Here is a 56,071-nt window from a genome sequence, read left to right as displayed (position 1 = left end):
CGGCACCGATTCCTCGAAGCGTCCCAGGCGCAGCAGTGCCGAACAGCGGTGGTGGTGCGAGGTATGGTCGCTCGGAAAATGGGCGATCATCACCTCCGACAACTTGAGCAGGCCCGGCCAATCGCCGCGCCAGTTGGTCAGCGTGGCGCGGCCGTCGAGCGCGGCAAAGCTGGTCGGGTCGAGGGTCTCCAAGCGCGTCTGAGCTTGCTCGGCGCGCCGCACGGCCGCTTCGGGATCGTCGGTCCAGCGGAAGATCGCCCTCATGGCCTGGACGTTGACCACACCCCCCAGCCCGCGCACCGAATCCGGGTCCTTGGCCAGCGCCTGCTCGAACAGGCGCAGCGCCTCGGTGAAGTTGTCGGGCCCGACGGCGCGAAGCATCACGGACGTGCCCTGCATCGCCAGGTCGTCGGCCTCCACCGCCTCCGGCTTCATGCGGGCAGCACGCTGGCCAACCGACCTGCCGATCTCGACCAGCAGGGTGCGCGAGATGCCGCCGCGGATGTCGTCGACCGACTGCGCCAGCTGGGCGCGCTCGATCTGGTATTGCTCGGCCCATTGCGCAACGCCGGTGTCGCCGTCGATCAGGTTCATCTCGAGCCGGACCTGCTCGCCGTCGCGCCGCACGCGGCCGTGCACCACGTAGCGCACACCCAGTTCGCGCGCCACGGCACGCGGATCGTCAGACCGGCCCTTGTAGCGCGCCGCAGTGCCACGGCCGATCACGCTGACTGTGCGCCACACTGTCAGCGCTCGCGTCAGGTCGCCGGTCAACGCATCGGCGAACCAGGCCTGCTCGGCGGCGTCGGCTTCGCTGTCGAGCGGCAGGACCACCAACGAGCGCAGCGGCACTGCAGGCGGTGCCGTGCCGCGCCATGGGCCCAGCGCAACAAAGCCGGCGATGGCCGCCGCCAGCACCAGCAGGGCGGCCGCGAAGACGATGCGCTGGCGCGCGGGTGGCGAGGCGGAAGCCGAGGCTGAAGCTGGAGATGGCGCTGCGGCGCTGTCCACTGGGTCTGGCGCTGGGTCTGGCGCTGGGCCTGGCGCTGCCTCGTCGGGTATCAACAGGTAGCCACGCCGCGCCACGGTGCGCACGCGCCGGTGTTCGCTGTCCCCCAGCACGCGGCGGATCTCGGCGATGGCCTGCGCCAGCGAATCGTCGCCCACAACCACACCGGGCCAGACGCGGCGCATCAGTTCGTCCTTGCCGACCACGCGGCCGGCCTGCGACCCCAGCACCAGCAGCACCGCCAGCGCCTGGCGACGCAAGCCGGCAAGCTGGCCGTCGGCGCGGCGCAACTCGCCATCGGCCAAGTCCAGCACGAAGCCGCCCAGATGAAGGCGGGTTTGCGCGGTGTCGTCGAGCGTCGCGGCCTGTTCCATTGAGCGGAAGCCCCCGGCATGAAGTTTCATCGTACTTCTTTCGTCCTGATTTCAGGCGTCTTTCAAGACCTGCGGCAAGGCGCCCGGCAGACTGGCCCACCATTTGTCGCTGGAGCAAGGCCATGAACAAGTTCCTGATCACCCTCGCATTGGCGGCCGTCACCTGGAGCGGCCAGACGCCGGCCGCGTCAGCTGGCACTGAGGCCGCCCAGGCGCGCGCCGCGGCCGGCGCCGCGGCGTTTCGCCAAGGCCATCACGAGAGCGCGCTGGCGCACTTTCGGCAGGCGGCAGGAGCCGGGCATGCCGTAGCGCAGTTCAATCTGGCGGTGATGCTGATGGAGGGGCAGGGCACTGCGCCGCGGCCTGCGGAAGCGATCGGCTGGCTGCGCAAGGCGGCCAACAACGGCTTCGTCCAGGCCCAGAATGCGCTGGCCGCCCTGTTGGAGCGCGGCGAGCACGTCCCGCGGTCGCTGCCCGAAGCGACCCACTGGTGGCGCCGCGCGGCCGAGCAGGGCTCGCGCGACGCGCGCGTCAACCTTGCCACCCAGTACTTGCTGGGACGAGGCGTGGCGCAAGACGACGCGCAGGCAGCGCTCTGGTATCAGCGCGCCGCCGGGCAGGGTGACGCAGGCGCCTGCTACATCATCGCCAGCATGTATGACAAGGGCTACGGCGTGCAGCAGGACCCCGAACGCGCCGCCTTCTGGTACGGCCAGGCGGCGCTGCGCGGCGAGCCCGGCGCTGCTGACATGGCACGCGCGGCGCGCCGCAAGGCTGAGAGCCTGTAAAACGGGGACTTTTTGCGCTGCTACCGATTCGATACCCGACGGGCAAGTGGTGTCCAAGCTTCAGCCACGACCCAGTTACGGGGATGTCGGCCAGGCCCGGTGCTCGCACTGCGACACGGTGTTCATGTTTCCAGGCGGATGACTTCACGACGGCATTCCGTTCCAGACGCGACCAACGAGGCTGGCAGCCTTCTTGCCGACGCGTCCATTCGATCTTGCTGGCCGCGCCGGAGCAAATGACTCAATGTGGCAAGACCTTCGCTTGCCCGTCCTGATCGTCCGCGGTTTGCGGCTTTGGACAGTTCGAATCGAGGTCGCCGACTGCGGTGCGGCTTTCGTTTGGGCGTTCCGGCGGCCGAGCTCTGCATCCTGGGGAGCACTGGTTCGGTACTGGCAGCCGTCTGGTGGGCGTCATCGGTCTACTCCAACGCGGCGTTCCGGTACTCAGCCAACGTCGTGCGGCGGAATTCGATCACTGGTACCAGCATGTCACCCGAATCCGGAAAGCGGGCGCGAATGTTGGCTTCTTCGCGGACCCAACATCCGCGGGAAATCGTGCCATCCCACGACGTCAGGTAGCAAAGCCGATCGGGCGTGATGCATTCTTCCTCGGCATCGGTCAACTGCAGCATGTGGAACACGCTTCCGTGCGCCACGAATAAGACGGTGGGCTGCGTGTCGCAGCCGAGAACGAATGTGCAAGTGGCGACACATGCCACGACTGAAGATGCCTTCATATCTGGCTCCAGTCGATGTCGGGGATAGATCGATTGAGCGCTTTGGTATTAGGGTAGTCAACCCTCGATATGAGGAGCCACGCTGCCGTCGATAGTCGGGAGCTTTCGGTAACCTGGCCGCGACACCGAATAAGGCAAGGTTGCCGCATCTCGCAACGGCAACCGATCGATCTGTCACTTGCGTCCGATGCCGAGGTTCAGAGCCGAGTTGGGCGCGGTATCCGACTCCGGCGGTCCGATCGCCGCGGAAAACGCGGATGATTGTTGGATGACCTCGATCGATTCAGCAGCGGCGCTCCTGCACGCCGCCTCGCGCATCTCGGTACTCTCGGGAGCCGGTCTTTCGAAGGCGTCAGGGATCCCGACGTACCGCGATGCCGACGGCCTCTGGAGGGACGAGAACGCGGTCAAGTTTTCCCACGTCGACGATCTGAAACGCGATCCCGAAGGCTTCCACAACTTCTGGGCGGCGCGGATGGCGGTGTTGTCGGAGGCCAGGCCCAATCCGGGCCACCGCGCGCTCGTCGCGCTGCAGATGCGCAGACCGGGCACGGCGCTCATCACGCAGAACGTCGACGGGTTGCTTGCCGAGGCCGGGGCTCAGGAGGTCTTCGAGCTGCACGGCAACCTGCGGCGCTGGCGATGCGACAGCTGCGGAAACCGGGAAGGGCCCTGGTTGTCGCAACTCTGCCCGCGCTGCGGCTCGCAAGCAAGACCCGACGTCGTGGTGTTCGGGGAAATGCTCAACGAGGAACTCCTCACCCGGACGCAAGAGGTCGCGGCGCACAGCGACCTGTTCCTGGTCGTGGGGACCTCTGCAGCGGTTTACCCGGCGGCGGACCTGCCGACGATCGCGGCGACGAACGGTGCCAAGATCATCACGCTCAACATGGAGACGATTGATGTTGATGACGTGGCGGCCGTGGTGCTGCGGGGCCCCGCAGAGGAGCTCCTGCCCGACCTCATTCAGGCCGCCCGGCTCAGGCCGTAGGCAGTCAAACTTCGGCTTCACGACACGAACCCGGCTGCGTTCTCGTCCGCGCCGGCTTCCCTTCGTCCGAGTGAGGGTTGGCGCTGCGAGCCAATGCCGCGATCGGCGGATTTGAGCTGGCGAGAGGACTGAAGGAAGGCCGCAGCGCCGCTAGGGCGTCAGCATCAACACCTTGAATTGGCTGGGCACGATGCGCATGCCCATGGCGTTGCTGCCGTTCTGAACCGAAAGACTGGTCATTCGAGTGGCCGGACTGCCTTTGAGCAGCACGGTGAACGAGCCTGTCAGATGCCGCGACGGCCCCCCAAGGGTGAAGTAGTGTGCATGCGTGATCACCCGGCCCCGCTGGCTGCGATCAGGATGATCGAACACCTGCACCTACTCAACGCAACCTACGGCTTGAGCCACCCGATGGCCCGCTTCGGCTGGAGCCGGTTGATCTGAAGACTTTGGACTTCATGCCGGCATGCAGCGCTCCCAGCATGCGCGCTGACCATGGCCGGCTTCGCCAGAAACGCACGTTTTCGCTGTAGGACCGAACCCCAAAATACAGACGCGCCGCCCATCACAGCCGTACGATAAGACCCAAGTTCGAACGAGAACGCGGAGGGATTGAAGCATGAGCAAACGCAGGGAAGAACTGGAGACGGTGCCCCACGACTTGGATGCCTACTCCTTGGGGCCTAGAGTCCAAACGGACGCGAGGACGTTCGCGAACACCGTGGCCAACTTCTTCCGCAGGAACGGCGGCGCGGACACTCCCGAGTCGATGGGCGCCACGGCCCTGCCTGCACCGGAGGCCATTCCTTGACGGGTAGGAAACTCATGGCCACATCCTCGAGCTCGCTCAATTTGTTGGAAAAGGCGGTAAATGCTATTGAGCAGGCGGCCCGCGAAATGCTGGACAGCGAGCCCGATGTACCGTTCACTGCATCGACCGATCTGCTTTCTCTTAGCCCGAATGAACAAGAGCGCATCCGCAGCAAGGAGGAGGCAAGCTATCGGACACGGCCCACGCTGTCGGCCATCCATTTCTGCCTGACATCATCCATGGCAATGCTTGCCATTTGCCAGTCACTGATTGAGCAACCACCGATCCAGTCGCCGCGCGAACGCGAACGGCGGTGGAAGAAGCTGGCCTCCGATGCCAAGATGGCAGGCCGCACCGCCTACCGCGCGGCGCTCGTTCTTTCAGATCCTAGTGCGAATGAGGGCCCCGGAGGTCAAGGTGCTGCGCCCCCTGGCCGCACATAGTCTATGCCGACCTGAAGACGGGAAAGCCCACCAAAACAAGTGCCCGCGGAAGATCGTTCTGTCGCTGTCGGACGTGGGAAGTCCCTTCGTATTCGCCTGCGCCAGCTACAACTTCTGTACGCGGCCATGAAGGATGGAAGAATCAGCTTTAATGAGGGTTGCCCCGAAATCCGAAGCTCCGCGCCGCTCTTCGTCGCCGCGGCAGGAGTCCGATGCCCGGTGAAGTCCGAAAGCATCAACGACGTTGCCGTTGACGGCGTCGGCCCGGCGTTCACGATCGCATTCCAGCCGATCGTGGACGTTGAGCGGCGGGAAGTATTCGCGCATGAGGCGCTCGTGCGAGGTGTTCACGGCGAAGGAGCGCTCCAGGTGCTCGGCAGAGTAGAAGCGCGTCATCGGTTTGCCTTCCACGAGGCATGTCGCGTGAAATCGATCGAAATGGCGTCGATGCTCGGCATGCAATCCAGGCTGAGCCTCAACGTTTCTCCCAACGACGTTGCGGGGCCCACGGAGTGTTTTCATACCGCCATTCGCACGGCCGAGCGGGTCCGCTTTCCCATCGATCGCCTGATACTCGAACTCACTGAAGGCGAACCCGTTGCCGATCTGCCCGCGCTGGCCGCGACTTTCCGAGCTTTCCAAAGCTTCGGATTCGCCTCAGCCATCGATGACTTCGGTGCTGCTTATGCAAGCTTTGAACTGCTGGCCGCTTTTCAACCGGACATCGTCAAGCTTGATAGGAGCTTCGTTCGAGACATCCATCCCAGCGCCGTGCGGTTCACCCTCGTGAAGGGGCTCGTTGCGATATGCGACGAGCTTCGGATCAAGGTGCTCGCAGAAGGCGTGGAAACTCCGGAGGAGGTCCAGGTGCTTCGTGGGCTCGGCGTGAGGCTGTTTCAAGGCTTCCTATTTGCCCGCCCCGGCATTGGCATGCTGCCGACTGTTGCCTGGAATGCGGCCTGACCCTCGCACGTTGGTGCAGCAACTGCGCATGCGCATCGCCGATGCGCGCCGCGAAAACGATGCGGTGCCGCCCGTAGCCGAAGCCGAGAAGGCGTTTGCATGACCGCCGCCGAAACGTGGCGCACATCATCAAGCCCGTCGTTACGTGATCGGCACACGCGCACGTGCATCCCGATGGCCTGAAGACTGCAACCTGCAGGTCCGCCAAAACGGTATGGCGGCAGGTATGGGCATGTACCTACGACTGCTCCACAGGGCGTCCTACCTTCGCAGGATTCGGCCGATTTCTACATTGACGATGACGCCGAAGTTCAAGCAGGAACACCGGACTCCTTACACCCTGTCGGCGTCGAGGAAACCATCATGAAAAAGCTATTGTTGATGTTCACCATTGCGTCATCGTGCCTGGTTGCCGTCCAGACCAGCGCGCAGGTCAGCGCACCTCCAACTCCGGCAACGCTCGGTCCGGCCGACGCCGAATACAAGGCCGCCCGCGACAGGATCGCGGCCGACTCCAAGGCTGCCAAGGCTCAGTGCGACGCCATGAAAGACAATGCCAAGGACGTCTGCATCGAGGAAGCCAAGGGCAAGGACAAGATGGCCAAGGCCGAGCTCGACCAGCAGCGCAAGCCGAGCGACAGCAATGCGCGCAAGGTCGCCGAGGCCAGGGTGGAGGCTGCCTACAACGTCGCCAAGGAGAAATGCGATGCTCACAAGGGCGATGCCAAGGCCGCTTGTGTGAAGCAGGCCAAGGCCGAAGAGGCGAAGGAAAAGGCCGAGATCAAGGCCGTAAAGAAGTGAGCGGCAGGCCGCTGCGGACCCCTCTCGCGCCACACCACACGTTTGTCACGGTATTGGCGCGTGGCAAGGACAGGCCGAGTTCCTCGGTCGAGACAGCCGCCGGCATCGAGGAACTGACCGGACTGGGCGGTTGCCGAAGCCACCTCTACCAGCGCCGGACGACTGTCTGCCTGAAGTATGGTTCGCCAGTCTCAGAAGTCCACAAGCGCAGGCGCGCGCTCCTCGGTTGTCTTCACTTCCTTCGGGTAGAGGCGCCCGCAAACGATCAGCGTTTGTCCGTCCAGGCGGTGCCGACATGCCGTAGCCGCGGTGGATCCATTTGGCGCTGGAGGGGCCGCGCCCCCCTGTTTGGCGAGCAAGGTGTCGACGAGATGCCTGGCCTTACGCACTGGCCGGCGATGCGACTGCTCGAAGCTCGCACGTAGAGCGTTGATCTCGTCATTGGCGGCCGGCATGACAGAAGTTTGCCGGACTTGCCGGCTGTCCAAAACACAGTCTGCGTAGCGATACAAGTTGAGCGCTCATGGCCATTGCGCTCATGGCGGAATCATGCCGTTCTGTCGGGCGGCGTGGAGGGCTTGAGTGCGGCTCTTGACCCCCAGAAGACGGAACAGACGTGCCAGATGAGTCTTGACCGTGTGCTCGCTGATTCCCAGCTCTTCACCGATTGGTGTTGACTCACGGCATGTACTGGAAGGGACCTGACTGCGCGATGCTGGTCAATCCGGCCGAGGTCAAGCCCCTTCCGGTGGTGGCTGCGCCGCTGCCGGCGCAGAAGGTGATGCTGGGTGCGGATGGGCTGTTCCGTTTCGATGGCGGGTCGCTGGACGACCTGTCGCCCGAGGTCCGTACGAAGATCGAAGCGCTGGCAGCGGACATCAAGCGCAACTTCAAGCAGCTGCGCTACGTCGCGGTGACAGGGCATACCGATCGGCTCGGCTCCGATGCATACAACGCAGCGTTATCACTGACGCGCGCCGACACCGTGCACAAGCTCCTGGCGCAGCAGGGCATCGACAGCAAGGCGATTCGCGCCGCCGGCATGGGCGAGCGCCAACCGGTGGTGCAGTGCCCCGGCACGGTTAAGACTGCAGCGTTGGTGAGCTGCCTGCAACCCAACCGGCGGGTGGAAATCGAAGTGGCGGGGGAGCAGTGAGCATGGCGCCATCACATTGCGTGGAGACGTAGAGCTTGCGTTTCCGAGACAGGCATGGGGCCAACCTCTTCCTCGGCTAAGCCTTGCTTTGCGAGCAGCAGCCATCGCTCGATTTGTTGCCAAGCGGGACGCCAGAAAGCCGCCCTTCGCCAACGACGGAAAGTGGCCGATCTGAGACGTAGGCCGTTTCGGGCGAAGGACCGACCGTGGCGACACGGCGAACGATCCAATCTTTACAGCCCACTAGTTCAACGTGACCACGACGTGGGTTTGCGGTCCGCCGCGCATGACGTAATTGACCGGATGCAGCGCCTCGCCGGGATCGCATGCGACTGCTGAATTCAGCATGGGCGCGAGCACTCCAGGCAGCTTTTTCTTGAACGGCCCGACAGGCATGCACGCGGTGACGTTAACGACTCCGGAGTTCTTCTCGTTTCTGTCCTTGTAGAACCTGTCGTTGACTGGGAAGGTTTCTGGCCTGTACTGGCCGGCCGCCGTATCTTTGACGAAGATCGACAGATAGGATTCCCATTGATTTCCCACGTCGACGTCCATGCAGACTCCCGGCCTCATGGTGTACCAGCCTTGGAGCGTCACGTAGCACCGCGATCCCTGAAGCTCGCATCTCGAACCCGAATCGTCCGAATTCTCATGGATTACAGCAAAGACGATGTCCGTCTGTCGTCCGTTGCATAGCTTGTTCGTCCCCGTTGCGCCGGCGTGGAACGCCACAGCAGAAAGCAGCAGAACGCCGAACGCGAGATGCACGATCGATTTCATCTTTTCCCCCTACAGAATCTGCGCGGATGACCTTCGAGTAGTCGAACTTCGCTAGCCCCCGGCGAGTGTCCCATCTTGACCTTCAACCCTATGAGGCCACCAGCCGACAGGCTATCAAACAAGCCGGGCCTTGAAAATGCGATCCGCGCCACTGGCCGGCTTCGCCTTCGCCCTGTTCTTCGGCGCGATTCTTCGCTTATGCGGGTGGCGCGGTCAAGCCTCGGGCGACGCATGGCGCTCGAATCTTGGCAACCTGGCTTCGGAAATTTTTACGCAAGGTCATTGGCGAAGGTCTGGTGTTGGCCGACACTGTGAGTTCGCATTTGAGCCAGGGAGCTGAGCACGAAGGTGCGACGGTGCGTTTTGTGGCAAGCTCCCGCTCGTGGACAAGTGCCAGTGGACCGGCGTGCGGAGGCTCAACCTTCTATGGTTCCCGAAACCCGATATGCGAGGAGCGGTGGCGTCAACATCGCCTACCAGGCGATCGGCAACGGTCCGCGTGATCTGGTGCTGGTTCCCGGCTGGGTGTCGAATATCGACGTCTTCTGGGAGGAGCCGACGCTGGCGCGGCTGCTGACGCGGCTGGCCTCGTTCTCCCGCCTGATCCTGTTCGACAAGCGGGGCACCGGCCTGTCCGATCGTGTCAACGACATGCCAAGCCTCGAGGTTCGCATGGACGACGTGCGCGCGGTGATGGATGCGGTCGGCTCGCAGCGTGCGGCCTTGTTCGGCTATTCCGAGGGGGGCGCGATGTGCGCTCTGTTCGCCGCCACGTATCCGGAACGGTCTTCGGCGCTCATCATGGGCGGCGCTTTCGCGCGACGCACACGGGCGCCCGACTACCCCTTGGGGCCGACGGTCGAGCAGCACCTGGCATTTGCCGACCAGATCGAACGAGACTGGGGCGGACCGGTAGGCATCGATGCCCGGTGCCCTAGTCTGGCCCAAGACGAGCGCTACCGACGGTGGTGGGCCCGCTGGTTGCGCGCCAGCGCCAGCCCGGCGGCCGCGGCAACGCTGGTGCGCATGAACATGGAGATCGATATCCGGCATGTCCTGCCGGCCGTGCGCGTGCCCACGCTGCTGCTGCACAGCAGCAACGACCGCACGATCGAATTCGGCGCAAGCCGCTACATGGCCGATCACATCCCCGGAGCCAAGCTGGTCGAACTGCACGGCATCGATCACGTTCCCTGGGGCTGCGACTGCGACGCTATCGTCGACGAGATCGAAGAATTCCTCACCGGCGCTCGGCACGACGCGGAACCTGACCGGCTCCTGGCCACCGTCCTATTCACCGACATCGTCGGCGCCACCGAGCGCGCCGCCAGCCTCGGCGACCGCCGCTGGCACGATTTGCTCGACAGCCACCACGCATTGATTCGCCACGAGCTGGAGCACTTTCGCGGCCGCGAGATCGACACCTCCGGCGACGGCTTCCTCGCCGCCTTCGATGGGCCGGCGCGCGCCGTGCGTTGCGCCTGTGCGATCTCCGAGGAGGTGCGTGCGCTCGGGCTCGAGATCCGCGCCGGGCTACACACCGGCGAGTGCGAATGGATGGGAGGCAAGGTCGGCGGCATCGCTGTGCACACCGGCGCACGCGTTGCTGCACAGGCGCGCGCCGGCGAAGTGCTGGTCTCCGGCACGGTCAAGGATCTTGTCGCAGGTTCCGGGCTCGTGTTTCAGGATCGAGGAGTGCAAAGCCTCAAGGGTATCCCTGGCGAGTGGCGGCTGTTCGCGGTAGAGCACTGAGGCGCCTGGCAAAACCAATGAGGCTCCCGGACCGCCACCACTGACCGCGCCTGAGCTCGTTGCTCGATGAGCTGCTCGACCTGGACGCGCGCGGACCGGCACATCGGATGGTGCTGCCGCGTACACCGCTTATGTCATGAGTTAACCACCAACGACATCTTTGGAGCGGCGAATTCGGGTGGTCTGCTGCAGGCGGACACTCCGGATCACCCCAGACAGCGCGGAACGTTCCAGGCTGCGCGTGCGCGAGATCTTCGAGGAAGTCGACGAACGCGAGGGGCGACGGTACTTGGTCGGCGATCGGTTCAGGGCTGCGGATCTCACGTTTGCCGCGCTCGCGTCACCGATGCTGCTTCCTGCAGGACGCGGTGCCGCCTGCCATGCGCGAGGAGGTTCGGGGCCTGCGCGACACCGAAGCAGGGCGATTCGTACTCCGCCTGTACTCGGAAGAGCGCGTCCGCGCTCCGCGCGGTGCCTGAGAGCCTTCTCAGGTCTTCGCCGACTTCTTCGGCGCTCTACTCGCGGCCTGCAGGGCCGCCGCCTGCGCAGCGTGCTTCTCGGCACGCGAGGGCCTGTGGGCCTTGCCAGCCTTGGCCTTCTTGGCCTCCTTGGGCTCCTTTTTTTCCTTGGGCTTCTCCTTGGCCTGCGGGTGGTGCGTCCTCACCAGCTTGTCGACGGCCTTCGCCCTCGGCTGCTGCGCTTGCGCTTGGCGCTTCGCACGCTCCTCCTTGAGCAGGCGGCGCTCCTCGGCCAGCGCCTGTTCGGCTTCGGACGGCTCATGGTCCGCCCCCAGCGAGTGGACGCGGTCCATCGTCGCCTGGTGAAGCATCGCGCCGTTCTTCGCGATGCGGTGGGTCAGCGATGCGATGCGAATGGGCATGTTGCGATCCTCATGGTGGGTAGAAGACCAATGTAGGCCAGCCTGCCGCGTCCTGCCAATCGATTTGTGTGGCTTCGCCCTTGCGGCAGTGAATTTCTGCTGCCGGAGAACGGACTGTTGCCAATACCTGCTTCTGGCCGATCCCTGCCAGAGGGCCATACCTCCGAATCTGAGCCGGAGATCCTACGCAACATCCCAAACGCCACAAGCTGGCGCGTACTTGCCATCGATGACAGCTGGAAGCCAGCCCATGTCGGCATAGAAAAGGCTGAGATCCATGATCTGGAAGACCTCGGTGGCCAGTTCCCGCAACGTGACTTCCGCATTGCGGTAGTGGGTGAACTCGGCGCCCCCGCCGGCCGGTGCGGGGTCCGCCCAAACCGATTCGCACTCGTCGCACATGAGTACAAGGGTTGAGCCGTCAGAGCATCTACGAATGCCGATGAGGCCGTTGCGGCAGATGGGGCATTCCGCCTGAACGATAAGCATGGAATCTTTCGTGTTTCAACTGACTGGCACAGACGAACTTCCGGTATTGGCCCGCATTCTGCCCTTGGTCCTCATAGCTTCTTCATCATGAACGCTAGGTAGAGCCCATTGGTGCGGTTGTCGATGCGGCCGAACTCCTGGTAGCCGCGCTTCGCATAGAAATCGGGGGCCTGCCACTCGAAGGTATCGAGCTTCGCGCTATGCGCGCCCAGGCTCTTCGCCTTCGTCTCGGCCTGCTCGAGTAGTTCGCTGCCAAGCCCCGCAGTCCTAGCCGCCTCGTCGACCCAAAGCACGTCGATGTGGAGCCAGTACAGGAAGACGTATCCACGAAGCCCTCGATGGTTCAGGCGTCCAGCGCCTCGAGCACTTGTCGACCACCATCGTTCGCGGCCGGCCGGCCATCGCTGTTTTCGTCGGCTATCGTCGAGGGCATGGCTTGCCTGCTGTTCATCGTTGCTGGTGCAGGAATGATCGGCTCGACCGCCTTGGCAATCATGTGACGGCGCGACTGCGCCGCGGTCCGCGCGACGTCGTGCACGCTCTCCAGCGTGGCGGGTTTTTCTTTGCCGATTGCCTTGCCGTCATTGCTCCCGTAGAGAACCGCCAGGCGCTCGATCGCCGCTATCAGCCGCCGCTGGATGTCGAAGGAATTTGTGATGCTTGGCGGTGCTCGAACGCGCCCGCATGTGCGCCCCGCCATCGAAAGCAGGCCTCCCGAACTTCGTTGACCAGCTCCGACAAGGGCTCCGGCGCCGTGCTCCGTTCGGCGCGCTGGATCACGAAGCGGGCGGGCGGCAGATGCGGCAGAAAGCTTCCTGGCGGAATGGAGCGCAGGCTGGGCGGCATGCCGGAAGGCGTCAGCACGGTGATGGCCAATCCGGTGGAGGCCGCCGCCACCAGTGCGCCGGCGCTCTGCGCGGTCAGCACGATCTGCCAGTTCGTCGATCCGTGGCCGGCCAGTGAAGCGAGCGCGGCTTCGCGAAACGGGCAGGGCTCCGAGAGAAAGGCGAGCGGGGCGGGCGAGTCCGGGTTCAGCAGCGCTCTTGCGGAAAACGCCCAGACGAGGGGCTCCATCCAGAGCGTCTCGCTGCCTTCGCCGGCATCGCAGACAGTGCCCACCATGAGGTCCAGCGATCGATGGCGGACCTGCTTCGCCAGAAGGGTGCTGATGCCGCAGGTGACCTCGACATGCACGTCCGGCCTGCGCTGGCGGAAGTTCGCCAGCGCAGCGAACAGCCATTCGCTGGCAAACCCCTCCGAGCACCCCAGGCGCAGCGTCGTCGCCGCATGCCGGGGCGCCGCGAGCCTGGAAACCACCTGCTGCTGGAGGCTCAGGATGCTCCTGGCATAGCTCAGGAGAACGCTGCCCTGGTGCGTAAGCTGCAGCGAACGTGTCGTGCGGTCGAAGACGCGGCAGCCCAGCTGCTCTTCCAGCCTCCGGATCTGCGCGCTGACGGCCGACTGCGTCAGGTGAAGGATGTCGGCCGCGCGAGTCACGCTGCCCTGGTCGGCGACAGCCACGAAGGCGCGCAGCAGTTGGGAGTCGAACATCCGGCTGTTTCAGTGAGAATTCTTCTGAATGACTGCAGATTATGTTGCTTGTGTGCACGATTCGCCGGGCCTAGCCTTCAAGTCCGAACCAACCATTTGCTGCTGCTGCGCACGATCATGAAAGAACTTCTCTACATCGAGACCTCGCCCAGGAAGACGCGTTCCGCCAGCACGGAGGTCGCCCAGGCGTTCATCGGCGAGGTGCTGCGCAACCACCCCGGTTGCCGCGTGACGACGCTGAACCCGTGGACCATGGATCTTCCGGAGCTGTCGCAGGACATGCTCGACGCGAAATACGCCGGCATCAACGGCGTGCCCTTGACCGCGCCGCAGCAATTCGCCTGGGATCAGGTCAAGCAGACCGCCGCACCTTTCCACGTCGCGGACCACATCGTGCTGGCCGCGCCCTTGTGGAACTTCGGCGTGCCCTACAAGCTGAAGCACCTGATCGACGTGGTGTCGCACAAGGACGTGCTGTTCCGGTTCGATGCCGCGGGCCTGATCGGCATGCTCCAGACGCAGGCGGCAACGGTGATCTGCGCAAGAGGGCTGGACTATCCGCTGGGAGAAGACGGCTCCGCGCACGATCTCGATTTCCAGCGCCCCTACATCGAGACATGGCTGCGGTTCATCGGCGTGCGCGACGTGCGCTCGATCGTCGTGGAAAAGACGCTGCTGGGCCCGGAGATCGACGCCGGCGCAAGGGACGAAGCCAGGCGCAGCGCCGTCGAGCACGCCAGGAGCCTCTGAACACACGAGTGTCACTGATGGCCAGCACGAGGGGCCATGCCAGGGGCCTAGCGTCTTCGTCGTCGTTCCGCCACTTGTCTAGCTCTAGACTGGACGATCCGGGGCGAAGCCCCTTGCGCAAGGGCTCGGTTTGCTGACAGTTGGGGTCACCGGCGGAGCAGCGCCGCCGGCCAGCCGTTGCCCCAGCGACGCAAACCAGGCACCCACAGGCCCTGTGCACCGAGCGCCGCCGGCAAGGCCAGCGCCGCCGCATTGCCGCCGCCGATTGCTGGCTGGATCGCGGTGGCGGAATCGGCCAGGCGCCAGCCAAGTTGAGAGTTCTGCTGCATCGGCGCACCCAGCCACGTGGTCACGATCCGGGGCAACAGCTGCCGGCTCGAATCGAAGGTCGCGCTGGCCTGATCAGCCCGACCAGTCCGAGTCGGTAAAGACAGATTGATCGACAACCCGGAGGTCAGTTTCCTGATGCCGCCATGGGGGGTCAACTCCAGATGTCGTGACAAAGAGCGAAGCCGCTGGGCTGGATGCTCACCGGTTCCTGACCCAGATGACCTGTTTCTAGGTCGATGGCTCAACCACGCGGCTTTCAAGACGAAATCGCCCGTTCACTGCACTGTTATCCAAGGGCCTATCCACAGCCTTATCCAATGACGTCAGGGCTGAGGCCACGTGCATACAAATGGTTTCTGGCAACGTTGAGGGAGGCAACCGGGTGTGCTGCTCCACCAAATGGCGGAAGCGAAGACGCATGATCCTCGGCATGAATGGCCGATGGAAACGGAAGACTTAACCGACGAACAACTGGCGGCCTCTGCGCACGTCTGGCGCCGAAAAGCATTTCACGGTGAGAAGCACGCGAGTTCCGTGGCACTGCATTTGCGCCGCGGTGGGCGATATACCTGCGACGGTCAGGTGGTGTATGGCTTCGTCGAAGCCAAGCTTCCGACGATTGTCGTTAGCGCCGTAGCAGCCTTGACTTAAAGGCCGTGACAGCATGCGAAGGAATGGCTCGCCGCAGTTTGCGATTGGGCCTCGCTGTGCGTGCCTTGTCTCGATATCTTCTTGCTCCGCCTCAACTAAAGACGGCCGCCGGAGGCTCGAAGGCGCGGATCGGCGCCAGCGCGCCGTCGTAGCGTTCGATTTGCACTGTGCTGAGCTGTCCCGCGCAGCCTTGTGCCAGCGACGAGGTGCCGATGTCGCGCGTCAGCACGTTGGGGTTGCCATGCACGCACATCGGGCGGCCCTGGTCGTCCATCGCAGGGTCGTACCAGGCGCCGGTGGGCAGTTGCACGACGTCTTCGCGCATGTCGGCACACAGGTGGGCGCTGGCCAGGCAGGCGCCGATCTCGTTGAAGAGCCGCACGATGTCGCCCTCCCTGACGCCGCGCGCCGCAGCGGCCGTCGGGTGCAGCGTGCAGACCTCGCGTCCGCGGCGCTTGCTGGCCTGGCTGTGCGCACCGAAGTCGAGCTGGCTGTGCAGCCTGGTGTGCGGTTGGTTGGCGACCAGCCACAGCGGATACTCGGCGGTCGGCGCGAACTTCGGCGCAAGCCACGCCGGATGGCCCGGACAGTCGGCGTAGCCGAAGGCGGCAACGGCCGGCGAGCTGACCTGCACCTTGCCGCTCGGTGTGGGCAGCGGCGCGCTGACGGGGTCGTTCCGGAAGGCGCGCAGCATGCCGCCATCGTCGTCCCGCTGCGGCAGCATGAGTTCGCCGCGCTGCCAGAAGGTCTCGAAATCCGGCGCTTCCAGGCCCAGATCCTCGAGCCCGGCGCGGGTGCGTTCGTACAGGTGGGCCAGCCATTCGCGCGTCGTGCGGCCCTCGCTGAAGGCCTCGAGCGCGCCGAGGCGCCCGGCCAGCTCACAGAAGATGTCGTAGTCGTCGCGCGCCAGGCCGCATGGCTCGGCGATGCGGTGCATCGCCACCACCATCGGATCGGTGGGCGTAGCGCCGATGTCCTCGCGCTCCAGCGTCATGGTGCTGGGCAGCACGATGTCGGCATGGCGCGCGGTCGCGGTCCAGGCGATCTCGTGCACGACGAAGGTGTCGAGGGTGCGGAAAGCCTCGGCCAGGCGCGCTAGGTTCTGGTGGTGGTGAAACGGGTTGCCGCCCGCCCAATAGGCGAGGCGGATATACGGGTAGGTTCGGCGCTGGCCGTTGTAGTCGAAAGGCTGGCCGGGATTGAGCAGCATGTCGCTGATGCGCGCGACCGGAATGAACGCTTTCACGCCGTTGGTGCCCTGGGGCAGCGCGGCCGCCGGCACGGCGTTGTTGCGCTTGCCGTAGTGCGCCAGCGTGCCCAGCGCGTAGTTGTAGCCGCCACCGGGCAGGCCCAGCTGGCCCAGCGCCGCGGCCAGCACCGCGCCCATCCAGACCGGCTGCTCGCCGTGCTCGGCGCGCTGCAGGGAGTGCGACACGACCACCAGCGTGCGCTTGCCGACGAGCGAGCGGGCCAGCTCGACGAGCTGCTGCGCTGGCAGGTCGCAGATCGGTGCGGCCCAGGCGCAGCTCTTGGCCACACCGTCGCTGCGGCCCATCAGGTAGTCCTCGAACGTGGCCCAGCCGGCGCAGCAGCGGGCAATAAAGTCGCGATCATGCGCGCCGTCGCTGACGATCTGGTGCACCAGGGCCAGCATCAGCGCCGTATCGGTGTTGGGCCTCGCGGGCAGCCATTCGAACTGCGCCTCCTCGGGCAGGTCGCTCCTGAGCGGGCTGATGGAGACGAGGCGGCAGACACGCGCCGCCGCTTCGCGCATGGAACCGCGCTCGATGTGGCGGCTGATGCCGCCCGAGGCCACGCGCGAATTCTTCAGCGCCATGCCGCCGAAGGCCAGTACCACCTCGGTGTGCTCGACGATCTGCTCCCACGTCACGTTGCGGCGCGCCACCTCTTCCATCGAGCCGAGGATGTGCGGCAGCATCGGGCCCGAGGCGCCGGCACTGTAGCTGTTGACCGAGCGCACGTAGCCGCCGAGCGTCGTGTTGAGGAAGCGGTGGACCTGGCTCTGCGCATGATGGAAGCGCCCCGCGCTCGACCAGCCGTAGGAGCCGCCGAAGACCGCGCCGGCGCCATGCTGTTCCTTCACGCGCCGCAGTTCCCCGGCCAGCAGGTCCAGCACCTCGCTCCATGGCATGGCCACATACGCGTCCTGGCCGCGCATCGGATCGGGTCCCGGGCCGCGCTCCAGCCAGCCCTTGCGCACCATCGGGGTGGTTACGCGCGCCCTGTGGCGCAGCGCATCGGGAAAATTGTCGATCAACGGGTTCGGGTCCGGATCGTCCGGATGCGGCTTCACCGCGAGCGTACGGCCGTCCCAGGCGGCGGAAAAAACGCCCCAGTGGGCGCTGTGCGGATGGAAAACGGGCGTGTCGGTCGGCATGGTGCGGATGCTTGCTACTCGGCCTTCAATCCACCGCGCTCGACGGCGCGCTTGTAGTTCGCAACGTCCTTGACGATGAAATCGCGGAACGGGTCGCCGGTCAGCGTGGCTTCCCGCGCACCATCGGCGCGGTAGACCTTGAGCACTTCGGGATCCTTCATGGCTTCCTTGACGGCGCGGCCGATGGTGTCGACTACCTCCCTGGGCGTGCCGGCCGGAGCGGCCAGGCCATACCACTGCGTCATCACGACGTCGATGCCCGACTCCTTGAGCGTGGGCACGTCCGGCAGCGAGGGCACGCGGCGCGGGCTGCTCACGGCCAGCAGCCTGAGCTTGCCGCCGGTGATCTGCCCCATCAGCGGCGTGTAGGGCGCGAAGAAGCTTGCCACCTGGCCGCCGAACAGGTCGTTGAGCGCGGGACCCGAGCCCTTGTAGGGGATGTGCAGGATGTCCAGGCTGGCCTGCTGCTTGACCATCTCCATCACGATCTGCGCCGCGCCGCCGGTGCCGGTCGAAGCGTAGGTGAGCTTGCCCGCCTTGGCCTCGGCCACGTAGTCCTTCATGGTCTCGATCTTCGAGTTGCCGCTCACCATCAGGCCGAAGGGCGTCTCGACCAGCTGGGCAATGGGCACGAAGTCTTGAGGCACCTTGTAGGGCAGGTTGCCGCGAATCGCGGGCGCGCTGCCCAGATTGCCGCTCATGGCGAGGATCAGCGTATAGCCGTCGGGCCGGGCGCGCGCCACGGTCTCGGCCGCGATGTTCCCGCCGGCGCCCGCCCTGTTGTCCACGATCACCGCCTGGCCGATGTGTTTGCCGAGCGCATTGGCGATGACGCGGCCGTAGAGGTCGCCGCCGCCGCCGGGCGGAAACCCCACGACCAGCTTGATCGGCTGCTCGGGGTAGCCAGCGTGGGCGATGCCCGTCAGGGCCGTGAAGCCCGCCACGGCGAGCAGGGCCGCCGAGCGGCGCAGGAAATGGCGTCTTGGCGTTGGCACGAGGGTGTCTCCGAATGGGCGATCAGGGGATGCAGCCGGCCTCGTCAGGCTGCCGGTCCTGTTGCGATCGGCGCGCCGGGCTGTGCGCTCCATTCGCTCCACGATCCGGGGTACAGCGCCGCGCCCTTCAGGCCCGCCACTTCCATGGCCAGCAGGTTGTGGCAGGCGGTGACACCCGAGCCGCACTGGTTTACCAGGTCCGTGGCGGGCCTGCCGCCGGTGATGGCGTCGAACTCGGCGCGCAGCTGGTGGGCGGGCTTGAAGCGGCCGTCGGCGTCCAGGTTGTCCTTGAACAGGCGGTTCTTCGCGCCGGGAATGTGGCCGCCGACCGGATCGATCGTTTCGTTCTCGCCTCGGAAGCGGTCGGGTGCGCGGGCGTCGAGCACAAGCTTGCGCCGACTGTCGATGTTGGCTTTCACCTGGTCGTAGGAAAGGGTCGTGACCAGCGGTTCGCGCAACGCGAAGTTGCCGGGCGCCCGCGCGGATGTCGCCTCGGTTGACACCGCATGGCCCGCGGCCTTCCAGGCCGCGATGCCTCCGTCGAGCACGACCACGGCGCGGTGCCCGGCCCAGCGCAGCATCCACCAGAGGCGCGCTGCATACATGCCGCCCGCGTTGTCGTACGCCACGACCTGGGTGTCGCCGGCCACGCCGATCGCGGCCATGGTGCGGGCGAAGGCTTCGCGGGTGGGCAGCGGATGGCGGCCGTTGCGGCCGGTCTTCTCGGCCGAGAGGGCATGTTCCAGATGGAGGTAGACCGCTCCGGGGATGTGCCCCGCGTCGTAGGCCTGCTGGCCGGCGTCGAGCTTGGTCAGTTCGAAGCTGCAGTCCAGCACCAGCGGGGGATGCGCACTGCGTTGCGCGTCGGCCAGTTGCTCGGCGGAGATGAGGGTGTCGTAGGTCATGTGGTTCATTTCCTGGAATCGGCGAGGGCGTCCATGGCGCGCAGCGAACAGGGGTGCGGCTGGCGATGGTTCATTGGGAGACTTCCTTCATCAGCGCAGGCGTGATCGCCGCCTTGTAGCGCGCGATGTCCTCCACGATGAAGTTTCGAAAGCCATCCATCGGCAGGTCGCGCTCGATGGCAGCGTCCTTGCGAATGGCATCGCGTACCTCCGGCGTCGCCAGTGCGCGGCCGAGGTGATCGGACAGCAGCTTCACCACCGCCTGCGGCGTGCCGGCGGGCGCCACCAGGCCGTACCACTGCGTCACCGCCACGTTCACCCCAAGCTCCCTGAAGGTCGGCACCTCGGGGATCGCCGGGTTGCGCTTTTCTCCGGTGATCGCCAGCAGCCGCAGCTGGCCCTGGCGCACCTGGCCGACCAGCGGGGATGCGGTGGCGAAGAAGCTGTCGACCTGGCCGCCCATCATGTCGGTGATGGCCGGGCCCGACCCCTTGTAGGGCACGTGCAGCATCTCCACGCCGGCCTTCTGCTTGACCATTTCCATGCCGATGTGTGCGGCGCCGCCAGTGCCGGTGGAGGCGAAGCTCAGCTTCTGCGTCTTCGCGGCATCGAGCAGGTCGCGCGCCGTCTTGAAGCGCGAACCTTGGCTGACGAACAGGCCGTGCGGCGCCTCCAGGATCAGCCCGATCGCCGTGAAGTCGTCGGGCACCTTGTAGGGAAGGCTCTGCGCCTTCATGGCGGGCGAGACCGCCAGGTTGCCGCTCATGGCCAGCAGGATGGTGTAGCCATCGGGCCTGGCCTTGGCAACGATGTCGGCGGCGATGTTGCCGCCGGCGCCGGCGCGGTTGTCGACGACCACGGCCTGCCCGAGCGTCTTGCCCATGGCGTTGGCGATCAACCGACCGTACAGGTCGCCGCCGCCGCCGGGCGGAAAACCCACCACGAGCTTGAGGGGCTGTTCGGGGTAGGCCGCCTGGGCGGCGGGCGCGGCCAGGGCCAGCATGCCGGCGCCGGCCAACGCGAGGACGCACAGACGGCGGCGACTCGGGACGAGGGTGTGCATGTCATGTCTCCTTTATTGGTTCGTGAGCGAGGGAGGCGCCGTGCGCACTTCCCGGGGTTCAATTCACCGGAGCCAGGCCGCCTGCGCGGCCACGACACGGTCCACCGAGGCGCCGCACTGGCCCAGATAGGCCGCGGGATCCGTCATGTCGCGGATCTCGTCGTCGGTCAGCAGCTTGCCGAGGCCCACGTGCTCGCGCATCGCGTCGGCGAACGTCAGCTTCTGCGTGATGCCGTGCATCGAGGCCTCGTAGATCCATTCGTGCGCGGTCTGCTTGCCGACGCGCTCCGACAGTTCCAGCATCACGCGTTCCGACAGCAGGTAGCCGCGCATCCTGTCGAGGTTGATGGCCATCACGTCGGCATTCACCTTCAGGCCCGCCAGCAGGTTCCTGGCCTGGAACAGCATGGCGCCGGCGATCATGCAGCACTCGGGCAAGGCCTTCCATTCCATCTTCCAGGCGATGCCGTCGCGCTCGCCCTCCTGCACCATGCCCTCGACCATCATTGCGGCGTTGTAGCGCAGCGGCCTGGACAGGCCCGCCAGGTTCTCGGCGGAGGTCGGGTTGCGCTTGTGCGGCATGGTGGACGAGCCGAGCTTCCCTTCAGAGAAACCTTCCTCGACTTCGCCGAACTCGTTGCGCTGCATGTTGAAGAGCTCGTTGCCGATCTTCGACAGCGTGCTGCCCACCATGGCGAGCAGGCTCGTGTATTCGGTGAAGCGGTCGCGCGCCGGTGCCCAGCTGATCGTGGGCACGCCCAGGCCGAGCTTCTGCAGCATCAGGGCCTCGAGCTCGATCGCCTTCGGGCCCAGCGAAGCCTGGCTGCCCACCGCACCGGCGAGCATGCCGACCAGGACGCGCGGTGCGGCCTGCACCAGGCGCTCGTGGTGGCGGCCGAGCTCGTCGAGCCACAGCGCACATTTGTGGCCAAAGGTGATCGGCAGCGCCTGCACGCCGTGCGTGCGGCCCGCCATGGGCGTGTCGCGGTGGGCCACGGCCAGGCGGCTGAGTTCCTTGCCCACGGCCTGCAGGTCGCGCATCGCCACGGCGTGGAATTCCTTGAGCTGCAGTGCCACGCCGGTATCGACCACGTCCTGTGTGGTGGCGCCGTAGTGCACCCATTCGCCGTTCTCCCTGGAGCAGGCGGCCTGCAATTGCTTGAGTGCTGGTACCAGTGAATGCTTGATGCGGCGGATCTCGGCCGACATCGCGGCGATGTCGACGTTCTCGACCTTGGCCTTGCTCGCGATCTCCCTCGCGGCGGCTGCCGGGATGATGCCCAGCTCGGCCTGTGCGGACGCCAGCGCGGCTTCGAAGTCGAGCCACTTCTGGATGCGGTTCTCCTCGCCGAAGATGGTGCGCAGTTCATCGGTGCCCCAAAGGTGCTGAAGCGATTGCATGTCGAAGACGGAAACGGGCATGGAGGTCCTGTGGGTATTAGCGAGAGGTGAGGGAGTCCAGCAACGCGCGCGGCAGCATACGGCCTGGGTTGAAGGTGTTGGCCGGGTCCAGCGCACGTTTGATTTGCGCCATCGCGGCCAGCGCGACCGGGCTCTTGTAGTGCATGAAGGCCGCTTGCTTTTGCCGCCCGATGCCGTGCTCCGCGGAGATGGAGCCGCCCAGCCGCGCAGCGGTGGCATGCACGACACCGTGCACCGCCTCCTCGTGCGAACGGAAATCGGCATCGGCCATGCCGGCAGGCTTGCTCTGGTTGTAGTGCAGGTTGCCGTCGCCCACGTGGCCGAAGCAGACGATGCGAATGCCGGGCATCAGCTGCTGCAGCGCCGCGCCGGCCTCGGCGATGAAATCGGGAATGCGCGAGATGGCCACCGAGATGTCGTGCTTGATCGACGGGCCTTCCAGCCGCTGGGCCTCGGGGACGTGCTCGCGCAGCGCCCAGAAGGCATGGGCCTGGCTGTCGGAGGCGGCGAGCGCGGCATCCAGCACCAGCCCATCATGCATTGCGGCACCCAGCACGTCCTCCACCGCTGGCTGCAGGTCCAGGCTCGCGGAGACTTCGGACACGTCGAGCAGGACCGACCACGGCGTCACGCCGCCAAGCGGTGCGCGCATGCCTGCCGTGGCGTGCCGGAGCACCAGGCCCAGCGGGCCTTCGCCGATCAGCTCGAACGCGGTCACGCGCTCGCCCACCGCATCGGTCAGTCGCGACAGCAGCACCACCGCGGCCTGCGGGTCGCGCACCGCGACCCAGGCCGTGACCACCTGGCGCGGCCGCGAAAAGAGCTTGAAGGTGACGGCGGTCACGATGCCCAGCGTGCCTTCGCCGCCGATGAAGAGCTGCTTCAGGTCGTAGCCCGTGTTGTCCTTGCGCAGCGCACCCAGCAGATCGAGCATGCGGCCATCGGCCAGCACCACTTCCAGGCCCAGCACCAACTCGCGCGTGTTGCCGTAGCGCAGGACCTGCTCGCCGCCCGCGTTGGTGGAGACCACGCCGCCCACCGTGGCACTGCCTTCGGATGCCAGAGAGAGCGGGAACAGGCGGCCCGCCGCCTCGGCCGCCGCCTGCGCCTCGAGCACGGTGCAGCCGGCCTCGACCGTGAGCGTGTTGTCCAGCGGATCCGCGCGACGAACGGCGCGCATGCGCTCGAGGCTCAGCACCACCTCGGTCCTCGAATCGTCGGGCGTAGAGCCACCGACGAGGCCGGTGTTGCCGCCCTGCGGCACGATGGACACGCCCGCGGCCGCGCAGGCCGCGACCACGCGCGACACCTCGTCGGTGCTGGCCGGCCGCACCACGGCGCGCGCGGCGCCGGGGTAGGTGCGGCGCCACTCGGCCTCGTAGCGGGCCATGTCGGTGGCGGCCGTCAACACGTGGGCGGCGCCCACGATGCCGGACAGCGTCTCGGCCAGCGTGTCGGTGACAGGGGCGGCGGGAATGGCGATGGTCGCGGTCATGCAGAAGGCGGGTGCCTCTACGCGCCGATCGTCCCAGCGCGAGAAAAACACCCGATGTCTCCGTCTCTAAAAACGCTTCTCGGCAACCCTGCACGATGGAGCAGGGCGGCCCTGCTCCATCGTGCAGGGATGGCTCATCTATGATTTGAAGTATTTCATTGATTGAAATACAGTTCAATAAACAAAATTCTAATGAGCGTGCCAGGCACTGTCAACCGTGCCCGCACCGATGCGACGATCGAACACAATCTGCACCCATGAGATCCACCCCACCTTCGAAAAGGACATCGGACCTGGGCCCGGCTCGCAAGACGGCACGGCGCGCATCGAGCGTTGCCTCGCTCGCGAAAGCGCCGGCATCCGAAGTGGAGGCCAGTGCGCCGCAGCCGCCCTCCGGCGTGCTCGAGCGCGGCCTGTCGATCCTCGAATGCTTCACCGAGGACCGGTTGCGCCTGAAACTGCGCGAGCTGGCCGAATGCACGGGCCTGGACAAGGCCACGCTGCTGCGGCTGCTCGGTGTGCTGGTGCGAGCCCGCATGGTCCACCGCTTCGACGACGGCGCCTACGCGCCCGGCCCGGCGCTGCTGCACATGGGCATGCTTTACCGGCGCACCTTCGATATCGGGACACGGCTGCAGCCGGTCCTGCAGGAGGTGATGCGGCAGACAGGCGAGACGGTGGCCTTCTACGTGCGCGATGGCGATGAACGCGTCTGCCTCTACCGCGAGAACAGCAGCAACGAGGTGCGCCACCATGTGGAAGTGGGCGCGCGGCTCAAGCTTTCGGCTGGCGGCTCGTCGTCGCATGTGCTGCGCTATTTCACGGGTGGCAGCACGCCCCAGGCGGCGGCCATAGCGCGCGATGGCTTTGCCATCACTCGCGAGGAACGCGTGCCGCAGATCGCGTCGGTGGCCGTGCCGGTGTTCGACAGCGATGGAGTCTTCCAGGGCGCGCTGGTCGTGATCGGTATCGCGCAACGGCAGAGCGCGGCGGCCCAGCGCAAGGCCGTGCAGGTCGCGCAACAAGCCTTGGTGCAGCAGGGCTTCAGCAGCCGTCCGCCCCGGGACTGGCACCGGTAGCCGCAGCGGGCGCGGCGCGCACGCCCCGACGGGTCAGCCGTTGTGCCGGTTTCGCCTTCCAGGCATGAAGCGGCAGACGCTAGGTTGCACCGAACAGCGCGCTGGCCGGCGCGAAGGGCGCTGCGTCCTGCGCTGCATCCGTGAACCTCTCGCACCAAGCCCCCAGCGCGGCGGCCTGCGCATCGTTCATCGCGGGCACGAAGGTGCGCATGCGTTGCTGCAGGCCGGCCCACGTGTAGGGGTCTTCGGGATCGCCGCGGCGCAGTTCACGGTAGGCCGCGAGCTGCCTTCCATCGTGCAGCGTGATGGTCACCCGGCTTGGGCGGCGCTGTGGGAAGGCCTCTTGGAACTCGTTCTTCGGCAGCACCCACATGCGCGCGGCTAGCGCACGCAGCGTCGGGTTGTCGATGTCGGGCGCCTCGGTGTCGGCGATGCCGAGCGCGCCTTTTTGCAGCAGCACCGCCAGCACGTAGCGCAGGCAGAAGCTAGCCTCGGCCGGCTTGACGGGCCACTGCACACCAGCGATCTTGAGCGCGTGCGGGAAGATCTCGATCTTCATCGACTGCACGTCGGCGGCGCTGATGGCGTGCTCCTCGATGAGCGCGCGCGTGGCGTCGAGCGGCGTGAAAAGCATCGCGCATGCCGGCCAGGCCTTGATGCTGGCTGTATGCAGCCGCTCGGGCGCGTCCAGCCCCCCATCCACTGAGGTCAATGGACCTTCGCCCGCGAGCGCGGCGTACATGCCGCGCCGCCCGGTAAAGAAGGCTCGCGCGCCCGGCAGGCCGACCTGAGCGGCGTATGCTGCCGTCATGCCGTTACGCACGGCGAACGCGGGGTGCAGCGACTTGGATTCGTGCGCATCGTCGTCCACCAGTTGCCAGAGGCCGGCCGCCTGCGTGGCGGCGATGCCCAGCGCATGGTGCAGCCGTGGTGCATCCAGTCCCATCGCCATGCCGGCCGCAGCGGCTGCGCCGACGGTGCCGGCCGTGGCGGTCGCGTGAAACTGGCCTGCGTGGCGCGCGCCCAAGGCCTCGCCCAAACGCAGTGCGACTTCGTAACCGGCCACGATGGCCCGTGCGGCGCGTTCGCGCGTCAGCCTGAGGGAAGACGCCAGCGCCAGCACAGGCGTGATGGCGACCACGCCCGGATGCAGCATCGCCGCACGGTGGGCGTCGTCGATTTCGCGAAGGTGCGTGATGCCGGCGTTGACGAAGCCAGCAGCCAGCGGTGTCGCGCACGCGGCGTTGGTTCCGAACAGCGCCGCCTGGCCCGCGCCGGGCATCAGCGTCTGTCCCAGGCCGCGCAGGGTCGCGGCGGCCGGCAAGTCCCGAGCCGACCAGCCGGCGGTGAACCAGTCCAGCAGTGCCTGCGCCAGTCGCGCGCGCGTAACTGCCCGCAACGGCTGCGCCGCCTGATCGAACAGGTGCGCCACCAGAGTGGATTCGGGCAAGGCCGCGTTGGCGGAAGCTGTGGTCACGGCGATCACCATGTTTTATTGAATGAAATATATATCATTATATAAAATACTGCTTCTTGCTGAGACTTCCATGAGCCTCTCCATTCAATCCTTCTTCGATACGTCCACCGCCACGTTTTCCCATGTGGTCGACGACGGCGCTGGCGTCTGTGCCGTCGTCGACCCGGTGCTGGGCTTCGACCAGAATTCCGGCCGCACCCATTCGCGTCCGGTCGAGACCGTTGCCGCGCACATCGATGCGCACGGCCTGCGGGTGCAGTGGCTCCTTGAGACACATGCCCATGCGGATCACCTGTCCGGCGCGCCCTGGCTGCAGCGGCGCTTCGGCGGCGCGCTGGCGATCGGCGCTGGCATCACCGAGGTGCAGCGTGAATTCCGTGGTGTCTTCAACGCCGACGACATGGCTGTGGACGGCTCGCAGTTCAACCGGCTGTTCGCCGATGGCGAGGTCTTCTCCATCGGCCGACTGCAGGCTCAGGCGATGCATGTGCCTGGTCATACGCCAGCTGACGTGGCGTATCGCATCGCGGATCCGGGGGGCGGCCCGGATGCCGTCTTTGTGGGCGACACCTTGTTCATGCCCGACGTGGGCACGGCCCGCTGCGATTTCCCAGGCGGCGACGCGCCCACCTTGTTCCGTTCGATCCGCCGCCTATTGACGCTGCCGCTGAAAACAGTGCTCTACCTTTGCCACGACTACCCGCCCGCGCACCGCGAGGCAACCTGCATCACCTCTGTCGCACAACAGCGCGCTGACAACATCCATGTGCGCGACGGCGTACTCGAGGCGGTATTCGTTGCGCGCCGCCAGGCTCGCGACGCCACGCTGGCTTTGCCGACGCTGATGCTGCCGTCGGTGCAGGTCAACATGCGCGGCGGCCGCATGCCGCCTTCGGATGCCAACGGCACCGCCTATCTGAAGATTCCCGTGGACCGGTTGTGAACACGCGTTGGCGGCAGAAGGACTTGGGGGGCGGTATTCGATTGCGTCTTCGCCCCGATCTCGCATACGCCCTTGGCCGAAACGAATGCTATTGACGTAGCTATGCTGCAACGGCTCGGCCCCCCGCATTGAGTCTGAAAACGCGCACTGCGCGCACCAGGCTGACGACACGCAGCGACTGCGCCGCGGCCGAGTGGGCTTCACGCTGCCAGATATACCCGTGGTGGCGTCGCTGCGGCCCAATTGCCGCGGCTCCGCGGCTCCTGTCTAAGGCAACGCTGAAAAAGCCGCCGATTTGATTGGTTCATCGACGAGGGGTTTGCGCATTGCGGGATTGAGGGCCGGAGAGGAGCGATTTCGAGGCGATTGGGCGCCATGGGTGCCCGCGCAGGGGCGCTGGGCGCCCATTGTGGACGCACTCATATTCCAACCACTTGGGACATTGATAGCTGTCATGCACCAGCTTGCGATGGCTGAACCCGCCGCCCGGCACTTCGCGCGGACCGTCAAACACCGTCCCACCGCCGGCGGTGAGCCAGGCGGCCCACCGCGACATCGACGACTTCATGACCGTCCCGCGCTCGCGCTCAGGGTGACGAGAAGCTCGTCCAATTGCTCGAACTGCTCGGGCATCCCGCCTTCCATCCCGACGATGGCACCGTCGAGAGCTTCCTTCGAGGGATAGAGTTCGTGCAAGACCAGCAGCGTCTTGCCACCTTTTTCCTCGAAGGTCACCGTGGTGACGGCACCGTCGTCAGTTTCGTCATTGGTCCAGACGAGGCGCGAGTGCGGTGCCACTTCGATATACCTACCGAAGAACGCCATAGGCTTTGAGGCTTCGTGGCCGAACTCGAAACGGTACCTGCCCCCGACACGAACATCCGCCTCGCAGGAAAGCAGGGACACGCCTGTCGACTTCGGTGCCCACCACCGCTTGAGCAGCTCGGGCTTGGTCCACGCCTCGAACACGATGCGCGCCGAGCCGTTGAAGGTTCGCGTAACGACTAGCTCACGCTCGGATTTCCGTTCCACTGTCGTGCGGTTCTTCATGAGGGTAGGCTCACTCTCTCTTCTTGCGTCCATCGACCTTCTCCTTCCGTTTCAGTTCCTCGACAACCTTGTCCAGCTCGTCGAAGCGGGCGTCCCAGAGCTGGTGGTACCTCTCGATCCATGCCGCCTCTTCCTCAAGTCGGCGCAGGCCGAGCTTGCAGGTCCGCACGCGCCCGACCTTCTCCGTGGTGACGAGCCCCGCCTGCTCCAAGACGCCGACATGCTTCTTCATGCCCGTGAGGGTCATGTGGAACTTCTCGGCAAGGTCCGTGATTGAAGCGTCTGCACCTCCGAGCTGCTCCAGAACGCCGCGTCGGGTGGCGTCCGAGAACGCGGCGAACGAGGCATCGAAGCGGGCCCGGCTATACTGAACCATGCAGTTCAGTATACACACGGATTGGCGGCATGCAAGGGGAGGCCGAGCGCGCGCTGCGCTGCCGGCCGCCTTCCCCCAAATCGACCCCATCTTGATGCAGATTCAATCGACTCGGCAATCCCCAGGCCCGTAGCTTCGGAATTAAAAAAAGTCCACCACCCTTGCGTCGTTGCGTTGTAGCTGGATGAAGCAACAAACCCTTGCCGCAGCAGCCGATCAAGGCGCCGGATTCGAACAGTACCTCCGAGCAACCAAGCGCGATGTGTTCCTTGCGACGATGAACGAGATCGTTCCCTGGCACGCACTGTGCGAGGTGATCGAACCGCACTACCCGAAGTCCGGCAACGGCCGCCCGCCAGTGGGCCTGGAGCGCATGCTGCGGATGTACTTCGTGCAGCACTGGTTCAACCTGGCCGATGAGGCTTGTGAAGAGGCGCTGCTGGACAGCACGGCACTGCGCGGCTTCGTGGGCATTGATCTGGGCCGAGAGCGCGTGCCCGACGGCACGACGTTGCTGAACTTCGTCGTCTGCTGGAGAAGCATCAACTGGGCGAGCGGCTGTTTGCCACGGTCGGCCAGGTGCCAAGAACGCCACGCGCTCGTTCGTGGCCCTGAGCTTGGCCAACATCTACTTGGCGCGTCAGCGCCTCATGGCATGAGTGCGTCCACAATGGGCGCCCAGCGCCCCTGCGCGAGCACCCATGGCGCCCAATCGCCTCGAAATCGCTCCTCTCCGGCCCTCAATCCCGCAATGCGCAAACCCCTCGCCAATGAACCAATCAAATCGGCGGCTTTTTCAGCGTTGCCCTAAGCCGTCCGCTGCAGCGGCACAACGTTGTTGGCCGTCAAGATGGCGTCAATGCGCTGACCGAGTCGCTGCCATGCCTCACGCTTTTCTTCGACGTAGTCATGATGCAGATAGTGCCTGCGCACTTTGCTGCCTGGCAACACGTGGTTCTGGCAGCGATCAATCACGTCCGGGCTGACGCGCAGCGCCTGCTTCATCGTGGAGGCGGTTCGAAGCAGGTCATGCGGCGTCCATTCGCCGTTCTTGCCATCGGCTAGCACCAGCGAGTCATTGTTCCTGCGGTGTCGGAGAAAAATTCGCAACCTTCTCAAAGTGCCGCACTGCCGATCAACCCCAAGTTCGCCTTGAGCATGTCAAACACCTTGCGGGTACGCGGACTGATGACGTTCCTGCGGATGAACAAGTGGTAGGCCAAGTCGGGAAGGCGGGGTAGACCGTCATTTTCGCCCAGCACGCGTAGGTCCGCACCCACCAGCTCGACACCGCGCGCAGTCACGCCTAAGCCGGCACGCAGAGCAGCCTTGATACCTATCAAGCTCGAGGCGGTGTAGCTGGCCGTCCAGCGGATCCCGGCGGCGTCCAGCGCCTCACGTGCCATCTTGTGGAACACGCTGGGTCCTTCCACCAGGATCAGCGGCAGCGGCTTGACGCGGTCATGCATATAGTTGGCCGAACACAGCCACACGGTTGGCGATGTGCGCAACACCACGCCCTCCAGCGTGGCGTCGTGGCGGTTGGAGATCGTCATGTCGATCTCTCCGCGCTTGAGCGACTCCATGAGGAAGGGGCTTCGGCCCACTTGGATGTCCAACTGCAGCAGCGGTGAAGCGCGCGCCACCTGTGCCAGCAGCGGTGGCAGCATGGTGTCGGCCACGTCGTGCGGTGCACCTATGCGCAGCACGCCTTCGAGGTGGCCCTGCTGCAAGCTGCGCAGAGCCTCGTCATTGATGGTCAATAGGTGCCGCGCATATTCCAGCAGCTTTTGTCCATGTGGCGTCAGGCGTTTGTGGCGTCCGTGCTTTTCAAACAGGGGGCGGCCGATCTGGTCCTCCAGCCGCTGCATTTGCTGCGTCACCGCGGATTGCGTTTTGGACAGGCGCACAGCGGCGGCGGCGAAGCTGTCTTGCTCGTCAATGGCCACCAAGGCCCTGAGCAATTCCAGATCCAGGGTGTCCATATATTAATAAGTCTAATGTATTTGCTTTGGCTTCTCGCTTGTTGGGCGTAACTGGTTTGCCTAAAGTAAGTCCAGTCAGGCCTTATTTCACTTAGGAAACCTTCATGAGCGTAGCAGAGCAGCGCAAACAAGCGGTTGCGGACAGCATTCGAAACATTAAAGATTCTGTTGGTAATGGCGAACCCACGCGCGAGTCTCTGGCCGCGGTGCTGGTTGCCCTCAACCAGCTCGCGGCGCGCAAAGAGTTGTGGAGCGCCAGTGAGTTCGCCGCGCCCCAAGGCGACGAACTGCAGGCTCGCTACCTGATTGCCGAAGACGCTGATCAGAGCTTCGCGCTCTACCTGAATGTCATGCGCCCAGGCAAGCGGATCGTGCCCCACAACCACACCACCTGGGCCTGTATCAGCGCGGTGGAAGGGATCGAGGTCAACCGCCTCTATGAGCGCCAAGACGATGGCTCGGCGCCGGGCAGGGCTCAACTCAAGCAGGCCGGCTCCATGACGGTAGAACCCGGCACCGGCATCGCGTTGATGCCCGATGACATCCACTCCGTGGAGATCCCGGTCGGCCAGGTCATCCGCCACCTGCACATGTATGGCCGCGCGCTGGAGACGCTGAACGCGCGGACCGCCTACGACATGGAAAAAGGCACCTGCGAGACCATGTCCCTCGGCGTGCCGACCCGACGCGCATGAACGCGCCCGACCACGCGCCAACCCTCGCAGTTGCAATGACATCCTGGGTAGAAGCGGCCACGCTCAAGGCCTGGCTGCACGACGGGCGCGAGATAGCGCTGTTCGATGTGCGCGAGCACGGCCAGTATGGCCAAGCTCACCTGTTCTACGGCATCTCCCTGCCTTATAGCCGGCTGGAGATCGAGGCTCCTCGCCTGGCGCCGCGCAAAAGTGTGCGCCTTGTCGTTCACGATGGCGGAGATGGCGTTGCGTTGACAGCTGCGCAGCGCCTGGTAGCGCTGGGTTACACCGATGTCCATGTGCTCCGTGGCGGCACGGCGGGCTGGCAGGCTGCGGGATTTCCGCTGTTTGCCGGCGTCAATGTTCCATCCAAGACCTTTGGTGAATTGGCCGAGCAGGTCTATCGCACGCCACATGTCGGCGCGAATGATCTGGCGGCGATGCTGGAGCGCAAGGAAGACGTCGTGGTGCTCGACGGACGGCCGTTCACCGAGTTCCAGAAGATGAACATCCCGACGGCCATCAATTGCCCCAACGGCGAGCTGGCCCTGCGCATCCGCAGCCTCGTTCCGAGCGAGAAGACCCGCATCGTGGTCAACTGCGCAGGGCGCACGCGCAGCATCATCGGCGCGCAGACGCTGATCAATCTGGGTTTGCCCAACCCGGTGTTCGCGCTGGAGAACGGCACGCAAGGTTGGCACTTGGCCGACCTGGCGTTGGAGCATGGGGGAAGCCGCCGCTACGGCAATGCGGACGAACCCGCCGCAAAAAGCGCCATGCAGGCAGCGGCCAGTGCATTGGCCCGGCGCTTCGAAGTGCCTACAGTCACCGCGGACACCGTGCGCACGTGGGCGGTCGATCCGCAGCGCACCTTGTTTTTGTGCGACGTGCGCACTCCCGAAGAATTCGCCAAGGGCAGCCTGCCCGGCGCCCAGCACACGCCGGGCGGCCAACTGATGCAGGCCAACGACCAGTACCTGGGTGTGCGCCATGCCCGGCTGGTGGTGTTCGATTCGGACGGTATTCGTGCCCGTACGGTGGCGAGCTGGTTGCGCCAGATGGGCCATGACGCCAGCGTGCTGGACCAGGGCCTGGACAGCGGACTCGCGCTCCCTCCGGCCGAGATTGCGCCGTTGCCGCCGCTGCCGTCCATCAGCCCGAAGGCATTGGCTGCGGGTCTGGCCGGGCGCGGCGTGGCCGCCATCGACTTGCGGCCCAGCATGCAGTTTCGCAAGGGGCACATTGCAGGCACGCGTTGGTCAATCCGTCCGCGCCTGACCGCCGCCTTGGCTGGCGAGCAGCGGCCGGTGGTGCTGATTGCGGACGATCCCGCGGTAGCGGGCTGCGCGGCCATTGACCTTGCGGAGCTCGGCCTGCACGCCAGCCTGCTCGAAGGCGGCACGGCGAATTGGCAAGCTGCGGGGCTGCCACTGCGCGCCGGTGACGGCGCGCTTCCCGACAGCGATTGCATCGATTTCTTGTTCTTCGTCCACGACCGGCACGACGGCAACAAGGAGGCGGCGCGCCAGTACCTCGCCTGGGAGGTCAACCTGGTTGGCCAACTGGACGCGCTGGAACTGGGCGCGTTCCGTTTGCCGCCCGCTCTGCGGCCGCACCCGTCCTCACCTTCCGCTTGATCGCCTGAGTCAACTGCCCTTCACTTCACGGGAGACCGCCATGCTTGCCAAGATCAAACTCACCGCCGCCTCGCTCTGCTGGAGCCTGTGTGTCCTGCAGGGTGCATCAGCCCAGCCCATGCCGCAGGTGGGCGAGTTTCCGAACCAGCCGATCAAGTTCGTCTCCCCGTTTCCGCCTGGCGGCGGCAATGACGCCAGCACGCGTTTCGTGACCAGTCGCCTCCCGGAGATCATTGGCCAGTCCGCTGTGGTGGACAACCGCGCGGGCGCCGGCGGCAACATCGGCGCGAAGGCGGTAGCCGAGGCCAAACCCGACGGCTACACGGTTCTTACGGGACAGGTGTCGCTGATGGCCGTGAATCCCTCGCTCTATGCCGCGCCGGGCTTCGATCCGTTGAAGAACTTTGTGCCCATCACCCAGATCAATGCCGCGCCGTTGGTGCTGGTCGTGGCCAGCAACTCACCGCTCAAAACCATTGCCGATCTGGTCGAAAAAATAAAGGCGCAACCTGGTCGCGTCACCTATGCCACGCCTGGCAATGGCACGCTCTCGCACCTGGTGGGCGTGGTGCTGGAAAAGGACAGCGGGATGACCATGACCCATGTTCCGTACAAGGGCGCGGCCCCGGCGATGACCGACCTGTTGGGTGGCCAGGTGGACCTGCTCATTACCTCCACCGCATCGGTGGCCGGCTCCATCCAAAGCGGCAAGATGCGCGCCTTGGCGGTGACCAGTCCGCGCCGCATCGGTGTGTTCGAGAAGGTGCCCACGCTGGAAGAGCTGGGCTACCGCAACACGACCTTTGAAGACTGGTACGGCTTCTTTGCTCCGGCCGGCACGCCGCCCGATCGCGTTGCCTATCTGAACCGGAGCATCGTTCGCGCACTCAACACGCCCGAAGTCACCAAGCTGATCACCGACGGCGGCAGCGCCGTGGTTGCCAACGGTTCCGCCGCCTTTGCTGCACAGCTGAAGGATGACATTGCCCGCTGGTCGCGCGTCGTGAAGCTCTCGGGCGCCCGTCTGGACTAGCACCTGCATGAGCAAGCCCTTTCTCTCAAACCCAGGGAGCGCAAGCTCTACGTTGACCCGTCTGGTCCACGCCGGCAAGCAACCGCAGTACGACGGTGGGCGTCCTGTGAACCCGCCGCTGGTGCGGGCCAGCACCGTGCTGTTTGAAAGCGTGGCGCAGCAACAGGAGTTGCGCATCAGGCGCGACGGCGAGCGCTTGTTCACCTATGGGGCCCGCGGCACGCCTACGGTGTTCGCGCTCGAAGACCTGGTCTGCGAGTTGGAAGGCGGCTGGCGCGCGCGCCTGTTGCCTACCGGTCTGGCGGCCATCGCCATGACGCTGCTGTCCTACCTCAAGCCCGGTGATCATGTTCTCATGTCGGACAGCGTCTACGAGCCGGCTCGCAATCTGGCCGACTCCTTTCTCGCGCGGTACAACATCCGCTGCACTTTTTTCGCGGCCGACGGCAGCGACGTCGAAGAGAAGTTCGAGGCTGGTACGCGAATGATCTACGTCGAATGCCCGGGATCGCTGGTCTACGAAATGTGTGACCTGCCTCGCCTGGCCGCGCTGGCGAAGGCACGCGGCGCGTTGCTGGTGGCAGACAACACCTGGGGCTCGGGCTGCCAATACCGGCCGCTGGCCTTGGGCGCGGACGTGTCCATCATGGCTGCCACAAAATACCTGTCGGGCCACTCTGACGTGATGATGGGCACGGTGGCTACCACGCGCCAGGCCTGGCAGCCAGTGGCGGAACGCTGTGATGCGTTTGGAATGACCGTGAGTCCTGACGATGCCTGGCTGGTGCTGCGAGGCGCGCGTAGTCTGGCCGCCCGCCTGGCCATGCATGAGAGCCACGGTCTTCAGGTGGCGCACTGGCTGCGATCGCGTAGCGAAGTGGGCAGGGTGTTCTGCCCGGCCCTTGCCGGCGATCCGGGCCACGCTCTGTGGCAGCGGGATTGCAAGGGAAGCAACGGCCTGGTTTCTTTCGAACTTCAGCCGGACTACCGTCGTGATGCGGCCGAACGACTTATCGACAGTCTCGTGTTGTTCGGCATTGGCGCGTCCTGGGGCGGCTATGAAAGCCTGGTCGCGCTCGCAGACATGAATCGCGCCCGCAGTGTGGCTGACTGGTCTGGCTGCGGACAGGTGATCCGGCTCCATGTCGGGCTGGAAGATCCGGCTGACCTGATTGCCGACCTGGCGCAGGGATTTGCCGCACTGGCCTCCTGAAGCTTCGACAGCAGTGATGCGCATGTCTGGCGTCCGCGCCCTCACGCACCCCTGGATTGCCGGGACCCGAAGCCTGTGGCCCGGCCTAGCCGCGCCGCTGCTGATCATGCTGGGCGCGACGTTCCTCTCCGAGCATTACGGTGGGCCGCAACTGCTCTACGCGTTGCTGCTCGGACTGGCCTTCCACTTCCTGCATGAGGACGAACGCTGCCGCCCCGGCATCGAGTTCTGCGCCAAATCACTGTTGCGCATCGGCGTGGCCCTGCTGGGCGCGCGCATCACGCTGTCGCAGATCGGACAGCTGGGCGCCGGACCGCTGGCACTGGCCGTTTTAAGCATTGCCAGCACGATCGTGCTGGGCGCCTGGCTGGCGAGACGGCTGGGCTTGCGGACAGACTTCGGCCTGCTGTGTGGCGCGGCCGTGTCCATCTGCGGCGCGTCGGCCGCGCTTGCCGTGTCGGCGGTGATGCCAAAGTCGCAAGATGGCGAGCGCCACACCTTGGTGGCCGTGGTGGGCGTCACAGGGCTGTCCACCCTCGCCATGGTTGTTTATCCGCTGCTGGCCCAGCAGCTCGGGTTCAGCGACACCAGCGCTGGCATTTTTCTGGGCGGCACCATCCATGACGTTGCCCAAGTGGTGGGCGCGGGGCTGATGCTGTCGCATCCCACCGGAGACGTCGCATTGATCGTCAAGCTGGTCCGCGTCACGCTGCTGGTGCCAGTCGTGGCCGCACTGGCCTTCTACTGGCGGCGCAGCAGTGGGTACACAGCAGCAGGCGCGGGCCGGCGGGCGCCGCTACTGCCATTGTTTTTAGTGGGCTTCGTCGCCCTGGTGCTGGTCAACAGTACAGGCTTCGTTACGCCAGAGGTCACTGACGTGTTAGGTCAGGTCTCGCGCACCTGTCTGGTGGTCGCCATTTCGGCACTTGGCATCAAAACCTCATTGGGGGAACTGGTGAAGCTGGGCTGGCGTCCCATGGCGCTGATGATCGTCGCCACTTTGTGGCTTGCTGCCGTCGTGTTGGCCTATCTGTGGGCATTTAGGCCATGAGTGCCGAACGCAACCACGGCTCTCCGAATCGGATGAGTGCGCCCCTCCGGCCACCACCATCGGACCCACGGGATCAATCTCGAAACCGTCCAAGTTTCGATTGCGAGCCTCTATCGCATCTCGAATATGACTCGGGCGCAGGAGCCTTCGTAGTGCAGTTCGCTCGGTGACAGTGACGCGGTGCATCTTGGACTTGAACAGGGTGCGAAACATCGGAATAAGACGAGTCAGGTGGGGAAGAGGGCAGCAGGCCCCGCTGGCAACATCAGTTCCGGCCCAATGCGCAACAGCGCCGAATGCTGGTGGCGAACCATCAGGAGAAAAAATCCCGGGCCAGGTACATTGCGCTGCCGGTCTGACTAGGCAGAGCGAGATCGACTTGCAAGCGGGCGAGGCACTGACCTTGCGCGACGGGATACCCGAACCAGGGCCGCAGGTCAACGCCGCCTCCCTGTCCGCAGGGCGCGAGGGTTGGATCGTCTTCGACGCCACGCCGCTCGGCGTGGCTGCCCCCGCGTTGTTCGTGCAGGCCTGCGAACTGATGACGCAACCCGACTCGTGCGCCTGCTGAAGGCAGGCGCGAAGAAAAGCTGGGGCACTTCACCAAGCCCAGGTTGCTGCTCCACAACGAACCGGACGCAGGCGCGAATCACTCGCTTCTCGCCATCCCTTGCAGCAACCGACTCAGATCCCTCTTCCCTCTGGCATTGGCGCCGCGCCACGCCTGCCTCGCCGCAGCAATGAATCGCTCTTCCGCGGGGTCGGGTATGTCGGCGGCCAGATCCTCCCTGTCAAGCCATCCGATCTCGACCTCGCAGTGCCGCTCGATCTGCCTGGCGAGCGTGTCGCCGATGGGGCGTGAACTCTTGATCTGGCTCCACATGCTGGGCGACACCTCGATCTTCTGTGCGAAGGCTTGATCAAGTCCCTTGGCCGGAAGGCCGGCAGCGATGGCCCCTTCAAGAAAGCGCCGATGAAGCATGAGCGCATTGCGGCGACGTGTGACTGTGATATTGGGCACTGTTCAAAAACAACGACAGAAAAAAAGATTGTCCGAGGTGTTGACGCAGCAGTAAAGACTATTTACAGTTCACTTCATTCGCGGTCTTGGCCGCATGAATCTACTTACTACTTCTTCGATCACACCACGCAAGCAGGAACCATCGTGAAAGCCAGACTGAACCTCACCAACATTCGACCCGCATCGGGCCGGGCGTTCGTGCGCGTCTCGTTTTGCGACTCCCTCGGCATGCTGCCGTCGAAGCTCCATCAGCGCCCGAACCCCATGCACGCCACGCAAGCGAACTTGTGGGCTGGAGCATATGAGGATCAGGTGCCACCGGGCGGAGGTAGCGCATAAGCGCGCATCTCCCAAGCGCTCTCAAGCAGAGGCCCGGACACCGAAAGGTTCTGGGCCTTTTTGTTTTTGCAACTTGAGCGGCATGCCGCTCGCAACCTCGCAGCGCCGTGCATCGTCATGGACTGCCCTTGCAGTGATCGCGCTGCATGGCACCGCGGCTCGACCCGGTGGGTGCTCCTTAACAACTTGCTGCGAGGCACGGTCGACCACTGGAACGGACCGAAGCCTCGCATCGTGCGGACATGGCTCAGTCGGTAGAGCGCGACCTCCCCAAGGTCGAAGTCCCGGGTTCGAACCCCGGTGTCCGCTCCATTTCGGGTGTGTCTTCACCACACCACCAGGGATCAGCCGCGTGGACGGTCTGGTGGGATGTGCAGGGACGTGGACCACCCCTGTGCAGCGATGTCGACGGGGCAGCGCGCTCGAAGCGCGGCCCATCGCGTGAGGTCACAACCGAAATGGAAGATTCAAGCCCCGGTGACGGAACTGGCATACGTGTCCGCCTTAGAAGCGGAATTCTGGGAGTTCAAATCTCCCCTGGGGCACCACTTTTCACTTTTCTCTGGGTGTAGTGTCAATCCGGTAGACGGCCTGCCTTGGAAGCAGGAGGCTGCAGGTTCAAATCCTGCCACTCAGACCACTCATTTCTGTTCGTGCGTGTGTAGCTCAACTGGCAGAGCACTGGTCTCCAAAACCAGCGGTTGAGGGTTCGACTCCTTCCGCGCGCGCCAACCTTTCGTCTCGTTCGTCTAGTGGCCAAGGACATCGGGCTTTCATCCCGAAGATCGCGGGTTCGACCCCCGCACGAGACGCCATCTTCAGGCCCTTCAAATCCTTGAGGGTCGGCCAGTCAGCTTTTTTCCGTGTGTGGCGCAGTTGGTAGCGCGCGTGCTTTGGGAGCATGAGGTCGCAGGTTCGAGACCTGCTACACGGACCGTGCCCGAGCGGGACCGGGCCATGCAGATGGCCCTCCCGCGGAAACCGGCCGCAACGATTGGGCGGCGCCGGAACCCGTTACCGGACGCTATTTGTTGGGGAGTGGTGCGAGCGGTCCAAGCCGCCTCGTTCTGAGCCAGGATTTCGCCGGTTCGAATCCGGCCTCCCTTGCCAGTTTGTTCCGCTAACTCAGTGGCCAGAGTGCCTCCCTGTCCAGGAGGAAGCCAGGGGTTCGACTCCCCTGCGGAACGCCATCTCATGCGGCCGCGATAGCTCAGTCGGTAGAGCGCCGGATTGAAGATCCGGGCGTCGAAGGTTCGATCCCTTCTTGCGGCACCACCCTTTTCCTTCCTTTCCCCGCGTTAGCTCAATGGACCAGAGCACCTGCCTACGAAGCAGGGGGTTGCACGTTCGAGTCGTGCACGTGGGACCACCTTTCACGGATCGTGAGCAGCACTGGCGACTGCAGCGGACTGTAAATCCCGCCTCCTCCGGAATACTTCGTTCGACTCGAAGACGATCCACCAGTCGTCCCATGCGGTCCTGGCCGGAACACTTTCTTTGGGCGCGGTAGCAAAGCGGCCGTGCAGCGGATTGCAAATCCGTCCAGCCCGGTTCGACTCCGGGCCGCGCCTCCACCATCGACGCCCCGTTAGCTCAGCGAACAGAGCAGCGAGCTTCTACCTCGTGGGTCGGGAGTTTGAATCTCTCACGGGGCACCAGCACCACGTATCACCATCAACCACAGGAGCCACCATGCGCAGACGTACCACCCCGATCCGCACGATCGTCGTGCGGCCAGCCAAGCCGCGCAACCCGGTGATGCTCGCCGTGGTGCAGCGGCTCGCCACCTTCGCCGGCCGCCGGCACGCGGCGGATCTGCACGCGCGCGAGCGCCTCCAACGCATGGACCTCGATCAACGCGTTCGAGAACTCGGCGAGTGGTAACGGCGATCGACCACGCAACTTCAGTTCGTCCCGGTAGCGCAGTGGGCAGAGCGGCGCTCTGTTCATCGCCTGCCACACGTTCGACCCGTGTGCGGGAGCCAATCCAGCCCTTTAGCTCAGAGGCAGAGCAGTCGGTCGATAACCGACAGGTCGACGTTTCGAAATCGTCAGGGGCTACCAGTCTCGCGGTGCGCGTAGCTCAATGGCAGAGCTGCGGGTTGTGGTCCCGCTGACGACGGTTCGATTCCGTTCGTGCACCCCATATCCGACCCTCTCCATGGCGGAATCGGCAGACGCGCCAGCCTCAAACCCTGGAGCCTTCGGGCACTGTCCGTTCGAATCGGACTGGAGAGACCAACACCGTCGCGTAGCTCAGTCGGCCCGAGCGCTCGCCTCATAAGCGAGAGGACGGCGGTTCGAGTCCGCCCATGACAACCATTTCATGCGGGCATAGCTCAGCGACAGAGCAGCCGGCTTTTAACCGGCAGGTCGAGATTTCGAAACTCTCTGCCCGCACCACTCACCTCAGCGTGCCCGTAGCTCAGCGGACAGAGCGCTGCCCTCCGAAGGCAGAGGTCGGAGATTCGACTTCTCCCGGGCGCACCACCGAAGACTTCCTCGACCTCGAGGCGCTGGCCGCCCAAAGGGGGGCGAATGTCGGAAGGACGAAGGGGTGATCGACGAGATCCCCGGGCATCGAGCACACCCTGAAGCAGGTGCTCTGCGTCAAGGGCTGACCGCCGCACTCCGCGGCGGTCTCGACTCAACGGAACCATCGCCGCGAAAGGAGGCGACATGAATGCACACGTTCTGCAACTCGACATCCAGGGAACACCGCAGGCTTGGATCTCGCTGGAGCAGGCCGCGCTGCACTACGCCAGTGCGTCTGTGGCATGGGAGGACGGCGGGCTGCCGCTGGCAACGCTGCGCGGCGGCTTCAACGTTGCGCGCGGCGTTCAGTCGCGGATCGAGGTGGCGCCGATCATCGCACTGCGCGGCGCGTCGAAGATCAACCTGTTCGACATCGTACCGGGCCTGAGCAAGAGCAAGCTGCTGCGCCGCGACCGGCACACCTGCGCCTATTGCGCCGGTGTCTTCCGGGAGCGGGATCTGCAGTGCGAGCATGTCATGCCGCAATCGCGCGGCGGGCTCTGGTCATGGACCAACCTGGTGGCCGCCTGCGGAGTGTGCAACAACCGCAAGGCTGCGCGCACGCCGGAGGAGGCGGATATGCCGCTGGTCTATCTGCCCTACGTGCCGAGCCGCTTCGAAGACTTTCTGCTCGAGGGCAGGAACATCCGGGCGGATGTGCACGAGTGGCTGGCGAGGCGGCTGCCGAAGGGGTCGCGGCTCCATTGAGTTCGGGCCTTCTTCTCGTCAGGGACGGCCAGATCAGAAGAGCTCCCCGAGGGGCGTTCCACAGCGACAAGGCCAGCATCTTCCGTTCGACGCAAGTCTCTACCGACTTCGGCCGCGGCACCACGCAATACGGCCGCGCGCTGTTCGAGCTGAACATCGACATCTGGTGCGCCAACTCGAGCCAGGCCAAGGGCCGTGCGGAGCGCACCAACCTGACCTTGCAGGATCGCCTGGTGAAGGAGCTGCGCCTGCGCGAGTTCAACACGCGCGAGGCGGCCAACGCCTTTGCGCCGCATTTCATCGCCGACTTCAACACCTTTGCGAAGCCACTCAAGCGGGACTTTGATGCCCATCGAGCGGTGCGCGCTGATGAAAATCTGGATCTGATCTTCACCTGGCGGCTGCAGCGCAAGGTGTCACTGTCGCTCACGCTGCAGCACGAGCGGGCAATCCGAAGTCGCATCCCTCTCGTCCCTTCTCGCCTCGAATTTGCTTCGAGATCGCCCCTCGATTTGGGTAGATCGTTCGTGCTAGACCGTCTTGAGAATGGTCGGCGGATAGTGCCCTTCCTAGACTGCGTCGACTGGGGATGAGGCACGTCCCCAGGTTAGGCCATTTCGCTGTGGCCGGCCACCTCCTTATGCAGAGGGCTCGACGCGGTGCAGAACTAACATGAAAGTTCGCAACTCTTCCGATGGTGTGAACGGTGCGCCGCACAGCCTGTCGCTGCGGCCGCTGGCCGTGGCACTGCTGTACCTGGGTCTCACGCCGACCGTGGCGCAGACGCTGCCAACCGGCTTCAGCGCCATCGCGGGCGGCTTGAGCGTCGCCCAGCCGAACGCTGCCACGATGAACATTCACCAAAGCACTGCCCGAGGCATCGCGCAATGGAGCACCTTTTCCATCGGCGCCGGCGCGACGGTCAACGTCGTGCAGCCGGGGGTGAGCAGCGTCCTGCTCAATCGCGTGGTGGGCAACGAGCTGTCGACCATCGCGGGCAGCCTGCGGGCCAATGGGCAGGTGTTCCTCGTCAATCCGAACGGCGTGCTTTTCAGCAAGGGATCGTCGGTCACCGTCGGCGGCTTGGTGGCGTCGACGCTGGACATCTCGAACGCCAACTTCATGGCGGGCAAACAGCTCGTGTTCGAGCGCATGGACGCCAACCAGGCCACGGTCGTGAATGCGGGCAGCATCACCGCGAGCGAGGGGGGCACCGTGGCGCTGGTCGGCGCGCAGGTTCGCAACGAGGGCTCGATCGATGTCGCGCGCGGCTCGATCGGCCTGCTGTCGGGCCGCAAGGTCACGATGGATTTCGATGGCGACGGGCTGACCACCTTCCGCGTCGCGGCCGATGCGCTCGGCAGCGCGGCCTCGGTCGAGAACGCGGCGACGGGCCAACTCACCGCCGACGGCGGGCGCGTGGTGATGGTGGCCGATGCGGCGTCGATCGGCGCGCGCGTGGTCAATCAGCAGGGCACGGTGCGCGCGCGTTCGCTGTCGCAGCGCAACGGCGAGATCGTGCTGGGGGGCGGATCGGCCAACGACGTGCATGTCACGGGTGTGCTCGACGCCACCGGCCCGTCGGCCGGGCAGCGTGGTGGCGGCATCGACATTGCCGCGCAGCGCGTGCTGCTTGATGGCGCCACGCTCGACGCCAGCGGCGCCGCGGGCGGCGGCGACATCAAGATCCACGCGACCGACATGGGCGCCGTCGTCGGCGCTTCGGTGCTGCGCAGCGATGCGACGCAGGAAGGCGATGGAGGACGCATCGTCGCGTTCGGCGACGTCGGCCTGCGAGCATGGGGCCAGTTCTCGGCGCGCGGCGCGGGCGCTTCGGGCGCGGGTGGATTCATCGAAACCTCGGGTGGAGCGTTGGACCTGGCCAACGTGAGCATCGACGCCGGCGCAGCCTCGGGAATCGCGGGCCGGTGGCTGATCGACCCGTTCGACATCGTGGTCCTCCACACGCCCGATGGCGGGCCGCCGGCATCGGAGCTGGGGTTTCCCTTCTCGGCCCCCGGGCCCCTGCAATCGGCCGTCTACGACTCGACCATCAACACCGCCCTCCAGGGCGCCAGCGTGACCATCGACACCGGCAAGCAGGCCGCCGGCACGGCCACGGACGGCCAGATCAGCTTCTTTGACAACGTCGCCATCAACTACACGGGCACCGAAGCGCGCACGCTCACCTTCAACGCAGCACGCGACATCACCTCATCGCCCGCGGCCCCGCCGCAGATCCAGGCGCTCAACGGGCCGCTCAGCGTCAACCTGAACGCCGGCGTGGGCTCGGGCCTGGGCGGCTCGATCCTGTTCTACGGCAGCATCGACACCAAGGGCGGCAATGTTTCCATCAACGCGCCGGCTGCCACCGCTGCCTTCAACAGCAAGGTGGCCACCACGACCACCGGTGCCAACCTGACGGGCGGAAACATCGCGACCCATGGCGGCAACGTCAGCATCGTCGGCCGGGCCCGGGCGCGGGAGTTTGACCCGGGCGTGGTGGTCGGGGTCGCTGCATTCGTCGTCGACCCCAATCCCCCCGCCGGCACGCGTTTCGGCGTCGAGCTCAATAACTACAGCATCGATGCCGGCAGCGGGAACATCTCGGTGCGCGGACAGGGCTTGGCGGCCGAGGGTGCCTTTCCCACCGGCGAACCGACAACCGGCGGCGTGATCCTGCGCAATGGCGCGCAGCTCGTCACCGCCAGCGGCAACATCGAGGTGTCGGGCTCGACCAATGCCGTCAACGCGCAGAGCGGCCTGATCATCACGGTCGCCGCCGTGGAGGGGCCCGAGTCCGGCATCAGCACCGGGTCCGGCAACGTGACGCTGCGCGCGCTTGCGCCGGCAACGGTCGATGCCATCGACATCGGCGGGTCCGTCAGCAGCAAGAGCGGAATGATCAATTTGCGTGCGGGTTCGGTCACCACGGGCGGCGGCACCTCGGACGCCAACGCGCAAGCGATCACGCTGGGCGGCGCGGGCAACGGCTTCGTCGTCGATGCAATCGAGTTCGATCTTCTGTCTGCTCCGGTGGTGAGTGTCGGCGCTGGCGCCTTCAGCGGCTTCACCGGCAACATCGCTCTGGCCGGGCAGGTCAATTTGCCGGATCGCGTCACGCTCGAGACCCAAGGTGGGTCGATCTTCCTCGGCGCACCTGTCGTAGCGGGCTCGCTCGCGCTGCTCGCGGGCGGCAGCATCACGCAGACGGCGGCCATCACCGCCGACAGCGTCATGGCCAGCAGCGCCAACGGCAGCGTGCGGCTACTGAATGCGAACAACCAGGTCGGCACGCTGGCCGGTTTCGCGAGTAAGGGTGCCTTTGAATTCCTCAACACCGGCGCGCTGACCGTCGGAACGGTCCCGTTCCAGTCTGCCGCGGGGACGCCGGCCTTCGGCATCGGGGTCCAGGCCGTCGACGTCGGCCTGGCGTCCTCGGGCAATCTCACGATTGCGAACAACGTGTTCGCGGCCGAAAGCCTCGGCCTGCTGAGCGCCGGCAGCATTGCGATCGGTGCGGACATCGGCGGCGCCGACGTGCGGCTGGCCGGCGCCAACGGAATCGCGCAGAGTTCCGGCGGCATCGGCGCGACGAGTCTGGTCGCGATCGCACCGGGAGGCGATGTGAGCCTCACTTCGGCCGAGAACAAGGTCGGCACGCTCGCAGGGCGAGCCGCGGGGCGTTTCGACTTCCTCGACGCCGACGGCCTGATCGTCGGCAACATTCCTGTCGTTCCGCCGCCGCCGCAGGACGAACTTCCCGTCTTCGGCACCTTCCCACCTGCTCCCACGCTCGCTTCTGCCCTGCAACAGGTGATCGGCGCGAACGGCGTCACGGCCAACTCAGCGCGCGTGCGGAGCGTGAACGGCGACCTGACCATCGCGTCCGGCATCGCCGCCGGCCAGGGCGCCCTGCTGCAAGCCGGCGGGGCCGGCAGCCTGGTCCTGCACGCCGGCGTGCAGGCCAAGGACATGGCACTGCTGGCCGGGGGCAGCGTGCTGCAGTCGGGGCCGGGCGCGGTCGCGGCGACCCAGCTGTTCGCGAGCGGACAAGGTGGCAACGTGACGCTGCTCAACGCGGGCAACCTCGTGGACACCATCGCGGGAAGCGCCGGCAATGGCTTCGACTACGCGCAGGCCGGCGCGCTGAAGATCGGCAACTTCGCCGGCACCGATGCCTTGCAGCCGGTGACCGGCAGCGGCATCAGCGGCCCAAACGTGCGCGTCGAGACGCAGGGCGCCGACCTCACGGTCGAGGCGCCCGTCATCGCAACCGGCAACGCGATCCTGCAAACGCTGGGCGCCGGCAATCTACAGCTTGCGGGCGCGCTGAGCGCGAACAACCTCGTGCTCGGCGCCGCCGGCAGCATCACGCAGATCGTCGGGGTCAGCGGCGCGCCCAAGCCCGGCACTGCCCAGCTCCAGGCGCCGGGCGACACGTCGCCGCTGACCGCCTCCAGTCTGCTGGCGGTCTCGAGCACGGGCGACGTGTCGCTGGTCAATCCGAACAACCGCGTCGGCACCATCGCGGGCAGCGCACCCGGCCACTTCGACTATGCCGACGCCGATGCGCTGACCGTGGGCACCGTGACGGTCTCCGACCGGCAGCAGACGCTGTCCGCCACCGGCATCACGGCGAACACAGTGCGCGTGCGCACCTTCACCGAGGACCTCACGCTGGCGGCCGGAGTGACGTCCACCGAGGCCGACCTGATCGCCGGCGCGCGGTTCCAGAATCCAGCGGGTGCGGGTGCTCCGGGCAGCGGCACCTGGCGCATCTGGGCCGACACCTGGGTGGGCGAGAACCGTGGCGGGCTGGTCGGCTCAGGTCCCTTTCCCAACTACTACAACTGCAGCTATGGCGGTCCGTGCGGCGTCACCGTCCTGCCCGGCAATCACTTCATCTACGTGCGGCAACCCACGCTCACAGTGGCGATCGGCAGCGCGACTCGTCGCGCGGCCTTCCCCAATCCGACGGTCGGCTTCAGGATCGTCGACGGACTGATCCTCGGCGATACGGGCATCGGCATCACCGGCGCGGTCGACCCGCTCCCGAACACCTCGAGTCTGTCCGGCACGTACAACGTCGGCGGCCGCTTCGCCTCTGTCGAGGGCTACGCCATTGACGTGGTGCCGGGCCGCTTCGTCGTGGAAGACTTCCCGCTGTTCAAGCTGCCTGACGTGGTGCGCGACACGCCCACCACCTGGCTCTATGACCGGAATATCGGCCGGGCGCCGATCTGCCTGGCGACCGGCCCGCTGGAAGGCGACCGCGCACAGCAGGGCGCCGACGTGCTCGCGCGCGAGTGGTCACGCGTGCGCTCGCGGCCGAATTTGACGAGCTGCGTCGATATGGAGAAGCGCAACGGCTGCGCGGATTTCTGACGCCACAGCCATGGCTGACCTCCAGTTCCTCATCAAGAGCGATTCGCCGGCCAGCGCCGATTTGATGTTCTGGCGCGTCATCGGGCATGAGGCGCTGGCCCGGCCTTCGATGTACGAACTCACGGTTCTCTCCAAGAACAGGGCGATCGCCGCGGGGGACATCCTAGGCCGGGCGTTCGACGTCACCATGGAGTTCGAGGATGCGGACGGCGGCAAGCACGAACGGCATTGCCACGGGCATGCGGTGCGCTTCACGCGCGCGACGCAGGTCGGTCGCTTCTTCGAGTACCGCATCGTTCTGCGGTCGTGGTTCTGGCTGCTGACCAAGCGCAGCAACTCCCGCATCCTGCAGGAAATGCCTGTGCTCGAGGTCCTTGATGCGGTGTTCGAGGACAGTCCGATCAAGCGCTTCAAGAAGACCAAATCGGACAACGTGATCGGGACGCATGCGCCACACCGCTACTGCGTGCAGTACCAGGAGAGCGACTACTGCTTCCTCTCGCGCCTGATGGAGGAGGAGGGCATCTACTACTGGTTCGACGCCCACGAGAGCCCCGGCACCATGCACCTGTCGGACACGAGCGACATGGCACATGAGAAGCTGCCGGTGACCGACACTTTGACCTTCGCTGCCGAGTCCGGGGGCGAGGCGCGCTTCAACGAGATCGCGCGCTGGGTCAGCATGCATCAGTTCGATACCGGCAAGTTCGCCTCGCGCGACAGCGATTTCAAGGCCATCACCAAGCAACTCAGCGCCGACAAGGGCGATCCCGACACGCATGAGCTCGCAGACCTCGAGACCTTCGAATTTCCGGGCGGCTACTACGACGGCGACGACACCGACAACATCGCGCAGGTGCGGCTGGACGAACTGGTCGGCCGTCGCCATCGTCACTGGGCCCTGACCGGCTGGCCTGACGTCGCGGCCGGACGAAGCTTCAAATTCGAAGGCGACCCCGACGGAACGCGCGACGGCGACTACATCATCGCGGCTTGCACATTCGTGGTCAGCCACCCCGGCTATGAGAGCCTGGACATGGTCGAGCCCGAGCGCTCGGTGGGCAGCGTGCTGCAGGAAGCATTGAATGATGATCCCGTCAATGCCGATTCGCGCACGGTGCTGGAGGATCTGATCGCCGGCACCCCGACGCTGCGCCTTGGACCGCGTGGGACAAGCGCGTTTCTGCTGACCGTCATGCCGTCGGACATGCCGTGGCGACCGCCACGGTTGACGGCGCGCAGGACCATGCCCGGTCCCCAGACGGCGATCGTGGTCGGAAAGCAGGGCGAGGAAATCTGGACTGAGAAGCACGGCCGCGTGAAGGTCCAGTTTCACTGGGACCGGTATGGCAAGCACGACGAGAACAGCTCCTGCTGGATCCGGGTGTCCCAGCCGTGGGCAGGTAAAGGCTGGGGCTCGGTCAGCATCCCGCGCATCGGGCAAGAGGTCATTGTCGATTTTCTGGAAGGCGATCCGGACCGGCCGATCATTGTCGGAAAGGTCTACAACGGCGACAACATGCCGCCCTATTCATTGCCGGGCGACTGTGTCGTGAGTGGGTTGAAGACCAACACGCACAAGGGCAAGGGTTACAACGAGATGTCGATGAACGACACGGCAGGCAAGGAGAAGATCACCATTCATGGTCAGTACGACATGAATACGACGGTTCAGCATGACCAGACGACCACGGTCAAGAACAATCGCACGGACCATGTAATTGTCGACGATGCCTTGAACGTCGATGCGAACCGCACCATGCACGTCAAGGGCAAGCTGTCCGAGACGATCGACACCGGGCAAGAGATCACGGTCAGCGCAGGCTACAAGGAAACGATCACGGGCGGCGCCACAAGCACGATCAGCGGCGGCCTGACCAGCACGGTGAACGGCAAGTCGGACACCACGATCACGGCCGGCAAGAAGCTGACCGTGACGGCTGGCTTCGACGAAACAGTAACTGGCGAACGCAAGATGACCGTTACCGGGCCCATCAAGCAAAGCGCCAGCGCCACGCTCGACATTCACGCGAGCGCGGCAGGTACCTACACCTCCGAAGCATCGCTCAAGTTCGCGGTGGCGGGATCCGTCATCGAAATCACGCCAAGCGCCATCACCATCAGCTCGGCCGGCTCGACCATCAAGGTAGATGCCGCAGGAGTCGCGATCAGCGGGCCGAAGATCTCGCTCAACGGCTAGTGCAGTCATGGCACTCAATCCCGTTGAGCGTCGTCTTGTCGACCTTCGCCAGCACTGGGAGGCGTTCCGCGCCGACCAGTCGAAGCGCCTCCTGGTCTGGGAGGTGCCAGACAGCGCCACGCGCATGCTCCAGTGCTTCTTCGAGGCGCAGAAGCACGAATCGGAATATGCAACGGGGGATCTCTTCGTTGTGTTCGATGCACCTTTCGCCAATTCGATCCAGTATGCCCGGGCGTTGAAGCAAGCGCTCGCGGGCCAGTACGAGGCCAGCCGCGAAGCGCTCGACGCGCAGGGCATCACCGCCGACTGGCAGTTCGATCCGCAGGACTACCCCGATTCCGCGAGCGGTTTCCTGGGTGGCCTCCGTTCATTCGGCTCGGGACACCATGCGCACATCGGCCATCTAGTCGCCGTGTTGATGCCCGAGAGCGTTGCCGACGATCGTGCCTGGGCATCGTGGCTGTCGCGCGCGCTCGATGCCGGTCCACCGGAACGCTTGAGGCTGGCCGTGATCGATTCCATTGAGGCGCCGCGTCTCGCAGGATTGAGCGCCAAGGCGCGCGAACTCACGTATGTCGATGCGCCGAAGATCGACGCATTGGCCACGGCACAGGAAACCTTTGCGCAAGAAGCGGTGCCAGGCCCGGTTGGCGTATTTCGCAACTACCTGATCGGCCTGGTCACGCTGGTCGAAAAAGGATCGGCCGACCAGGTCAAGGCGAAGGCAGCGGATGCCGTCGTGTTCGCCCGCAAGCAGAAGTGGGCCGACCAGGAGGTGGCGGTCTCGATGCTGTTCGCGGGCGCGCTGCTCAAGGAAAAACGATTCGATGAATCAGCCGAGGTGTATCGGCATGCCCGCCAACTAGCGCTGCAAGCGGCGGCTGTCGGCCACCCGGTCGGCCGGCAACTTGTGCTGCAGACCTGGTTCGGCGAGGCCGGCGTCCACTTGGCCGCGGGCGCCGTGCCCGAGGCCGCGAAATGCTATGACCAGGCGGCCGCCATCGCCCAGCAGATCCCCAACCTCGTTCTCGCGATCGAAGCGCTTCGCATGGGTGCATTTTGTCACGCGCGCGTGCGCGAAAGCGAGCTTGCGACGGAGCGTGGATTCCAGGCGCTGAGCGTCGGCGAGCGACTCAAGCCGGATGCGCGCGCGATCACCACGTTGCCGCTTGCCGCGATGGATTTGCTTCGTGTCATCGACCCCGAGCGCGTCGGCCTGATGGAAGGCATCAAGCAGCGGCTCGATGCGCGTGTCGAGGCGTCGGGCGCAGCCGCCGAAGCCCGGGCGGCGGACCTCGAGAACAGCGGCGACGCCGAACAGTTTCGTGCGGTGGAGAAGGACCTGGCACGCGAAATTGAGCATGGCGCGCGAGAGGCCGCGCAAGAACTCGACGCGGTGGCGGCAGGTGGCAATGAGCAGTTCGTCGACATCTTTTCTTACGCGCGCGAGCTGATTGGACCTCAGTGGCCGCTGGGGACCGCCTTGGCCTTGCCGGCCGCTCCGCGGGCAGGCGCGTCGGCGTGCATCGACGGAGTCGCTGCATCATGATGCCCGCAGCCAAACACGGCGATCCGCAGCTTGGCGTGGACATCCATCTGTGCGTCGTGCCGCCCTCGCCGTCACCCGTGCCGTTGCCGACGCCGCACATGTCGATCGTGTTCGACCCGTTCGACTACGTGCCGTATCTTGGCGCTACGGTCACCGTCTGCGGGATGAAGCGGGCGACCGCAGGCACCAATGCGATGGTGGTGCATATCCCGCCCGGCTTCCCATTCGCGCCCAAGCTGCCCGACAAGGATGACGAACTTTTTATGGGCAGCGCGACCGTGGTCGCGGATGGCGATCCGTTCTCGTTCATCGGGGTGCCGGTGCTGGGCTGCCAGGTGGCAGGCATGATCAGCCCGCCGCGGCTCAAGAAGAAGGGGAAGAAGCTGATGCTTCTTCCGACGACCTTCAATCTCGCGATCCCGACCACCGTTTTCGTCGGTGGTCCGCCGACGATCTCGCTGATGGGCATGGCGTCAAAGCTCGGCTTTGCGGCCTTCGGCAAGTTCCTGAAGTCCAAGTTCTTCAAGCGCATCCGGCAGAAGCTTTTCGGGCACATGAAGCCCGGCTTCCTCAAGTGCCTGATCTTGCGCGCCGAGCCCGTGAACCTCCTGACGGGAGAGGTCTCGATTGAGCAAGAGGACTTCACCCTTCCCGGGCGTATTCCGATCCAGTGGACGCGCAGCTACGCATCGGGCAATCGCCGCAGGGGCCTTTGCGGGCACGGCTGGGAGAGCCCCGCCGACGGCCGCATCGAGATCGATGCAGACGGCGTGTCGATGCACTATCCGGGCGTGGGCCCGCTCCACTTTGCGCAATTGCCCATCGCGCAAGGCGAGGCTGGGGCCGAGCTCGAGCTAATGGACGGCGCACTGCTGACCGACCACGGCACCGAATTCCGGGTGCGGACCAAGGAAGACCGCATCTACCATTTTCCCAAGGAGCTGGTCTCTGCCAACGCCGAGGGGAGGCCGGAGCTCGCGCTCGGGCGCATCTCCGATCTCTGCGGCAACTGGCTCGAGTTCGAGCGTCGACAGGGCTGCCTCATTGGCATCAATGAATCGGCGGGCCGGCGCATCGACATCGTCCTGGAAAACAACCTCATCCGTGAGGTTGCGCTGTACCTGCCAGAGACAGAAAGGCGTCACACATTCATCCGCTTGGAGCATGACGTCGAAGGTGATCTGGTGGTGGTCCGCGATGCGCTGGACAGCGCATACACCTTCGCTTACGACGCGCATCACATGGTGCGCCATACGGATCGCAACGGCCTGTCGTTCTACTACGATTTCGACCGGCCTGTCGAAGTCGACTGGCGCGTGGCGCACGCGTGGGGTGACGGCGGCTTGTACGACTACCGATTCGAATACCTGGATGCGCTGAACGAGCGCCGCATCACCGATTCGCTGGGCCATGTTTCTATCGTCAAGCTGGACGAGAGTGGATTGCCGATCTCCGAGATCGATCCGCTCGGCGGCATGACGGTCTATGAATACGACGACGTCGGACGCACCACCGCGGTGGTGGACCCGGCCGGACGCCGCACCGAGTATGCCTACGACGAACGCGGCAACTTGCTGAAGCTGGTGCGCCCCGATGGCGCGGTCATCGCTACCGTGTTCGACGAGGCCGACAAGCCCGTGACGGTGACCGACCCCAACGGCGCCGCGTGGCAGCAGCGCTTCGACGCCCGAGGTCTGCTGCTGCAACAGGTATCGCCACTCGGATATGTCAGCCGTTATGAATACGGCCACCACGGCCAGTTGCTGGCCTTCGTCAATCCGCGCGGCGCACGCACCGAACTGCGCTACGACGCGGAGGGGCAACTGGCGCAGATCAACGATGCCCTGGGCCATGCCACGCTGTTCGCTCACGACGTGCTGGGCAACCTCGTGGCCAAGGGCGACGCGCTCGACCGTCGCACCCAGTTTCGCTACGACGCCAAAGGCCGGCTGATCGCGGTGAAGCTGCCATCGGGATCGGTGGTGCAGTGCGGCTACGACGCAGAAGACAACCTCACCGAATACATCGACGAGAACCGCGCCATCACGCGGCTGGAGTACTTCGGCCAAGGCGAGATCGCCCGCCGTATCCAGCCCGACGGCCATCAGGTGGAGTACCTTTACGACACCGAAGAGCGGCTGATCGGCGTGCGCAACCAGCGTGGTGACGTCTACCAACTCAAGCGCGACGAACTCGGACGCATCGTCGAAGAGATCGACTACTGGGGCCAAGCGCGGGGCTACAGCTACGACGGCAGCGGCTATCTGGTGGCTAGCCAGGATCCCCTGCGCCGGCGCATCGCCTATGACTGCGACCCGCTCGGGCGCGTCGTGAAGAAAACGTTTGCCCACTCCTTTGGTGGCGAGAAGCCGTGGGAGGAAAGCTTCGCCTACGACGCCAACGACAACCTGGTGGCAACAGCCAATGCGCATGTGGCGGTGACGCGAGAGTTCGACGCCGAAGGCCGGCTGCTGAAGGAGGTGCAGGCGCACACGGAGGGACAGTGCTTCACGATCGAAAACGCGTACGACGAAACCGGCAACCGCACTCGGCGCAGGACCGACCGCAGCACAGGGCCCGGCCATGTGACCGAATACGACTACGACCTGCTCGACCAGGCGATCGGTGTGCGCATCGACGGCGGCCCGCCGATGCGCATGCAGCGCGACGCGGTGGGGCAGATCCTCACCGAGGAACTGGCGCCAGGGTTGACGCGTCGCTACGGGTACAACGCCAACGGCCTGGTGACCGAGCACGCAGTAGCGAAGGACGGCAAGGCGCTGTTCAACACCCGCTACGAGTACGACGCCGCCGGTAACCTCATACGGCGCGACGATAGCCAGTTCGGCGTGGACCGATATGTGTACGACCCGATGGGCCGGATCCTGGAACATACCGACCCGCACCAGCAGCTGAATCGCTTCTTCAACGACCCGGTGGGTGACCGGTTGGTGACTCAGGTCATTGGATCGGCGGAGCAGCCGACGCAGGCCTCTGGGGTGGGCGATACCTGGCGGCGCGAGGGGGAATACCTGGGAGTGCGATATCGGTTCGACCGAGCGGGAAACCTGACGCGGAAGGCCGACGCGGACAGTCGCCTGGACCTGGCCTGGGATACAAACCAGCGGCTGATTGCGAGCCGCCGCACGACCCGGGAGGGGGCGAAGGTCACGACGTATGGGTACGACCCGCTGGGCCGAAGGTTGTTCAAGGAGACCGAAGGCGACAGGACGTGGTTTGGGTGGGATGGGGCAGCCATGGTCTGCGACGTCATTGGTGATCGGGGTCGGGAATGGGTCTACAGGGCGGGTACCTTCGAGCCGATGGCCTTGATCTCCCATGGCCTGTCGGTGACCTGGTTGGCATGCGAGCCGAATGGGCGACCGAGCCGAGGCATGGATGCCGGCGGCCGGCTGGTGTGGCGTGGCAACGGGGCAAGCAGCGAATCGCCGGTGACCGAACCAGTTAGGTCGGTCGATGTGCCGCTAAGGTACCAGGGGCAGTACGCCGACCGCGAAACTGGGCTTTATTACAACCTCTATCGCTATTTCGACCCCGGGATCAACCAGTTTTTGTCTGTCGACCCCTTGGGGCAGTCCGCCGGCCCCAACGTCTATGGTTATGCACCGAATCCCTTCGGCTGGATTGACCCGTGGGGGCTGAAGAAATGCAACATAAATCCCGCGACCAAGAAGGCGTTGCAAGCGGCAAAGCCGTCGTCGATGGTCAACCCTCACATGCATCACATCGTGATGGAGGGCGCGTTCTCGCATTGGAAGAAGGAGAACCGGGAGCTTGTAGAAAAGGCCCGCGACATCCTTAGCCATCATGGCATCGATCTGCAGGGCGGCGCGAATGTCAAATGGGCCCAGAATTCAGGTCATTCGATCGATTATGCGAAGAAGGTATTGAAGGAACTAGAAAGCGCCAGTCCTCTTGGAAAGCAAGCGGTCGTCGACAAATTGGACGAAATCGGTACCCTGCTCGGCAAGGGACTTTTCTAGGTACAGAGATGAATGCAACAGAAGTATCGAACGAGGTGCGCAAGGCGCTCTATGAGGCAGTGTCCGCTGGTGACTTAAGGACCATCCACGAGATGCATCGCAGTTGTCCAAGGGCGCTTGAGCAAGGGTGGACAGGCGGCGACTCGCCGGGATACCTGCACCTTGCGGCCAGAAAAGGGCAACTGGCCGTTTGCGAGCTGTTGATTGAGTTGGGGCTCGACGTCAATCGGCCAGCCGCAAGCAGTGGTGGCTCGACGCCTTTGGAGGAGGCTGCGACGGCCGGGCACTTGTCTACGGTGAGGTTCTTGATCGAAGCCGGTGCGTGGGTCGACGGACCGGCGGAATCGGCGTCAACGCCGCTGATGGGTGCTGCAATGGAGGGATACGTCGAGATCGCGCAGCTCCTGGTCGATGCCGGTGCGGACATCCACCGCGAACACCTTCGGCTCCCCCAGACCGCGCTCGACTTCGCGAGCCTCTATGCAATGAAGGGCGGCGGGCAGGCCGCAGTCGCCGAGTATCTTCGGGGAATGGGCGCCCAGCGCCCATATCTCGAAAGGCATGACTGGTCCGATGTTCCGCAGCAACCCTACATCGAACACATCGAACGCAGCATGCAGGGATTTGCGAATCCTCGTGCGCTTGCGCTGATTGACAAACCGGACGGAACATCGGTGATTTTGCGGGCCATCCGAATACCCGCAAAGTACGAATTCCAACTGATCTTCTCTGCTGGCTTGCAGCCGGGAAAGACGGAGGTAGGCTTGATATTGCCCTCCTCGTGGCCTCTCAATCGGGCGAGCTTGCAGCTGCCTCTAGTTGCCGATCCGATTGCACGCCTGAGCGCGGTGGTGCGAGCAGGCCTCGACGGGCAACCGCTGCACCATGGCGCATTGTTGACAGGCGAGCAACTTCCACTCCACGACACCGGCTCACGTCTCGGGCCATGGGTGTTAAGCCTTCACTCGGCATTGGAAGCCGAGCGTGAAGGCGACACTGCCATCGCCCAGACCCTTCTTCTGGTGCCATGTCCCGCAAAGAAGCCACCGAGGACCTCTGCGGAAGCAATGGCGTTGACGGATCGGCTCATGCGCAAACCATGGAAGAGTTTGTTGTTCGCTGACGCACCAAGTTGAAGCCGGCGGCAGTGCCAAGGTCTTCACCGGCGGCCTATGGCGAAGCCCTGATCGAACGCCTGTCTGCGGGCCTCTCGGCCCGGTTTTGGCCGAGGATTCAGTCGACAGAACCTGTGGCAGATGCGGCTCTTTTATACGGCCTGGCCTACAGCCCGCATTCACCAACCGCTGTCTGGTCAATCGCGCGCACGCCGAATTCCCCAGAGTCTGGAGAATCAGCCCTGCCCGAGAAACTCCAGACGGTGTCTGGAGCATTTCCCGATCCACCGCCTCCGGGTCGAGCGGCGGCCAACGCTCCACCAGCCCAAGCACCCCTTCTCCGAGGCACACGGCCATCACCGCTACCAGCGCCACCAACCAGATGGCGCATTCGAGGAAAGGCGCGGGGTCGCAAGCTCGCGCGCCCAGCAGCACCGCGCAGAGCAGGGTGCTTGCGATGCCCCAGGCGGGCAGCGAGGCGGTGCCGTCCTCCGGGCGAACGATGACGAGCACGCCGGGCGGGACCGCGAGGGCGGCGGCCAGCCCGAGGGCGCAGCGCAGCGCCACGAGAGGCCGCAGCAGCGCGCGCCAGTCACCTTGCAGGCGATGCAACGCGGCCGAGACGGCGAAAAGGGCCGCGACGGCGAAGATGCGCGCAAGGCGGCGAGCACCTGGCCAGGCGGCAGCCGGTCGGTCGTGAGCTTCACGCAGCCGTCGTTGAGCACACAGCAGGCCATGGCGAGGGTCATGAGCGCCGCCCCGCGCCGGCTGTTGGCCTCGATGGACATCTCAGGACGCACCGTCCAGGCCGACCGCCGCTTTGGCGAACGTCGGCCTAACCGTCTCTGATGCAATCCGGATCCTCCTGACGCGCGTCACAAAGGAGGATGGACTGCCGGCTGGACTGGCGGTGGATGACTCTGCCTATGACGCGTGGTTTCGCGCGAAGGTCCGGGAGGCGTTGGAAGACTCCCGTCCAACGGTCCCTCACAACCAAATCATGGCTGAAGCACGGGACCTGATTGCCAAGAATCGACGTGCTAGGGAGATGCTGATTAATGAACGACGCCGTCGCATCTGAGGACATCACGACGCGATGCGGTCGCAATTCCGATCGACTTCGCGCCGTGAGGTCTGCC

48 protein-coding genes, 17 tRNA genes and 5 pseudogenes (1 of these 70 cut by a window edge) are annotated in these 56,071 nt (G+C 65.1%); 46 read left to right on the top strand and 24 right to left on the bottom strand.

What is annotated here, in order from left to right:
- A protein-coding gene (locus BLS74_RS27575) for a winged helix-turn-helix domain-containing tetratricopeptide repeat protein (protein ID WP_093110326.1) crosses the window boundary here: on the bottom strand, positions 1-1,413 show its 5' portion. Its footprint begins 351 nt before the window's first position; the window shows 1,413 of its 1,764 coding nt (coding positions 1-1,413); it begins with the start codon at positions 1,411-1,413; the stop codon falls past the left edge of the window.
- A 92-nt stretch (positions 1,414-1,505) separates the two neighbouring features.
- On the opposite strand from BLS74_RS27575, the gene BLS74_RS27570 reads away from it, so the two are divergent.
- Positions 1,506-2,171 (top strand): tetratricopeptide repeat protein, encoded by a 666-nt coding sequence (locus BLS74_RS27570; protein ID WP_093110325.1) that lies wholly within the window; start codon positions 1,506-1,508, stop codon positions 2,169-2,171.
- Positions 2,172-2,590: 419 nt separating this feature from the next.
- Here BLS74_RS27570 and BLS74_RS27565 read toward each other — a convergent pair whose 3' ends face one another.
- A complete protein-coding gene (locus tag BLS74_RS27565; protein ID WP_139191753.1) occupies positions 2,591-2,803 on the bottom strand; it encodes a hypothetical protein in 213 nt (70 codons plus the stop codon).
- 373 nt (positions 2,804-3,176) lie between these two features.
- Here BLS74_RS27565 and BLS74_RS27560 point away from each other — a divergent pair, with 373 nt between their 5' ends.
- Positions 3,177-3,899 (top strand): SIR2 family NAD-dependent protein deacylase, encoded by a 723-nt coding sequence (locus BLS74_RS27560; protein ID WP_093110385.1) that lies wholly within the window; start codon positions 3,177-3,179, stop codon positions 3,897-3,899.
- Between the two features lie 150 nt (positions 3,900-4,049).
- Here BLS74_RS27560 and BLS74_RS27555 read toward each other — a convergent pair.
- Positions 4,050-4,211, bottom strand: a pseudogene (locus BLS74_RS27555) (PAAR-like domain-containing protein); the annotation flags it as partial.
- 307 nt (positions 4,212-4,518) lie between these two features.
- Between BLS74_RS27555 and BLS74_RS27550 the strand changes: the two are divergent.
- Together BLS74_RS27550 and BLS74_RS34020 are read left to right on the top strand one after the other, a co-directional pair.
- Positions 4,519-4,710, top strand: a complete 192-nt coding sequence (locus tag BLS74_RS27550) for a hypothetical protein (RefSeq protein WP_093110323.1) — start codon at positions 4,519-4,521, stop codon at positions 4,708-4,710.
- A gap of 14 nt (positions 4,711-4,724) precedes the next feature.
- Positions 4,725-5,153 carry a hypothetical protein gene (locus tag BLS74_RS34020; protein WP_139191752.1) on the top strand — a complete coding sequence of 143 codons (429 nt, stop codon included), beginning with the start codon at positions 4,725-4,727 and terminating at the stop codon, positions 5,151-5,153.
- 105 nt (positions 5,154-5,258) lie between these two features.
- Here BLS74_RS34020 and BLS74_RS35250 read toward each other — a convergent pair whose 3' ends face one another.
- The gene (locus BLS74_RS35250) at positions 5,259-5,549 is read right to left on the bottom strand and encodes a hypothetical protein (protein ID WP_244504037.1); all 291 of its coding nucleotides are present in this window, start codon (positions 5,547-5,549) and stop codon (positions 5,259-5,261) included.
- Between BLS74_RS35250 and BLS74_RS27545 the strand changes: the two genes are divergently transcribed.
- Entirely contained in the window at positions 5,448-6,116 is a 669-nt protein-coding gene (locus BLS74_RS27545) for an EAL domain-containing protein (RefSeq protein ID WP_244504036.1), read from the top strand. The genes BLS74_RS35250 and BLS74_RS27545 overlap by 102 nt on opposite strands.
- A 363-nt stretch (positions 6,117-6,479) precedes the next feature.
- Positions 6,480-6,917 (top strand): hypothetical protein, encoded by a 438-nt coding sequence (locus BLS74_RS27540; RefSeq protein ID WP_093110321.1) that lies wholly within the window; start codon positions 6,480-6,482, stop codon positions 6,915-6,917.
- 536 nt (positions 6,918-7,453) lie between these two features.
- Here the strand turns inward: BLS74_RS27540 and BLS74_RS27535 are convergent.
- Positions 7,454-7,585 (bottom strand): annotated as a pseudogene (locus BLS74_RS27535) (LuxR C-terminal-related transcriptional regulator); the annotation flags it as partial.
- Positions 7,586-7,602: 17 nt separating this feature from the next.
- On the opposite strand from BLS74_RS27535, the gene BLS74_RS27530 reads away from it, so the two are divergent.
- Positions 7,603-8,073, top strand: coding sequence for an OmpA family protein (locus tag BLS74_RS27530; protein WP_093110320.1), 471 nt, complete (start codon positions 7,603-7,605; stop codon positions 8,071-8,073).
- Positions 8,074-8,316: 243 nt separating this feature from the next.
- On the opposite strand, the gene BLS74_RS27525 is transcribed toward BLS74_RS27530, so the two are convergent.
- A complete protein-coding gene (locus BLS74_RS27525; RefSeq protein WP_093110319.1) occupies positions 8,317-8,853 on the bottom strand; it encodes a hypothetical protein in 537 nt (178 codons plus the stop codon).
- 426 nt (positions 8,854-9,279) lie between these two features.
- On the opposite strand from BLS74_RS27525, the gene BLS74_RS27520 reads away from it, so the two are divergent.
- Positions 9,280-10,605: an adenylate/guanylate cyclase domain-containing protein gene (locus tag BLS74_RS27520; protein WP_093110318.1), complete on the top strand. Its 1,326-nt coding sequence runs from the start codon at positions 9,280-9,282 to the stop codon at positions 10,603-10,605.
- A gap of 487 nt (positions 10,606-11,092) precedes the next feature.
- On the opposite strand, the gene BLS74_RS27515 is transcribed toward BLS74_RS27520, so the two are convergent.
- From BLS74_RS27515 to BLS74_RS27495, 5 genes are all read right to left on the bottom strand, one after another.
- The gene (locus BLS74_RS27515; protein ID WP_093110317.1) at positions 11,093-11,485 is read right to left on the bottom strand and encodes a hypothetical protein; all 393 of its coding nucleotides are present in this window, start codon (positions 11,483-11,485) and stop codon (positions 11,093-11,095) included.
- A gap of 183 nt (positions 11,486-11,668) precedes the next feature.
- Positions 11,669-11,974 (bottom strand): hypothetical protein, encoded by a 306-nt coding sequence (locus BLS74_RS27510; RefSeq protein ID WP_093110316.1) that lies wholly within the window; start codon positions 11,972-11,974, stop codon positions 11,669-11,671.
- 71 nt (positions 11,975-12,045) lie between these two features.
- Positions 12,046-12,288 (bottom strand): GNAT family N-acetyltransferase, encoded by a 243-nt coding sequence (locus BLS74_RS27505; RefSeq protein ID WP_280142669.1) that lies wholly within the window; start codon positions 12,286-12,288, stop codon positions 12,046-12,048.
- Between the two features lie 29 nt (positions 12,289-12,317).
- A complete protein-coding gene (locus BLS74_RS34015) occupies positions 12,318-12,674 on the bottom strand; it encodes a hypothetical protein (RefSeq protein ID WP_139191751.1) in 357 nt (118 codons plus the stop codon).
- Positions 12,599-13,525, bottom strand: a complete 927-nt coding sequence (locus BLS74_RS27495) for a LysR family transcriptional regulator (protein WP_093110313.1) — start codon at positions 13,523-13,525, stop codon at positions 12,599-12,601. The genes BLS74_RS34015 and BLS74_RS27495 overlap by 76 nt, the downstream gene beginning before the upstream one ends.
- Before the next feature lie 117 nt (positions 13,526-13,642).
- Between BLS74_RS27495 and BLS74_RS27490 the strand changes: the two genes are divergently transcribed.
- A complete protein-coding gene (locus tag BLS74_RS27490; protein ID WP_093110383.1) occupies positions 13,643-14,275 on the top strand; it encodes an FMN-dependent NADH-azoreductase in 633 nt (210 codons plus the stop codon).
- Between the two features lie 188 nt (positions 14,276-14,463).
- Here the strand turns inward: BLS74_RS27490 and BLS74_RS34010 are convergent.
- Positions 14,464-14,583: pseudogene (locus tag BLS74_RS34010) on the bottom strand (8-amino-7-oxononanoate synthase); the annotation flags it as partial.
- 463 nt (positions 14,584-15,046) lie between these two features.
- Between BLS74_RS34010 and BLS74_RS27480 the strand changes: the two are divergent.
- Positions 15,047-15,256 carry a hypothetical protein gene (locus BLS74_RS27480; protein WP_093110311.1) on the top strand — a complete coding sequence of 70 codons (210 nt, stop codon included), beginning with the start codon at positions 15,047-15,049 and terminating at the stop codon, positions 15,254-15,256.
- 91 nt (positions 15,257-15,347) lie between these two features.
- On the opposite strand, the gene BLS74_RS27475 is transcribed toward BLS74_RS27480, so the two are convergent.
- The 6 genes from BLS74_RS27475 to BLS74_RS27450 all read right to left on the bottom strand — a co-directional run bounded on the left by BLS74_RS27475 (position 15,348) and on the right by BLS74_RS27450 (position 23,534).
- Positions 15,348-17,654 (bottom strand): molybdopterin-dependent oxidoreductase, encoded by a 2,307-nt coding sequence (locus BLS74_RS27475; protein ID WP_093110310.1) that lies wholly within the window; start codon positions 17,652-17,654, stop codon positions 15,348-15,350.
- 14 nt (positions 17,655-17,668) lie between these two features.
- On the bottom strand, positions 17,669-18,649 hold the full coding sequence (locus tag BLS74_RS27470; protein WP_244504027.1) for a Bug family tripartite tricarboxylate transporter substrate binding protein: 981 nt from the start codon (positions 18,647-18,649) through the stop codon (positions 17,669-17,671).
- Between the two features lie 44 nt (positions 18,650-18,693).
- On the bottom strand, positions 18,694-19,563 hold the full coding sequence (locus tag BLS74_RS27465; protein WP_093110309.1) for a sulfurtransferase: 870 nt from the start codon (positions 19,561-19,563) through the stop codon (positions 18,694-18,696).
- A 61-nt stretch (positions 19,564-19,624) separates the two neighbouring features.
- Positions 19,625-20,617, bottom strand: coding sequence for a tripartite tricarboxylate transporter substrate binding protein (locus BLS74_RS27460; protein WP_093110308.1), 993 nt, complete (start codon positions 20,615-20,617; stop codon positions 19,625-19,627).
- A gap of 63 nt (positions 20,618-20,680) precedes the next feature.
- Positions 20,681-22,039, bottom strand: coding sequence for an adenylosuccinate lyase (gene purB / locus BLS74_RS27455; protein WP_093110307.1), 1,359 nt, complete (start codon positions 22,037-22,039; stop codon positions 20,681-20,683).
- Between the two features lie 16 nt (positions 22,040-22,055).
- Positions 22,056-23,534: an FAD-binding oxidoreductase gene (locus BLS74_RS27450; RefSeq protein ID WP_093110381.1), complete on the bottom strand. Its 1,479-nt coding sequence runs from the start codon at positions 23,532-23,534 to the stop codon at positions 22,056-22,058.
- A gap of 257 nt (positions 23,535-23,791) precedes the next feature.
- Here BLS74_RS27450 and BLS74_RS27445 point away from each other — a divergent pair, with 257 nt between their 5' ends.
- Positions 23,792-24,613 (top strand): IclR family transcriptional regulator, encoded by an 822-nt coding sequence (locus tag BLS74_RS27445; RefSeq protein ID WP_244504026.1) that lies wholly within the window; start codon positions 23,792-23,794, stop codon positions 24,611-24,613.
- A gap of 79 nt (positions 24,614-24,692) precedes the next feature.
- Here BLS74_RS27445 and BLS74_RS27440 read toward each other — a convergent pair whose 3' ends face one another.
- Positions 24,693-26,090 (bottom strand): MmgE/PrpD family protein, encoded by a 1,398-nt coding sequence (locus BLS74_RS27440; RefSeq protein ID WP_244504025.1) that lies wholly within the window; start codon positions 26,088-26,090, stop codon positions 24,693-24,695.
- Positions 26,091-26,160: 70 nt separating this feature from the next.
- Here BLS74_RS27440 and BLS74_RS27435 point away from each other — a divergent pair, with 70 nt between their 5' ends.
- Positions 26,161-27,033: an MBL fold metallo-hydrolase gene (locus BLS74_RS27435; RefSeq protein ID WP_093110304.1), complete on the top strand. Its 873-nt coding sequence runs from the start codon at positions 26,161-26,163 to the stop codon at positions 27,031-27,033.
- 564 nt (positions 27,034-27,597) lie between these two features.
- Here BLS74_RS27435 and BLS74_RS27430 read toward each other — a convergent pair.
- Positions 27,598-28,083, bottom strand: coding sequence for an SRPBCC family protein (locus tag BLS74_RS27430; protein ID WP_093110380.1), 486 nt, complete (start codon positions 28,081-28,083; stop codon positions 27,598-27,600).
- Positions 28,084-28,093: 10 nt separating this feature from the next.
- Complete coding sequence (locus BLS74_RS27425) at positions 28,094-28,459, bottom strand: ArsR/SmtB family transcription factor (RefSeq protein ID WP_093110303.1); 366 nt, start codon at positions 28,457-28,459, stop codon at positions 28,094-28,096.
- Between the two features lie 184 nt (positions 28,460-28,643).
- Between BLS74_RS27425 and BLS74_RS27420 the strand changes: the two are divergent.
- Positions 28,644-29,041: pseudogene (locus tag BLS74_RS27420) on the top strand (transposase); the annotation flags it as partial.
- Positions 29,042-29,266: 225 nt separating this feature from the next.
- Here BLS74_RS27420 and BLS74_RS27415 read toward each other — a convergent pair.
- Together BLS74_RS27415 and BLS74_RS27410 are read right to left on the bottom strand one after the other, a co-directional pair.
- Entirely contained in the window at positions 29,267-29,464 is a 198-nt protein-coding gene (locus BLS74_RS27415) for a site-specific integrase (RefSeq protein WP_212733707.1), read from the bottom strand.
- 110 nt (positions 29,465-29,574) lie between these two features.
- Positions 29,575-30,444: a LysR substrate-binding domain-containing protein gene (locus tag BLS74_RS27410; RefSeq protein WP_093110302.1), complete on the bottom strand. Its 870-nt coding sequence runs from the start codon at positions 30,442-30,444 to the stop codon at positions 29,575-29,577.
- A gap of 104 nt (positions 30,445-30,548) precedes the next feature.
- On the opposite strand from BLS74_RS27410, the gene BLS74_RS27405 reads away from it, so the two are divergent.
- The 6 genes from BLS74_RS27405 to BLS74_RS34580 all read left to right on the top strand — a co-directional run bounded on the left by BLS74_RS27405 (position 30,549) and on the right by BLS74_RS34580 (position 36,644).
- Positions 30,549-31,139 (top strand): cysteine dioxygenase family protein, encoded by a 591-nt coding sequence (locus tag BLS74_RS27405; RefSeq protein ID WP_093110301.1) that lies wholly within the window; start codon positions 30,549-30,551, stop codon positions 31,137-31,139.
- 35 nt (positions 31,140-31,174) lie between these two features.
- The gene (locus tag BLS74_RS27400) at positions 31,175-32,776 is read left to right on the top strand and encodes a rhodanese-like domain-containing protein (protein WP_093110300.1); all 1,602 of its coding nucleotides are present in this window, start codon (positions 31,175-31,177) and stop codon (positions 32,774-32,776) included.
- Between the two features lie 40 nt (positions 32,777-32,816).
- Positions 32,817-33,809 (top strand): Bug family tripartite tricarboxylate transporter substrate binding protein, encoded by a 993-nt coding sequence (locus BLS74_RS27395; RefSeq protein WP_093110299.1) that lies wholly within the window; start codon positions 32,817-32,819, stop codon positions 33,807-33,809.
- A gap of 7 nt (positions 33,810-33,816) precedes the next feature.
- Positions 33,817-35,022 (top strand): cystathionine beta-lyase, encoded by a 1,206-nt coding sequence (metC, locus tag BLS74_RS27390; protein ID WP_093110298.1) that lies wholly within the window; start codon positions 33,817-33,819, stop codon positions 35,020-35,022.
- Positions 35,023-35,044: 22 nt separating this feature from the next.
- Positions 35,045-36,073 carry a YeiH family protein gene (locus BLS74_RS27385; RefSeq protein WP_093110379.1) on the top strand — a complete coding sequence of 343 codons (1,029 nt, stop codon included), beginning with the start codon at positions 35,045-35,047 and terminating at the stop codon, positions 36,071-36,073.
- Positions 36,074-36,476: 403 nt separating this feature from the next.
- Complete coding sequence (locus BLS74_RS34580; RefSeq protein WP_170855731.1) at positions 36,477-36,644, top strand: hypothetical protein; 168 nt, start codon at positions 36,477-36,479, stop codon at positions 36,642-36,644.
- Between the two features lie 78 nt (positions 36,645-36,722).
- Here BLS74_RS34580 and BLS74_RS27375 read toward each other — a convergent pair whose 3' ends face one another.
- Positions 36,723-37,055, bottom strand: a complete 333-nt coding sequence (locus tag BLS74_RS27375) for a hypothetical protein (protein ID WP_244504024.1) — start codon at positions 37,053-37,055, stop codon at positions 36,723-36,725.
- A gap of 614 nt (positions 37,056-37,669) precedes the next feature.
- Between BLS74_RS27375 and BLS74_RS27370 the strand changes: the two genes are divergently transcribed.
- The 27 genes and pseudogenes from BLS74_RS27370 (at position 37,670) to BLS74_RS27235 (ending at position 56,013) form a co-directional block, all read left to right on the top strand.
- A tRNA-Gly gene (locus tag BLS74_RS27370) sits at positions 37,670-37,745 on the top strand.
- A gap of 159 nt (positions 37,746-37,904) precedes the next feature.
- Positions 37,905-37,981 (top strand) — tRNA-Leu (locus BLS74_RS27365).
- A 14-nt stretch (positions 37,982-37,995) separates the two neighbouring features.
- Positions 37,996-38,073 (top strand) — tRNA-Pro (locus tag BLS74_RS27360).
- 15 nt (positions 38,074-38,088) lie between these two features.
- Positions 38,089-38,164: transfer RNA gene (locus tag BLS74_RS27355), tRNA-Trp, on the top strand.
- Between the two features lie 7 nt (positions 38,165-38,171).
- Positions 38,172-38,248, top strand: a tRNA-Glu gene (locus BLS74_RS27350).
- Positions 38,249-38,294: 46 nt separating this feature from the next.
- Positions 38,295-38,367 (top strand) — tRNA-Pro (locus BLS74_RS27345).
- Positions 38,368-38,547: 180 nt separating this feature from the next.
- Positions 38,548-38,623 (top strand) — tRNA-Asp (locus tag BLS74_RS27335).
- A 9-nt stretch (positions 38,624-38,632) separates the two neighbouring features.
- A tRNA-Phe gene (locus tag BLS74_RS27330) sits at positions 38,633-38,708 on the top strand.
- Between the two features lie 17 nt (positions 38,709-38,725).
- Positions 38,726-38,802 (top strand) — tRNA-Arg (locus tag BLS74_RS27325).
- A gap of 131 nt (positions 38,803-38,933) precedes the next feature.
- A tRNA-Cys gene (locus BLS74_RS27320) sits at positions 38,934-39,007 on the top strand.
- An 8-nt stretch (positions 39,008-39,015) separates the two neighbouring features.
- Positions 39,016-39,091 (top strand) — tRNA-Arg (locus BLS74_RS27315).
- 34 nt (positions 39,092-39,125) lie between these two features.
- Positions 39,126-39,317: a hypothetical protein gene (locus BLS74_RS27310; protein ID WP_093110295.1), complete on the top strand. Its 192-nt coding sequence runs from the start codon at positions 39,126-39,128 to the stop codon at positions 39,315-39,317.
- A 105-nt stretch (positions 39,318-39,422) separates the two neighbouring features.
- Positions 39,423-39,497 (top strand) — tRNA-Ile (locus BLS74_RS27305).
- 8 nt (positions 39,498-39,505) lie between these two features.
- Positions 39,506-39,579 (top strand) — tRNA-His (locus BLS74_RS27300).
- 9 nt (positions 39,580-39,588) lie between these two features.
- A tRNA-Leu gene (locus tag BLS74_RS27295) sits at positions 39,589-39,674 on the top strand.
- A gap of 4 nt (positions 39,675-39,678) precedes the next feature.
- Positions 39,679-39,755 (top strand) — tRNA-Met (locus tag BLS74_RS27290).
- Positions 39,756-39,761: 6 nt separating this feature from the next.
- Positions 39,762-39,836, top strand: a tRNA-Lys gene (locus tag BLS74_RS27285).
- Positions 39,837-39,847: 11 nt separating this feature from the next.
- Positions 39,848-39,923 (top strand) — tRNA-Arg (locus tag BLS74_RS27280).
- Between the two features lie 189 nt (positions 39,924-40,112).
- Entirely contained in the window at positions 40,113-40,676 is a 564-nt protein-coding gene (locus BLS74_RS27275; protein ID WP_093110294.1) for an HNH endonuclease, read from the top strand.
- A 41-nt stretch (positions 40,677-40,717) separates the two neighbouring features.
- Positions 40,718-40,990 (top strand): annotated as a pseudogene (locus tag BLS74_RS27270) (ISNCY family transposase); the annotation flags it as partial.
- A gap of 358 nt (positions 40,991-41,348) precedes the next feature.
- Complete coding sequence (locus tag BLS74_RS27265) at positions 41,349-46,064, top strand: beta strand repeat-containing protein (protein WP_093110293.1); 4,716 nt, start codon at positions 41,349-41,351, stop codon at positions 46,062-46,064.
- A 10-nt stretch (positions 46,065-46,074) separates the two neighbouring features.
- Positions 46,075-48,264: a type VI secretion system Vgr family protein gene (gene tssI / locus BLS74_RS27260; protein WP_093110292.1), complete on the top strand. Its 2,190-nt coding sequence runs from the start codon at positions 46,075-46,077 to the stop codon at positions 48,262-48,264.
- Between the two features lie 7 nt (positions 48,265-48,271).
- Positions 48,272-49,813, top strand: coding sequence for a hypothetical protein (locus tag BLS74_RS27255; protein ID WP_093110291.1), 1,542 nt, complete (start codon positions 48,272-48,274; stop codon positions 49,811-49,813).
- The gene (locus BLS74_RS27250; protein WP_093110290.1) at positions 49,810-53,817 is read left to right on the top strand and encodes an RHS repeat-associated core domain-containing protein; all 4,008 of its coding nucleotides are present in this window, start codon (positions 49,810-49,812) and stop codon (positions 53,815-53,817) included. Before BLS74_RS27255 ends, BLS74_RS27250 begins: the two co-directional genes overlap by 4 nt.
- A gap of 8 nt (positions 53,818-53,825) precedes the next feature.
- On the top strand, positions 53,826-54,953 hold the full coding sequence (locus BLS74_RS27245) for an ankyrin repeat domain-containing protein (RefSeq protein WP_170855730.1): 1,128 nt from the start codon (positions 53,826-53,828) through the stop codon (positions 54,951-54,953).
- Positions 54,954-55,529: 576 nt separating this feature from the next.
- Positions 55,530-55,781: a hypothetical protein gene (locus BLS74_RS34575; protein WP_170855729.1), complete on the top strand. Its 252-nt coding sequence runs from the start codon at positions 55,530-55,532 to the stop codon at positions 55,779-55,781.
- Positions 55,753-56,013, top strand: a complete 261-nt coding sequence (locus BLS74_RS27235) for a type II toxin-antitoxin system RelB family antitoxin (protein WP_093110287.1) — start codon at positions 55,753-55,755, stop codon at positions 56,011-56,013. The genes BLS74_RS34575 and BLS74_RS27235 overlap by 29 nt, the downstream gene beginning before the upstream one ends.
- Positions 56,014-56,071: the final 58 nt, after the last annotated feature.

The sequence above is a fragment of the Variovorax sp. CF079 genome, from assembly GCF_900101545.1.
Lineage (GTDB): Bacteria > Pseudomonadota > Gammaproteobacteria > Burkholderiales > Burkholderiaceae_C > Variovorax.
The sequence above is the reverse complement of the archived record's forward strand: the minus strand, read 5'-3'. Positions and strand labels throughout refer to the sequence as shown.

Coding starts and splice junctions, on each gene's coding strand:
- BLS74_RS27570 (WP_093110325.1), top strand. CDS start 1,506: ATGAACAAGTTCCTGATCACCCTCGCATTGGCGGCCGTCACCTGGAGC.
- BLS74_RS27565 (WP_139191753.1), bottom strand. CDS start 2,803: ATGCTGCAGTTGACCGATGCCGAGGAAGAATGCATCACGCCCGATCGG.
- BLS74_RS27560 (WP_093110385.1), top strand. CDS start 3,177: ATGACCTCGATCGATTCAGCAGCGGCGCTCCTGCACGCCGCCTCGCGC.
- BLS74_RS27550 (WP_093110323.1), top strand. CDS start 4,519: ATGAGCAAACGCAGGGAAGAACTGGAGACGGTGCCCCACGACTTGGAT.
- BLS74_RS34020 (WP_139191752.1), top strand. CDS start 4,725: ATGGCCACATCCTCGAGCTCGCTCAATTTGTTGGAAAAGGCGGTAAAT.
- BLS74_RS35250 (WP_244504037.1), bottom strand. CDS start 5,549: ATGACGCGCTTCTACTCTGCCGAGCACCTGGAGCGCTCCTTCGCCGTG.
- BLS74_RS27540 (WP_093110321.1), top strand. CDS start 6,480: ATGAAAAAGCTATTGTTGATGTTCACCATTGCGTCATCGTGCCTGGTT.
- BLS74_RS27530 (WP_093110320.1), top strand. CDS start 7,603: ATGTACTGGAAGGGACCTGACTGCGCGATGCTGGTCAATCCGGCCGAG.
- BLS74_RS27525 (WP_093110319.1), bottom strand. CDS start 8,853: ATGAAATCGATCGTGCATCTCGCGTTCGGCGTTCTGCTGCTTTCTGCT.
- BLS74_RS27520 (WP_093110318.1), top strand. CDS start 9,280: ATGGTTCCCGAAACCCGATATGCGAGGAGCGGTGGCGTCAACATCGCC.
- BLS74_RS27515 (WP_093110317.1), bottom strand. CDS start 11,485: ATGCCCATTCGCATCGCATCGCTGACCCACCGCATCGCGAAGAACGGC.
- BLS74_RS27510 (WP_093110316.1), bottom strand. CDS start 11,974: ATGCTTATCGTTCAGGCGGAATGCCCCATCTGCCGCAACGGCCTCATC.
- BLS74_RS34015 (WP_139191751.1), bottom strand. CDS start 12,674: ATGGCGGGGCGCACATGCGGGCGCGTTCGAGCACCGCCAAGCATCACA.
- BLS74_RS27495 (WP_093110313.1), bottom strand. CDS start 13,525: ATGTTCGACTCCCAACTGCTGCGCGCCTTCGTGGCTGTCGCCGACCAG.
- BLS74_RS27490 (WP_093110383.1), top strand. CDS start 13,643: ATGAAAGAACTTCTCTACATCGAGACCTCGCCCAGGAAGACGCGTTCC.
- BLS74_RS27480 (WP_093110311.1), top strand. CDS start 15,047: ATGGAAACGGAAGACTTAACCGACGAACAACTGGCGGCCTCTGCGCAC.
- BLS74_RS27475 (WP_093110310.1), bottom strand. CDS start 17,654: ATGCCGACCGACACGCCCGTTTTCCATCCGCACAGCGCCCACTGGGGC.
- BLS74_RS27465 (WP_093110309.1), bottom strand. CDS start 19,563: ATGAACCACATGACCTACGACACCCTCATCTCCGCCGAGCAACTGGCC.
- BLS74_RS27460 (WP_093110308.1), bottom strand. CDS start 20,617: ATGCACACCCTCGTCCCGAGTCGCCGCCGTCTGTGCGTCCTCGCGTTG.
- purB (WP_093110307.1), bottom strand. CDS start 22,039: ATGCCCGTTTCCGTCTTCGACATGCAATCGCTTCAGCACCTTTGGGGC.
- BLS74_RS27450 (WP_093110381.1), bottom strand. CDS start 23,534: ATGACCGCGACCATCGCCATTCCCGCCGCCCCTGTCACCGACACGCTG.
- BLS74_RS27445 (WP_244504026.1), top strand. CDS start 23,792: ATGAGATCCACCCCACCTTCGAAAAGGACATCGGACCTGGGCCCGGCT.
- BLS74_RS27435 (WP_093110304.1), top strand. CDS start 26,161: ATGAGCCTCTCCATTCAATCCTTCTTCGATACGTCCACCGCCACGTTT.
- BLS74_RS27430 (WP_093110380.1), bottom strand. CDS start 28,083: ATGAAGAACCGCACGACAGTGGAACGGAAATCCGAGCGTGAGCTAGTC.
- BLS74_RS27425 (WP_093110303.1), bottom strand. CDS start 28,459: ATGGTTCAGTATAGCCGGGCCCGCTTCGATGCCTCGTTCGCCGCGTTC.
- BLS74_RS27415 (WP_212733707.1), bottom strand. CDS start 29,464: ATGAAGCAGGCGCTGCGCGTCAGCCCGGACGTGATTGATCGCTGCCAG.
- BLS74_RS27410 (WP_093110302.1), bottom strand. CDS start 30,444: ATGGACACCCTGGATCTGGAATTGCTCAGGGCCTTGGTGGCCATTGAC.
- BLS74_RS27405 (WP_093110301.1), top strand. CDS start 30,549: ATGAGCGTAGCAGAGCAGCGCAAACAAGCGGTTGCGGACAGCATTCGA.
- BLS74_RS27400 (WP_093110300.1), top strand. CDS start 31,175: ATGACATCCTGGGTAGAAGCGGCCACGCTCAAGGCCTGGCTGCACGAC.
- BLS74_RS27395 (WP_093110299.1), top strand. CDS start 32,817: ATGCTTGCCAAGATCAAACTCACCGCCGCCTCGCTCTGCTGGAGCCTG.
- metC (WP_093110298.1), top strand. CDS start 33,817: ATGAGCAAGCCCTTTCTCTCAAACCCAGGGAGCGCAAGCTCTACGTTG.
- BLS74_RS27385 (WP_093110379.1), top strand. CDS start 35,045: ATGTCTGGCGTCCGCGCCCTCACGCACCCCTGGATTGCCGGGACCCGA.
- BLS74_RS27375 (WP_244504024.1), bottom strand. CDS start 37,055: ATGCTTCATCGGCGCTTTCTTGAAGGGGCCATCGCTGCCGGCCTTCCG.
- BLS74_RS27310 (WP_093110295.1), top strand. CDS start 39,126: ATGCGCAGACGTACCACCCCGATCCGCACGATCGTCGTGCGGCCAGCC.
- BLS74_RS27275 (WP_093110294.1), top strand. CDS start 40,113: ATGAATGCACACGTTCTGCAACTCGACATCCAGGGAACACCGCAGGCT.
- BLS74_RS27265 (WP_093110293.1), top strand. CDS start 41,349: ATGAAAGTTCGCAACTCTTCCGATGGTGTGAACGGTGCGCCGCACAGC.
- tssI (WP_093110292.1), top strand. CDS start 46,075: ATGGCTGACCTCCAGTTCCTCATCAAGAGCGATTCGCCGGCCAGCGCC.
- BLS74_RS27255 (WP_093110291.1), top strand. CDS start 48,272: ATGGCACTCAATCCCGTTGAGCGTCGTCTTGTCGACCTTCGCCAGCAC.
- BLS74_RS27250 (WP_093110290.1), top strand. CDS start 49,810: ATGATGCCCGCAGCCAAACACGGCGATCCGCAGCTTGGCGTGGACATC.
- BLS74_RS27245 (WP_170855730.1), top strand. CDS start 53,826: ATGAATGCAACAGAAGTATCGAACGAGGTGCGCAAGGCGCTCTATGAG.